The organism is Phyllobacterium endophyticum, from assembly GCF_003010935.1.
GTDB classification, from domain to species: domain Bacteria; phylum Pseudomonadota; class Alphaproteobacteria; order Rhizobiales; family Rhizobiaceae; genus Phyllobacterium; species Phyllobacterium endophyticum.
Genome location: NZ_PGGN01000003.1, coordinates 575,907 through 633,577, shown reverse-complemented (window position 1 = coordinate 633,577; position 57,671 = coordinate 575,907). Strand labels below are relative to the sequence as shown.

Genomic DNA, 57,671 nt, shown 5'->3' with positions numbered 1-57,671 from the left:
CGCGGTTGACGCGGCAGAATGCACCGCCTTCAATCACGTTGGAACACACAGGCCCCTTGCGGAAAAGTGCATACTGGAGTCCGGCCCAGGCTTTCCAACGCAATTTCTTGTATTTGTCATAGCCATGGCGACCGGTCAGTTCATACACCAAGTACACATCCATATGATCCTGAAGATTTTGACCAACGCCGGGCAGATCGTGGATGACCGGTACGCCGACCTTCTGGAGATGAGCAGCCGGACCTATGCCGGACAACATAAGCAGGCGGGGCGAATTGATAGCTCCTGCGCAAAGGATGACTTCGCGCTCGGCACGAATTGTCGCTCTCCGTCCATCCTTGATGTATTCCACACCGACGGCCCTGTTGTTCTCAACGACGATGCGGGTAACACGGCAGTTTGTTGATACTTCAAGATTGCCGCGCTTGCGGGCTGGTTTCAGGAAGCAGACGGCAGCGCTGGCCCTTCGTCCATTCCTTAGCGTCAGCTGATAGAGCCCGGATCCTGCTTGCTGGCCGGCGTTGAAATCGGTAACGAGAGGGATTTCCGCCTGCTGGCATGCTTGCAGCCAGACTTTCGTCAGCGGGCTGACATATTCCGGATTGGAGACGGACAGCGGCCCGCCAATGGCATGTGCCTCACCGAACAAAGTGTCATTGTCTTCAGAGCGCAAAAAGTAAGGTAGCACGTCTTTATATGACCAACCCTCGGCCCCTTGCTCGCTCCACCGGTCGTAATCGGACGGCACGCCTCGAATATACAGCATCGCATTGACCGAACTGCCGCCGCCGAGCACGCGCGCTTGGACCATGGTTGGCGCCGTGGCCTTGAGACTATCCACGCCCGGTTCCTGTTCGAAGCGCTGCAGCAAGTTTCCGGTCGCGGTCTTGTAGACCATGACAGGCAGATGAATGGCGATGTCGCGGTCTTCAGGTCCTTCCTCAAGCAGGAGAACGGAGTAGCCAGAATCTGCAGAAAGCCGGGACGCAATAACGCAACCGGCAGACCCGCCCCCTACGATAATGTAATCTGGCATCAGTATGTCCTGGTTTGATTTCATCCTCGACAAACCGAAGGCGGCAAGCTCGCCTGAAGCTTGCCGCCTTCGGTCGGGCGAAGGGAGGATGTCGCCCGGCCTAAATCCCTATCCGGCCTTGAATTCGTTCCAAGCCGCAACCCAGTCTGCATATGTCGCATGTTCGGCTGACTTTAGCGGTGGAATCCCAAGTAGAGGTGCCGCTTTGAAGATGCCATTCACGTCTGAATAATCAAACAGCGCCTTTGTCTCAGGTGGGAGCAATTCCACTGCTTTCGACGACACAACGCCAGCTGCGTTCCGGGTCACGACCTTTGCCTGGATCTCGGGTGAAATTGCCTCGTTTATGAACTTGTAAGAGGTCTCTTCATTGTCAACGGAAGGGGGCATGAACCAGGCGTCACACCAGGTCGTGGCACCTTCTTTTGGTATCGTGTATTCCGTTTTCAGACCTTGTTTGGCGGTTTCCACGGGAATGCCGGTCCAGCCTATCAACACTGCCACTACTTCTCCGGACACCATCAGCGATACGGCATCGCCATAGGTCAAGCTGATGACGCGGGCCTGATCTCGGTATTTGACAAGATTCTCGAACGTGCTTGCCATTTCGTCCTTCGTGAGGTGAGGGAACTTGCTCCCGAACCCTGCGAGGGTCGCCGCCAGGGGCCACGTGGCAAGCGTGTCATCGACAATCGCAATCTTTCCTTTGAATTCTGGCTTGAGCAAATCGGTATAAGACGCAGGTTTTTCCACTTTGTCCGGAGCGTATACCAAGGCATTCAGCCCCCAAGCATAAGGCACTCCGTGCAGCTTTCCGTCCCGATACCAAGTCGGCTTATCATAAAATACGTCGAACAGATTTTCTTTGCTGTAGTTTGGAATCTTAGCCTTATCCAGCGGCTTGGTTATTTTCAGCACATCGATGTAGAGGTCGGAATATCCTTGATTATACTCCGCCGCATCGAATGGCGGAGGATTGCCAGAACTGAACTTGCTGGTTACATCATCTTGGTTGCCTATGGCACTCACCTCGACATTGACGCCGTTCTTGGTGCGCCAGTCAGCGAGTTCATCGCTCAACTCCCAGCCCTCCCAGGCCATGATCTGGAGATCACCACCGGCAGCATGTGCGGATCCCGGCAAAAAGGGCCCCAATGCCACCCCACCTGCGAGCGCTGTCGCGCCGCCAAGAAATACGCGGCGGCTCAAATGAAGTTGAAGAATGTCTTCAGTCGACCAAATTTTCCTCATATCGGTTCCCCTTTGTTGATTGGTATGGAAGGAATTGTGAGCCTTTTTTGCCAAGGTACAATTTCGCATTGATTGGAAACTCGGCGCGAAAATATTCGCTTAGTGCGTCAGATTGCGCCAATAACAAAGGGTAGGCTCACCCGCTTCAGTCGCGCGGCAGCATCACGACATTGGACGCATCCCAAAAGATGGTCGCCTTGTCTCCAGGGGACGGAACGGATAACCTGCCGTCGCGCTGGACCTGCACGCGGACCTTGCTTTGATCGTTCAGTCGCACGGTATAGAACGACCGGCTCCCCATGAAGACAATGTCGTCGACCACGCATTCGGCCGACTGGGCATCAGGATTCTTATGCTGAAAGGTGAGCGACTCCGGCCTTATGGAAACGGCGATCTTCTCAGATGGTTTTTTTGTCAGTGTTTCTGAACTGTGAAATTGAATGCCCGAGGAGGTTCTGGCCGTGGTTCCGATGCCGTTGACAGCCGTGATTGTGGTCTCAAAAATATTGGTCTCGCCAAGGAACTTGGCAGCGAAAAGCGATTTCGGCTTCGCGTACATTTCGGTCGGGCGGTCAACCTGGACAACACGCCCCTTCTCCATCAACACAACGCGGTCGGACAGGATTAGCGCCTCGTCCTGATCGTGCGTCACATAGACGAAAGTTGCTCCTGTCTCGATGTGAATCCTCTTCATCTCCGCCAGCATATGCTGTCGTATCTTGAGATCGAGCGCGGCAAGGGGTTCGTCGAGAAGGAGGACCTTTGGGCCATTGACGAGGGCACGAGCCAAGGCCACGCGTTGGCATTGGCCGCCGCTGAGCTGATCGATGTAACGGTTGGCGAAACTTTCAAGCTGGACAATATGGAGCATGCGGTTGACCCGTTCGGTTCTTTCTTCTTTCGGCATGCCCTTGACCTTCAACCCGAATGCGACATTCTCGAACACATCAAGATGAGGGAAGAGCGCATAGCGCTGGAAAACCATATTGACGGGCCGCCGCTCCGGCGGAATGTTGGCGATATCAACGCCGCCGATCTGGATTGTCCCCGATGTGAGGTTTTCAAAACCGGCGATCAAGCGCATCAGCGTTGTCTTGCCGCATCCGCTCGGACCGAGAAGCGTCAGTATCTCCCCCTGGTTGATCGACAGATTTATATCGGCCAGAGCGGTGAAGCTGCCGAACATTTTCGTACCATTGCGAATTTCAATGATTGGGGCGATGGCAGCCATCATCAGTCTCCTTAAGATTCGATGCGCGCGGCAACGGCGGATCGCCTGCGAACGTGGCTGATCAACCATGCGCCGAGTAGGATGAGAATTGAGAAAAGCAGGGCGAGCGTTGAGATCGCATTGATCAGCGGGGTAACGGTGCGGCGCATCATTGACCAGATATACATCGGAAGGGTCGTCTCCGTTCCGGCAACAAAGGACGTCACCACGAACTCGTCGAAGGAAACGGCGAATGCCAGAATTGCGGAAGAAATGAGCGTTGGAGCGATCAATGGAAGTGTAACACGCCGGAAAGTCTGAAACTGGCTTGCGCCGAGGTCTCTTGACGCTTCTTCCAGTGAGGGGTCGAAAAGTGCGAGCCGCGCTTTCATCGCAACAATGAGAATGGGCAGAGCGATAACGACATGCGAGATTACAATGGTAAGTGTTGAAAGCTGCAGCCCCGCCTGGGCAAAAAGCACGAGCAGCGAAACGCCCACGAACAACCCTGGCAGGGCGATCGGCGTTACCGACACCGCCTCGATAAAACCGCGGCCAACCTTACCGAGACGCAACCATGCGAGCGATGCCGTGGTACCGATCAGAAGCGTCACAACAGAAGTGAGAAACGCAACGGTCAGGCTTTTCATAACCGCCGAGCCCAGTTGCGCATTATTGAATAGTTCCGCATACCAACGAAGGCTGAAACCCGCGAACGGAAATGACAGCGCCGGCGATGAGTGGAAGCTGAAAAGGACAATGACAATCAAAGGCGAAATGAGGAACGCCAGAACAGCCCAAACGAGGATCCGGAGCAACATTTCAAATCCCCTTTGGGTTTATCGTACGCCGTTTTACAATCAAACCGGTCGCCCGGCCGAGACTGACGAGAATGAAATAGAGCGCGATGGAAATGACGAACATTACAAAAGCCTGCGCGGCTCCCAAGGGCCAGTTGCCGGTTTTGCGAAACTGATCCGCAATGAGCAAGCCGGTTGTCTGACCTGATGATCCACCAAGCATTTGTGGGGTCACATAATCGCCTGCCACAAGAATGAATGTCAGCATGAACGCCCCCGCAAGCCCGTTGGCGGCATTCGGTGCGATAACGCGGAAGAATGCGCCAAGCGAGGATGTTCCGAGATCGCGCGCTGCGTCGATCAGATCCGGCTTGATCTCGCTCAATGACGATGTAACGAGAAGGATGCAAAATGGAAGATATATGTGGACCAGAGTTATGGTCACGGCGAAGGAACTGAACAGGAACGCATCGACGGGATGGTCAACGATGCCCAATTGTAAAAGCACCGCATTGAGGACCCCGTTAGTGCCCAGGAGTGTGCGCCACGCATAGATCCGCACGAGGTAACTTGAGAACCACGTGATCAAGATCAGGTAGAGCATCGTTTGGGAACGGCTCACGTAGACCAGATAGTAGCCAACCGGGACTGCCAGTACCAGCGAGATCGCTGCGGTAGTCAATCCTATCCGCACTGCGTTGATTGTAACTTTCCAGAAGACGGCTGAATGCAGCGAATCCAGATAGTTGGTAAATACAAAGTCTGGAACCACCCGATAGGATTCCGAACTCCAGAAGCTGTACGAAAACAGTATCAGGCTGGGCACGACAAAGAAGATGACCATATAGACGACCGTCGGCGCTGCGAGAATTGCTCCGATTTTTGTTCGTGAAAGATTCATCGATCCTAATGCCTTCATCAACGCGCCGCGAGAGCGCCTCAGTCACCCGAAAGAGTTTGAGCGGGCACTGAGAGGCGGAATATCATCGCGATCGCGGCCCGGCCGACGGCGGCCAAGTCCAGCCCAATCGCTCAATGCAGACCGGTTGTTCCCATTGCACGGCACTTGCAAGGAGGCTACCACCTCCATTTGTGCTCTCTTCTGGAGGGCATTTTTCACTCAATCCAAAAGGTACACAATTTCGCAAGATACAGTTAAATGAAGCGTTCTGACGCAGTTTGCGCGCCATCAGTCTGGAACAGCGTTTGAGATCGTTTGCCCATAAGGGTGCGTCAGAACGCTTCAGGAATGAGCTAGCTGCGCAATTGCATCTATTGGTGAATTTTCGGATTTTGTGACCCACATCCACGCTGTGGCCATTGAGGCACATTTCTAGAGGGCGGGTTTTCCATGAATCTTGATGCGGACATCGTAATCATCGGCTCGGGCATAGGCGGGGCAACGGCAGCGTCCGTGCTTGCCCCTACAGGGGCCAAGATCCTGATTCTAGAACGCGGAGAACGCCTTCAAGACACACCAGAAACCCGGGATGACCGCGCGATATTTCAAAGAGGGTTTTTCCGCACCAAGGAGTTGTGGCGTGACGGCAATGGTGAACCGTTCAGTCCTGGCAATTTCTACAACGTCGGAGGCAATTCGAAATTCTACGGGGCGATCCTTTATCGCTACCGGGCCGAAGACTTCACCGCCCGCGAGCACATGGAAGGATCTACTGCGGGCTGGCCGTTGAGTTATGAAGAGCTTGAACCCTGGTACGGCATGGCTGAGAAACTCTTTCGTGTGCGCGGCAAGTTGGGAGAGGATCCGACTGAGCCCTACCATTCCACCCCCTACGATTATCCGGCAGTGCCTGACGAACCATCTTTGGCAATTGCCAGAGAACGCTTGAAACGGCAAGGGATCCACGCGAGTTCATTGCCCATCGCCATAGACCACTCACAATGGCTCAAACGCGCGGCAACTCCATGGGATGGCTTCCCTGACACGTTCACGGGAAAAATTGATGCAGAGACGGGGCCGCTCAACCATGCGCTCAAACATGAGAACGTGAGGATTCTTACCGACAGTGAGGTCCTCACTCTAGAAACAGACGGCACCGGTAAATCCATTACCCATGCTGTGGTACGCCACCGGGGTGAAAAAATAAAAGTGAGAGCAGGCCGATTTGTCCTAGCAGCCGGCGCGGTCAACTCTGCCGCTCTCCTGTTACGCTCTGCAAGTTCAAAGCATGAAAAGGGTCTGGCTAACAGTTCCGACCAGGTTGGCCGGAACTTCATGAATCATAATTGCACTGCGATGATTACGATTGATCCAAGGCTCCGCAATACATCGGTCCATCAAAAGACGTTTGGATTTAACGATTTCTATCTTAAGGATCCGGTCACCGGCTTTCCGCTTGGTAACGTCCAACTGCTTGGGAAAATTTCCGGACCGATCTTCAAGGCAAACATGCCGCGCATGCCGGAGCTTTTCGCTGGCATGATCGCCAGATATTCCTTTGACTGGTATGTTATGAGCGAGGATCTGCCTAACCCGGAAAGTCGTGTTACCGTTGACGGCGACACGATCACGCTTGATTGGCAACGATCAAATATGCTTGGCCACCAGACCCTAGTAAAAAGAGTACGGGAAACATTCCGCGCGGCGGGCTTTCCAATTGTGCTGGCGCGGGCTTTTGATCGACGCACTCCGTCGCATCAATGCGGAACGGCCAAAATGGGCATCAACGGGGCTGACTCGGTGGTTGATCCATGGTGCGCCTCTCACGATATTGCCAATCTTCACATTATGGATGCCAGTGTGCTTCCGACCTCGGCCGCGGTGAATCCGGCTTTAACAATAGCTGCTCTCACGTTGCGTGCCGCCAATCACCTAAGCGCCAACTTGCGATAGTCTTGGCATGTCCATGAGGATCGTGCGCGTACAGGCGGCATTGCTGGGATCGGTGAGACTTATCGAACGCCCAAGACCAGATCATCCATGAGGGTCTTCAGTTGTGCGGCAACTCGAAAACTGTTGGCCTGTTGATCTTTTTTGGCGAAGAGCTCGCAGCTCCACCAGCCGGTGTATCCCGTGGATTTGACCGCATCGGTCCATTCTCTAAGATCGAGAACGCCCTTCCCGGTGGATACGTTGCGCAAGACTTCCTCGTTGGGCACCCCTCCCTCAAAGGGCAGGGAGTCACAGATGTGGACACCAAAGATGACTTCCTTGTTTAACTTTGCGATAGCCTCTGGCCCGTCCCCCGAGGCGTAATAGTGCCAATAGTCTATCACCAGCTTGACATTGTCGCGTTCGGCACTGTCGAGAACCGCCAATTGCTTCGCGACGGTGTTAAGAGGCGTCCACGCCAAGGCTTCAAAATAAAGAAGGAGATCATAATTTTTGGCAATATCAGCAAGTTTCGCCAAGTTTTTCGCTGTCAACGCAATCTGTTCTTGCTCGCAAGTGCCGAGCAACCCGGCGTAAAAGCGCGAGCTTCTCTTTTCTTTGAAGTCCAGAACAGCCTGGACGTTGATTGGGCCGGTCAATACCTGGACGCCCTTTGCCCCGACGAGTTTGGCCAGATGAAACAACTGCTCAGCTTCTTTCAAAAGCGGTACTTCATCGATCCCTTGTCTCTCAAGGTCGGTGATGAAACCGATTGCGGGAACCTGTATGTTTTGCAGGAGTCCCTGCAACTCTGCTTCAGAATATCCGGCATCCAGATAGTTCACCAGCTTATTGCTAGTGACTTCAATCCCATCGAAGCCAGCCGCGTTGGCGAACTCAATGTCCATAGCAAGGGCCGAATACTTCGTTACGGTCGAATGCAGCAACAGCCTGTTGGCATTGGTCCCCATAAGAGTTCTCCCATTCAATTCTTGATCCCCGACCTGGCTTGCTCAGCCATATGCTTGAGAACCGAAAATGTACCAAAGCAAGCGCCCGGTTAAGCGTATAAGAAGATCACCGGAACGCTCCCGGCACCATTGCGCACGTGACTTATATCTGACGCATCTTGGTCGAATATGTGCGTCTGTTTGCATCATGATATGATGGTTCGCGAAATTGCTAAGCTGGCGAAGAAAGGGAGAATAAAAAGCGGGCGGCGGGTGAAAACCAGTCAGAGAAGGGTGCGGGAGCGATCTTAATGGTAGACTACATAATTGTTGGGGGAGGCTCTACCGGATGCGTTGTCGCATCGCGTCTCTCAGAAGATCCCAACGTCTCGGTCGTGCTGCTGGAAGAAGGCCCGCGCGATATAAATCCGTACATTCATATTCCCGGTGCTTACTATAAGACGGCACAGGGACCACTGTTGAAGCGGATTCCGTGGCGAGCCACGGACGACAGTCGCAAAGACGAGAATCCAACGATGGTCCAAGCTAGCGTGCTTGGGGGCGGAAGCTCGGTCAATGCCATGATCTACATACGAGGTGTCCCTTCCGACTACGAACGATGGGAGAAACTGGGCGCGGAAGGTTGGGGATACGATGAGGTGCTGCCATACTTTCTTCGGGCCGAGGATAACAACCGTTTCTCCAATGCTGTTCATGCCACCGGCGGTTATCTCGGCGTGTCGGATATCGAGCAAATTCATCCGCTGACAAGGGCGTGGTTACATGCTTGCCAACAAGCGGGACTGCCCTATAACCCGGATTTCAACTCTGGTGATCAAACTGGTTGTGGTCTGTACCAGATCACCGCTCGCGATGGCAGGCGCAGCAGCTCTTCCGTCGCCTATCTTGGCCCAGCGCGCAAACGGAAAAACCTGTCCGTCATGACCGGCGCAAGGGTAACGCGTATCATTGTCGAAAACGGTACAGCCACCGGTGTTGAATATATAAAGTCTGGGCGAACGCATGTCTTGCCAGCTGAACGGGAGGTCATTCTTTCGGCGGGAGCCATCAACTCGCCGAAACTGTTGATGTTGTCAGGCATTGGACCCGCGAGGCATCTTGAAGGTCTTGGGATAAAGACGAAGGTAGACTTACCGGGAGTGGGGCAAAATCTGCAGGATCACATCGAGATCTCATTCGTATACCAGCTTAACGGACCCCACAGTTATGACAAGTACAAGAAACTTCATTGGAAAATGGCAGCAGGCCTCAACTATTTACTTTTCAAGGGCGGACCGGCCGCGTCTAACTTGATCGAGGGAGGGGCTTTTTGGTGGGGAAACAAAAGCGAGGCCATTCCGGACATCCAATATTTTTTGGTTGTCGGTGCGGGTATCGAGGAGGGCGTGGATGCGGTACCTGGGGGGAATGGATGCACCATCAATCTGGGGCAGATACGCCCGCGATCGAGAGGTTACGTGCAGCTAAACAGTGCTGATCCGGCTGAGGTACCTCTGGTGGCCCCCAACTATTTCAGTGATCCGTATGATCTTGAGGCCGTGGTCGATGGAGCGTTGTTCGCCATGGAGATTATGGATCAGCCAGCGATACAACGGTACCTGTCGCGCCGACACGTTCCTGGCGGGCATATGCTCAGCCGCGACGCAATGCGGGAATTCTGCAGAAGCCAAGCCCATGCGGCGCTGCATCCCGCCGGCACGTGCCGTGCGGGAACCGATGGTTTTGCCGTTGTCGATCCCGGTTTGAAAGTGAGGGGAACCAGTGGGTTGCGTGTCGCTGACGCTTCAATTATGCCAACGCTGATTTCCGGAAATCCCAACGCTGTCTGTATCATGATTGGCGAGAAGGTCGCTGATCTCATCAAGCAAGCGACGTGACTTGTCGGGCCTAAAAAAATTCAGCTGAGCAGATGATGGAACTATGCCCTTTCGACGACGACCACCTCTACACCTTCATCCCGTATGCGTTGCACGATCGATTCGTCCGCCCCGTCATCCGTGAAAAGGGTGGTTATCATTGAGACCGGACCGATTGCGAAATTTGCCTGTTTGAACAGCTTGTCAGAGGTGGCCAGAACGATGATTTCGGTACAGGCGGCGCCCATCGCGGTTTTCAGGTACGCATCGTCATAGCTTTCTGCCCGCAAGACCAGATCTGCATCGATGGCGCAGGCACCCAAAACGCAGACATCAAATCTTGACGACTGGATGACGGCCAGTGCGGATGCTCCTACCGTGCTGCGCGTTGAAGGGTTTAAGGTCCCACCGATCAAGATAACTTCCCCGTTATCGCGATCCAAGGCTGCCGAGGCGATCTCAGGTGTTCCGGTCATGATGGAAACTTCCAAGCCATTGGGCATCGCCCTGACAAATTCCAGCACAGTTGTGCTGGAATCTAGAAGCATCGTGCTTTTGTCAGGTATTCTGCTGGCTGCGGCAGTCGCAAGCAATTTCCTCTCAGGCATCTTTTCATCAGCGCGCTGCTGAAAATTTCGGCGGCCAGAGCTCATACGCGTGGCCCCGCCGTGAAAACGTTTTACCAGGCCGAGGTCCGCCAATTCCCTAAGATCTCTGCGGATGGAATCTTCAGATACGCCAAATTGGGCGGCGGCGACATTTGCCAGGACACGGCCTGAATCGCCAATCTGCTTAAGGATAATTTCTTTGCGTTCGTCTGGGGAAAGATCTTTCTTCATTGTGAGGATTCCTGTTCGGCGCTGCACAAAGCCAATACCCAATGCCTGTTTATGCCTAAATAGTAAAGAAAATATGCCGAAGTCGGCAATAACGTGATTGCAACTCTTTCCCGGTGAAGTTAGTTTGCTGCAATATTCGAATTTGGCGTCTCCAGGCCGACTTGGACATTACCCGCATTGGAACCGATCATGCTGAACAGCGCATTACAGTCGCGCACGGGCGTTTTCGCCTTCTTCCTGGCTGCCGGTATCGGTATCGGTTCTTGGGCTGCGAGCATACCCTCTATAAGCCAGCAACTCAGTCTCACCAAAGGTGAACTCGGCATGACATTGCTGTGTTTCGCCTTCGGGGCAATCTTAATGATGCTGCGGGTCGGCACAATTATTCCGGTCCTGGGGGCGAACAAGATTTCATTCGCTGGAGCCCTGGTATTTGCTGCTGGCCTGGGGGCAATTCCTCACATGCCCGACGCGATCAGTTTGGGAGCAATAGTCCTGATAGCCGGTGCCGCCTTCGGAGCTCTGGATGTTGCAATGAACACGGAAGCTGCCGCACTGGAAAGCAGACTGGCCAAGTCGTCAATGTCTTCATTTCATGCGCTGTTCAGTGTCGGAAATCTGGCGGGGGCGGGGATATGCGGAATGCTGCTGCGCCAAGATTACAACATCGCCAGCTGCCTCGGAACAGCGGGCATATGTGTCGGCGCGTTGGTTGTATTTGCCTACCGGCGCAGCCCATCCGACCCCCAGTCTTTCCAAGCACGCAAGGTTGGAAGCAGCACCCGCACATCCTACAACAGCGCTGAAAACAGGCGCCTCCTTCTGCTCGGGGGCATTGCCTTCCTTGCACTCTTTGCCGAAGGGGCCTTGTGCGACTGGATTGCTATTTACCTCGTTGATATTCTGCACACGACGGAGAGTACCGCTGCATTTGGTTTTGCCACCTTCGCCGGAGCGATGGCATTGGGCCGGTCGATAGGAGACTACTGCAACAACCGGCTTGGCTCGATCCGGGTGTTCCGCGGCGGAGCGCTCATTGTTGCAGTGTCGGTCAGTTGCACATTGTCTACTGGCAATCTGGCATTGGTTTTTCTTGCACTTTTTTTTGCAGGACTAGGCATTTCAAATTTGGTTCCACGTATCTTTTCATCGGCCGGGCGCTCGCAGAGTATTCCCTCAAGCGTGGCGATGTCCCGGGTTGCGACTATGGGATATGCCGGATTATTGCTGGGGCCCCCCTTTATCGGATTTATCGCACAATCCACATCGCTCGTAACAAGCTTCGTTTTCATCGCCGTGGCGATGATAACGGTTGCGTCAGGCAGCCGTCTTACTGACTGGTCGAAACAGATATGAACCCGATCACCAAACTTATGAGTGAGCTTCCGGCTATTGAATTTATTCCGCTTGGTAGATGCAGCACCAGCGGAAACGCTTTTCGGGTTTCGCCTGAAACTGGCCATGGAGAGCAAACTGAAGCCGGCTACCGCTTCGATCCAGTGACAGCGGCAGACGGGAGGCCGAGCGCGCAATCCGCGAACGCATTTCCAGCGAATTTCCTGGTCATGCAATCTTGCTGAGGAGTTTGGATCAAATGCTGACGGTCCAATAAAATGGGTTATTGATCCTGTCGCTGGCACCCTTTCATATGGGCGACACCCCGGTCTGAAGTACTCTTATCGGTCTGACTGTTGATGGCGTAACGCGGCTTTGAATAAGGCGGAAACCCCTACAAGCGGGGAAACGTTTTGGCGCACGCGAGCGCCTTTTGGACGGACAGTCCTGCCTGAAGGCATCCTCTGAGATCGAGCACAACCGAAACGCAATCGGATGCTATTTGATACGTGAACTCGCCAGAATGACCCGCTATGGGGGTGAATATGCTTGCAACTGGCAAAGAGATCCATGTGTGGAGACCGGAATTCAACCGTGTGACATCTGGTGTTGATACCCATCATCGAAATTCTGGCGGGCTTGTGACCACCACTACGGGGGGCGGGCAGAACAGGGCGGCGATATTCTGATCGCAGCAAATCGCTTTCTGCATGAAGCCTGAAAAATGAACACTTCCAGGCCGGGCTGTATATCCGGTGTCGTTGGTTCCAGGGCGCTGACCCGCCTATGCGAGCCGACATTCTTCTCCACAACAGACGTTCGGGAATCGCGTAGCTCAAAGATACCCTAGCAAATTGGCATCGCCTCAATCGTAGGAAAGCAGGATCGTTCTAGAACGCCAAGCACTATTGGCCTGAGAACAGCGCACGAAACGCGTTTTGCTTGGTAACGGATACAACGTATGCCGTATTGTCCGCGCTTTGAACAAATCCCAGCAGGGTGCTCCGGGTCATGTGATTACACGCAGCGAAGACTACGATAGTGGCCAGGATGGTATTGAAACAAGTTTGCCGTGAAACTGCCATTTTTCTCACCTGATTGCGAAACTCTTCAACCTTATATTCTTTCGGCGAATTTGGCGAGGTTTGTCGCCAAGGTTTCGACTTGACCTGCTTCTTGGCTTTGGCGCAATTCTGTTGCAACGGCGCTGTCAATCAAAAGCCAAGGCTCGACTGGACTGGTTCGTCGGCGCCTCGCAATTTGCCTGGTTCAAGGCTGCAGCGAGATCGTCGAGTGTAGTTGGGCGACGCGTCCCAAAGCGGCGCAGGCGATGCAGTTTCCATGGCTGGATAATGATGACGGTCTATAACAGGTCACCTGTGTCCCCGCGGCAACAGGGCCTATGCGCTTGTAGCGCCGCCAAAACGACAATGTAAGACATTAAAACTCTCCAACAAGGCAATGGTCGGGTCGTCCGCCAGTCCTCGTCCGCATCTGTCCTGTTACCTGCAAGATTCTTGCTCCTGCAGGGAAGGTCCCTTCGGTGAACGCACCCGGCGCTGCTCTCCAGATCATTTAGCTTTGACAGTGCTTTGCCTGAGCATTTCTTGGGGAGTGCTCCGTCGGCGCACCAGGATCGTGGTGTCTCTCCTGTCCAAGCTTGTGAACGCCTTCATGGTTGTCGTGGAACATTGCGCAAGGCAAGGGCCACTCCAAGCAAAACCCGGCTTCATCCTGTACTCCGGTACGTTGGACTTTGGTTATGTTACCGCTACGCTCCAGCAACTGCGGGTTTCGAAAAAAGCAGGTTCATGCGCAACGCGTGGTAAAAAAAGTCCGGTGCCCTGTAGTTTGCCCGGACAAGCATGCGAAAAATAGTTCACGCTGAGCTGTCAAAGACAGTTTCGCGCCCGGGTTCAGAATCGAGCTCCACCAGAAGGACTTGAACAACGCCTTGGACGCTGCACGCAAACTGAAATCGTTTTTGCCCGCGACAGCCCTGGCGCAGCAGCTCTTTTCAGCGTGCAGTGCGGGGGGAGGGTCAGCGCTCGACCATTCAGCAGTTGTCAGGGTTCACCGGATGCTGGGTGACAAGGTTCCGACATAATCTTTCATCAACATAGTTCGACGGAACTTGAAGCGCCCCGGATTTCTGGCTGGCGAAGAGACAACGTGTAGCATACAAATCTGGACAGCAAATCGATCTTGCCGGACCTTGCTCAAACCGCATCGATGCTGCAACCGCTGATGGTAGCTTCGAAGGCAGCCTTCCACAGAACCGCGCGGTCGGACCATTGTTCCAGGGGGCAGGAACAGCCGGGCCGTGATCGCCGCCACGTTTGAACGAAGTAGGGATCATCCTGTGACCGGCTGGTTATCCCTGGTTGCAAAGCCCCTATACGTTTCGTCGAGGTTGTGAAGTGCGCCGGTGGCTGACAAGAAGAGCTTTGCCGCTACGCACTGACCTTGGCGAAGATCATCATCTCGCGCTGCCTGCGCTGGGCTCTGGAAAAACTCCTCGAAGTCATCCTGCCTGTGGCCGACAGCTGGTCGACATCGCGAGCCGCCGTCGATGCCTGCTATGCGCTCAGCGGCTGGCAGCTTGGCCGGACTGGAAGGTCGCCGCCCCGCAGCTCTACATCGCCTGCGGCATTCAGGCGCTGTCCAGCATCTTGCCGGCAAGCGTTCAAAAGTGATCGTCCGCTGTCAACAAGGAGAAGAGGCGCCGACCTTCCAGATCACCGACTACCGCCTCGTTGGCGATCTCTTCGAACGACTGCCGGAGTTCACGGATGCCTTATGACGCAAGAGCGCCAATGATCCATTGCCACGATGAGAATTGACCGGGCGCTTTGACGGCTGCGGGGAGGCGTCACCGATCCAACTCAGGTCAATTTCATACAATACAAGGCTGGGGTTTGAGGTATGTTTCATACCCTATTTGAGTTCGACATGTTCTTGGCTCATATATTTTTCGCCATCAAGGGAGAGACTCGCAATCGCGAAGCGCATTCAAAACAGACGCTGTAGGAGCGCAAGGCAAGCTCCTGCTACAAATGCATTTGGAGGGAACGAATGCCAGATGTTACTGAATTTTGGCGACACCCCCGGTTTGAGAACCTTGGCATGCTCAAGGCACGATTCCAGGACCACAGATATCATCTGCACACGCACTCGACATATGTCATCGCCCTCATAACAGGGGGTTGCGAGCGTATCAGAATCGGTAACAAGAACGTAAGTGCAACCCCCGGTACAATCGCTGTTGTGAATCCCGAAGAATGTCATGACGGGCAAGCAGGTACGGAGGCCGGTTGGTCGTATCTAACGCTTTATCCGACACTCGATCTTATGTCTTCTATCAGCGAGGAACTCGGCCAGATTGATGTGCCAGTATTCTCCCGTCCGCTTATTAATGATCGCGAACTGGCACATGCAATCCTGACTGCCCACGAAAGTTCGCGTGACGATGATGGCATCAAAGCGGAAGCTGTGCAGTTCATCAACGAACTCCTGCGAGCCTGCCACAAACCCGCCGCTCGCGCCGCCAAGGGCTTTCGACAAAGATCCGGTGAGCAACAATCCCGGGGAGCCGTTTGGAATTCCGCACATAGGTGCCGTACCGGCGCCCTTCGGGCCGACCACGGCCGTTGCATGCGCCTCGTCCACGACCAGCAAGGCGTCATGCGCACGAGCGAGTTTGTAGATTTCCATCAGCGGCGCGGCGCCGCCCTCCATGCTGAAGATCCCGTCGGTGACAATGAGCTTTCGGCGTCTGGCCCCGGCATTTTCGAGCGCCTCGCGCAGCTTGACAACATTCCTGTTTTCGTATGCGACGACATCTGCCTTGCTCAGTCGGCAACCGTCGATGATGCTGGCATGGTTCAGGCGATCAGAGATGATGATATCACCTTGCTCAACAAGCGTCGTGAGCACGCCTGAATTGGCAGCACCTCCCGAGGAGTAGACTGCCGCGGATTCCGTGCCAAGAAATTCGGCAAGGCCCTCGCAGAGTTCGAGGTGGAGGGCCGTTGTCGCCAAAACAGGGTAGATGCCGGCTCCCGTACCGTAGATGTCCAGCGCCTCCCGCGTGGCTGCAATAACACGTTCGTCGAGGGAGAGGCTGAGATAGTCGTTCGAACCCAGCATGATCATGTCGATGCCATCGATCACCGCGTGTCCGCCCCGGCGACTACTGATAAGCGGCAGGCCGCTCTGCGACGTTGAACTCATTGGGCAGCCTCACGCGAGTGCAGCGGCAACACCTGCTCGACGAGAGTTTGCCAATAACGCAGCACGGCGGGGACGATTCCATCGTTAAAGACGAATTTATCGCCATGCAATCCTTCAGAAGGGCCGACTTCGCCGGCACCGATCCACACATAACATCCGCCCACGGCGCGAACCATGTAGGCGAAATCTTCGCAACCAAGGCTCGCAGCGAAGTCGGTCACTACATTCTCACTGCCAAGCACGCTCGATGCGGCCTCGATTGCCCGCGCCGTGGCCTCCGGTGTGTTCACCACAGGAGGGTAGCCCTTCTTGTATTGCAGATTCGCGCCCAGCGAATGCGCGGATGCAATTCCTTGGGCAATCTGGCCAACGAGCTTCTCGCAATGATCCGATAAGCCGGGCTCGAAGAAGCGGCAGGTGCCTTGCACCCAGACCTTCTTCGGCACGATATTGCCGACATTACCCCCGTGGACCTGCGTGATGCTGACAACAAGCGGCGACAGCGGATCCACCGAGCGACTGACGATCCGCTGTACAGTCTGAACGAATGCCGAGGCGGCCAGGATCGGGTCGTCGCCGATCTGAGGCATGGCTGCGTGGCTGCCCAGGCCTTCAAACGTCAGTTCGAAATTGTCTACAGCCGCCATTTGTGGACCAACGCGCGTAGCGATTGTCCCGAATTTCAGGCCGGGCCAGTTATGGACCGCATAGACGGCCTCGACCGGGAAACGGCGAAAAAGCCCGTCTTCGATCATGCGCATGCTGCCGCCTTCGTTTTCCTCCGCCGGTTGAAAGATGAAGTAGATCGTGCCGTCAAAGGACCGTGTTTCTGAGAGCAGCTTTGCCGCCCCCAACAGCATCGCCGAATGTCCGTCATGACCACAGGCGTGCATCACGCCCTCGCTTTTTGAGATGTACGGCACGTCGGCTTTTTCTACTACGGGAAGGGCATCCAGCTCCGCGCGAAGACCGATAGCATGCGTACTGTTGCCGTTGCGAAGCACCCCGACGACGCCGGTGCCACCGATATTTTCGTGAACCTCATCCACGCCGAAGGAGCGTAGCTTTTTGGCCACGAAACGTGCTGTTTCTTTTTCTTGAAACCCAAGTTCCGGATTGGCGTGAATATGGTGTCGCCAGCTGATAACTTCATCGGTGAGAGGGGCAATGGGATCATTGTGCAGCATTGAAATCTCCTTAGGGATCGCTTGATTGGTGCGTTGGAAGCCGGGCAACTGATCGTCAAATGTGAGGGTGCACAAAGAATTGCGCGATCAAAGTCGCTCCGATGAATGTGCCGGCATTGGCGACAAGGGACACAAGGACGATACGCCAGCCGAGTTTGCGGAAGACTGGCACATCCTTCGCGATCGACAGCCCTGCATATGCGATCACGGGAGTAGCAAGTGCGAGAAAGTTGATTTTGCCTGTCGAGACGCTCACCGCGTCGGCGTACGGCACACCCGGATAGGTCAGCACCATGGCGATGAGTGAGACGAACAGTACGGCGGGCAGGGCGTTCTTCGTCAGGCGGTATATTGCGAATCCCACTGCAACAACCGCCACGATGATCGCCAGTCCTGCCAGAATCTCTCGGTCGGGCCATGCCTTGTAGCTGTACCAGTTGCCGAACAATGCCATCAAACCCGAGGCAAGCCAGATTGCCAGGAGATGCACGGCTGAAAGTTGGGGCAAATTTTCTGACGTCTCCCTTTGCAGGCCCTTGTCCCACGCGACAGATGAGATCGCGCGTGTTCGACCAAGAACGGGTTCTAGTTTTCCGTAGAGCCAGACCGTGAACGGCAGCGACAGGAACAACGTGAAATACGTTCCGATGGTCACGGTGACGAGATTGGCGGCAGCTGCGAATGCGGCGACCTGCTTTGCGACTTCGGGTGTCTCCTGCGCAGCAATGGCGCCAGAGGCTGCTGCCATCATGCTACCCGACCCGACCCCTGCACCCATTGCAAGGGCAAGTGGATTGAAGATCCCTAGACTGGCGATCAATCCGGCGAATATCGCAATAAAAGCCGCACCGAAGATGGTGCCAGTAATATACTCGGCCAGAACGCCGTGTCCTTCGGGACTGTCCATCCCGTATTTCTCGCCAATGATGGCAAGGCTGGGCTCGCGTCCGACCGAAAAGGTTGCGCCGATGGCTTCCCGCTTGATGCCAAGCAGCAGTGCCAATGGAAGCCCGAACACCATCGTCCCGAAGAAGTGCCCGAGTTCTTGAAACGCCAGCGCCCAGCCCGATTGCAGTATTGTCGGCAAGTTGCCGCCCACCAGCAATCCAAGCTTTGCCACGAAAATCAGCAGTGCAGGCTGCAGCACTGCAGCCGACAGAACCTGCATTTTCCGGTCGATCTGAAGCGCCTGCGGCAACCTTGGGCTTGAGATGCCCCATACGGCTCCGATCAACAACGCCCACAATAGCGGCATCAGGATGATTTGGAGCTTTCCGCCGAGCGGGATGGTCAAGGTTCCGATAAGTTCGGCGACAAGCACGCATGCCGCCGCGCAGAAGAACAGTTTGGCAAGGCGGGTTCCCGCGAACACACCCGGCGGATTTACCGCCATTATCCTCTCAGTCATCGTTCGTTCCCTCTGTCAGGTTTTCATTGTGCGTTGGCCCTTTTTCCGGCTCTTCAAGAGCGATGATGACTCCAGGCGCAGCACCGCGTCTTGGACAGAAATGACCTGCAAATGGTTCGCGGTGAACCTTCGTTCATGATATTGAGAGCGGGCGATCTTGAAGGGAGGAGCGATGTCATCACATGGATCTTTAGACAGACTTCGCACTAGTCTTCATGTTCAAATCGAGCACGACAGGAGCGTCGAAGTCGTGCAAGGCAAACGGCATCGCTGGTCATTTCGAGCGCATTATCACTCAGGTGACGAGCTGGTGACGATCAGTGAAGGTCGAGCACGCCTTCGAACCGCATCGGGTTATCGTGATTTCGAAGCGGGCGAAACAGGACTCGTACCGGCTGGTACCGTGCATCGTTTTGAAGCTCTTGATCGAGAGGGCTGGGCCTTTTGCTCGAGATTTGTTTCCGGTCCAAACGTCGTCTGGAAGGGCGGGCGAAGCGCGATTATTGAACGTGTAACGCAGGAACTTTCTACAAGACCCACACTGCAAACCGATGTCGTGAGCGTTGCGAATGCCTGCGCCGTTTCCCCGGGCCATCTCTCGCGTATTTTTCGCAATCAGGTTGGCACCAGCCTGCACAATTTCCATGTCGTGCTCGCACTTCACAAAGCCAAGAAGCTCCTACAGCAGCGAGAGTCATTGGTCGAAGCTGCCCTGGACGGAGGATTTTTCGATCAAGCCCATTTTACGCGAGAATTCGTACGCATGATCGGATTGACGCCGGGCTCATTCAGAAATGCTTGGGCAGCGGCCGTCTAGGATGCCGCGTCTTGCGATCACGTTTGTTCATCCAGGAGGGTGGAGCTATCTGCATGTTGGGAGAGGATCGTTTCGTCCGGCACCTGCCGAGGGCCGCATTTCAGTCCAGCCCGGCCAGGGCAGGGCGGCCATGCAGCCTGACCCAGCAAGTCCGCGATGCGGCAATGGCAGTCGGTCAATTGATCACAACCGTTCAAACTGTCGTTTCGAACAGAGACCCGCTGCAACGGGGTGGGGTTTGAATTACCTTCGTCAATGGCGATTCGGCGCCTAACGCCGTCCTGGAAATGTTCACCGTCGGTGGCAGTATCCCAATTTTGACGGCGCCGTGCACAGGGGAAAGCGCCTTGCCGCCAAACAATGTGCCGCGATGATCGCTATTGCCGGCAAATACAAGTTCAGCCATCCGAGTGAACACTAGAGATTTATTCACCTCGTTTTGATCTGCTCAGTTGATCGATACCTTCGGGATTGGCACACCGCACTCGAACACAAGGTCTACAAATCGGTTGCCAAATGACCCAGGCAGTCGCCCGGCTTGACCATGGCGAAAGTCCGGATGCAGATCGCCAGCCCGCCGGACCTAAATCGAATTTCGACGGGTGGTTTCCACGGCTGTGTGGCATCAAAAATCCTGCCCGCCAGCGCTCCGGGCGCAAGCTCATCGCCGAGTTTGTAGGCAGGTTCAAATATTCCGTAGGCGGGGGAGAAGGCAAACAGGTCCGGGTCATGCAGACTGAGACAGCGGATTGCAGTTTTTCGATCTGGTTCCTCGATGGTTTCTGTCGTCAATCCGATATGGCGAAATATCCTTCGCAGGCCGCTGCTTAACATTGACAGCCCATCGAGATTGACCGTCGACCCTCCGCCGAACTCGCCGGTGAGCAAGTGACAATTGTGTTTGTCGGCTATATGGCCGAATACATTATTTCCTCCATCCAATGCCCTTAGGCTGTCGAAATATCCGACCAGTGGCGAAGAAAAGGCCTTCACCAGACCGTCAATCGTCTCGCGCTTTTCCCCATCTGGCCAGGTTGGCGCCAGCAGCAGCGGCAGGTATTGAAGCGATGATCCGCCTGAATGCATGTCGATTGCGTAGTCGGCACGGTGCAGCAATTCGGTTGAAATATAGTCCGCAATCAATTGCGTGATGCTCCCGTTTGGAGAACCAGGAAAACTTCTGTTGAGATTGAGCTTGTCAATCGGCGAACATCGCGTGGCGGCAAGGAACGCCGGTTGGTTGATCGACGGAAGTATGATCAGACGGCCGCTAATATCCAATTTCTCCAGCTGCGCCAATAGTCCATAGAGGGCAAGCGGCCCTTCATATTCGTCGCCATGCACACCTGCCGTCAGCAGCAATGTCGGCCCTGCACCTTGCTTGGCCACGGCGATGGGAACGGGAATATGTCCGTAAGCCGATTCATGCACCGAGTGAGGAATTCGAAGGTGCCCGTATCTCACACCGTCGTCGTCGAGCGATATTGAAGAAGTGATCATGCTCATTGAGTTTGTCCTGTGCTGTTGTGCGCGCACGACATCATCTCGATCTGACGCGCTCTGTCTTGCATGGAACGCGCTATTGCAAATTGCATGTTCGAGCGGCCCCTGTGATAGCGGCCAGTACATTCCACGTTGTCACGACCCGCCCCGAAGTCCTCGCTTCCGCAGTGACCCCTTGGCAAGGTCAGACAACGCCGCAGGAGCAGACGTTGTGGAATGCCAATTTTGTGCAAGACGTGTCGTGGACGCTGCTGAATATTGCCGTTCAAGAGATATAGGAAAGCTCACTGGAGTGCTCATGGCGATGAGCTACGCGAACATGATTTTGTTAAGCGTCGTACGTCGCGGTGGGGTGCAGTGACTTCGAATTCACGCAAGAGCAAGGCGCGATCCGAGTTGAAAGTATATGCATGAACAAACGAATATTGTCACCGCATGAACGAAGCTGCCTTCAGTGGGTTTCCCGAGGCAGATCCCTCTCCGAAATCGCATCCCTTGAGGGTAAGAGCCTTGAAGAGGTCCAGACTTGCCTGGCGCGCGCGCTGGTGACGCTTGGAGCCATATCAATAGACGACGCGCTTAAGAAAGCGAACCTCTCCGGCCCCGATTGAGCTCGAGTATCTTCCTAAGGCCGATTGTGAGCGCTGGCCTGGATGATGAACTCTCCAAGATCTGCCAAATGCCAACCGGTTCATTCTGCAGAATGCCGCGATGGTGCCCATATCTGACTTAAGGTGCCGCAGCAGCCAGATTACCTCGATGATGCGGGGGCCTTGGCCTCCAGCGATCGGCATGAACGCATCTGAGTTGTAGATGTAATTTCAACAAATCCACAGGGTCGTATCCGGGCGCCTTTGGGAATGCCCGCCCTCTCGATCCCGGCGGGCCCTCTACCCCTCGGGAATGCCGATCGGCGTGCAATTGGTAGCGCGTCCATTCCCTCCTTGCAGGTAGGCTGCAGGAGATTGTCCTGTCCCTTCAAATCCACCGAGACAGAGCTTGGACAGGCTCCGAACGCCGACGCGTCGACGTCATCAGCGGATCCAGAAGCTCACTTACTACCACCGCTGAAATTGCTTTTTATCTTCTCGGCACTCAACTCGTGCATTTCCAGTGCAGACCTGTTGAAAATGAGCCCGTGCCCTGGACGGTTGGATGGGACCCCCACGCCGTTCTTGACGACAATTGGCTCCTCGAGCAGGCCAAGTTCGGTAAAGCTTCCGCCGATCACGTTCTCGAGCATAAAACTGTTTTGAACCCCGCAAAGGAGCTGAAGAGATAGTTCCATCATGTAATGAGGAGCAACCTGTTTGCCGAACGCATTGGCCAGGTGTGCAATCTTGTGCCATTCTGTTATGCCGCCGACAAAGGCAACATCGGCCTGCACAACATCCACGGCGTCGGCCCGCAGATACTCCAGAAACTGCTGCCGGCTATAAAGACTTTCGCCCAGCGCTATTGGCGTTCGGATCGACCGCTTCAGCGCGGCATGTCCGGCGATGTCCTGACACATCATCGGCTCTTCGATCCAGCCGAGATCGAACTTGTCGAGCTGGGCGCCCTTCTGAATGGCCTCAGCCGAGGACCATTTTTGATTGAGGTCAACCAGCAGCCTGCCCGCGGAACCCAAGCGCTCCTTGACTTTGGCAATTCGCTCCAAATCCTCTGAAAAATCGGGCTTGCCGATCTTGATTTTGACCGTGTCATATTTCTGCGCCTTGTATTCATCTACGCGGCGAACCAGATCGTCGACTGTGTCATCTGCGCTGAGGTTAATTTCGCTGATATAGCTGGCTATCTGTTCCCTCGCTCCCCCAAGAAGACGAAAAATGGGCTGCTGGTAAAGCTTGCCGAGCAGGTCCCACACAGCAATATCAATGGCGGCAATGGCCATTGAGTTGACGCCAAGGCCGAGACGGCGGGACTGGCGGCTGAGTCTGTTCCAGATATTCTCGTAGTTGCGGACGTCCATTCCGATCACGAGCGGGATTAAATAATCGTCGATGAGTGCCTTGATGGCGGTGCCGCCTATATCCACCGTGTAGCTGACACCTACGCCGGTCGCGCCTGTATCAGAGACCAGTTCGACAATAACAAACTCCAGACTCTCGACCTTGTTTGTGGCATCTTCCCATAGGGATGCTGGCGGCAGACGATAGGCTTTTACACTCGCGTTTACGATTTTCATAAGTATCTCGACTTCAGGGTGGGATAGAGCTCTTGCCAGCATACAAGAGTTCTGCGGGCTGTCGTCCAATTTTCGGGCGTCAGCCACACCGGTCCCCGTTCATGATGACTTCGAACACTTGCCCGACGGGCTTGAACTGTGGATGGGTCATGTTGCTTCCACTCTGTGTCGAGGCAAATACATCATCTTGTATGTGTGGTTCGGCCCGGACGGCCACCCGCGCCGGCACCGTTGTCCCGGGATATTAGTCGCCGTTCCCTTGACTCAGCATCTGATCCGCCAAGGGGTAGCAGTGGCTCGCCTGATTGTGATCCTGCGCGTCAGTTTCACGGCAAAATGCCCGGCGTTCGACCTGGGAAAAAAGGCTGGTGGCCGGAAGAAACTTAGGTTCTCGGTATTCTTCCAAACCGGTGCAGGGACCTGGTAAGCGCACCTTCGACGGCAGCATCGACGTAGTCGAGCCGGCGGGGCCGATACGATGCTAACGCCATTGGTCGGTGCCAGACCATGAACGCTTGAACCGCGCTTTACCGGAAAAAGAGGAGAACACTGCGGCCTTTGCTGTCGATGCAACGAGCATCAACCTCTTCGGTCCTGACCAGTTTGTTGGTGCTGGCGGTCGAGGTCAAGGCTGGATCCAACCTGGGCCCGGCATTGTCGAATTCGGTGCAGCGCTCAGCGCCGACAAGATTGCCGATCATTGGGGTAAGTGGACCTCTGGCGACGTTTGCACAGCCACATCCCCACGAAAGGGCTTTATCAAAATCTGCAAAAGATCATCAATAAACGTGAAGACAACTGGGATCACCATAAGGCTCAGGAAGGTCGAGGTAATCAGGCCGCCCAGAACCACGATCGCCATAGGTTGACGGAAACCGGAGTCGCCGCCACTGAGGCTTAAAGCAATTGGCATCATGCCAGCGCCCATGGCGATGGATGTCATGATAATCGGCCGAGCGCGTTTTTGGCATGCATCAATCAACGCATCAAATCGTTCCATTCCCTGTCGGCGAGCCATGATCACGTACTCAACAAGCAGGATGGAATTCTTGGTTACAATCCCCATCAGCATCAGCAAACCAATGACAGCGGGCATCGAGAAGGTGGTGCCGGTTACCAGGAGAGGCCCCAGTGCCCCTCCAAGAGCGAGCGGAAGAGCCATGAGAATGGTGACGGGCTGCAGAAAGTCGTGGAACAGGAGGACCAACACCGCGTAAATGCAAAACACCCCAATTGCCATCGCGACACCAAAGCTTTCGAACATCTCCGACATGCGCTGAAGCTCCCCCTGTTCAACGACGTGAACGCGGCCGGGTAGACTTTTCATGGCGGGGAGTGCTCGTGCTTCCCGATTGACATCGCCCAATGCACGCCCGTTTAGCTCCACTGACAGGGTCACGTTGCGTTCACGATCGATGCGGTCGATCTCAGATGAACTTCCGCCTATGCGGATTTGTGCTATGGAACCGAGCGCAACGCTGCCGTTTGTGCCGCTCACACGTAACTGCGATATCGAGTCGATCCCGGTTCTCATTTCGGGCTTCAACCTCACCCGGATAGAAATTTGCCGTTGAGGCAGGTTTAACTTCGACAATGACGAGGCGTAGCCGCCATTCGTGGCTACACGAAGAACATCGGCAATGGCTTCCGAGGTAATTCCAACTGCCGCGGCGCGTGCAAAATCTGGAACGATTTGAATTTCCGGCGCCTGTAGGGACGCGCTTGAGGTGATTGCGCCGACGCCGCCGAGGGTGCGCAAATCTTTCTCCACCGCCATTGCGGCTTGATCGAGGGCGTCTGCATCGTCGCTTGCAAGGGTAATTTCCAGCGTTGTGCCTCTTCCTCCAGATCCAACTTCGACCCGTGCCCCTGGCAAAACGGCAAGGGCGCGTCGGATGTCGCCTTCAATCGCACTCTGGGCGCGATCACGATCATCCAAAGGCGTAAGGTTGACCACAAGGGTGGCAGAAGCAGTGTCCGAAGAGATGGACGTGTCAAGGCCACCGCCACTGGACGCAGACCCGACAGCAACGAAAACGGTCACGACGTCCGGGACAGTCTTTACGATTTCTGCAGCACGACGTGCCAAAGCGTCGGTTGTCCGAATTTGGCTGCCGGGCTGCAGCGTCAACGTGACTTTGGTCTGCGAGTCGTCAGATGCTGGGAAGAACCCGGTTTCCAACAACGGAATCACGGACAGTGAAACTGCCATGAAGATGATGATGCCGACGACAGTCAGTTTTCGCAGGTTGGCGAGGACGTCTCCATCAGAGCTCCTAGCTGTTGTGAAGAATATGCGGCTGTGGATGTTGCTGGCCTTCGCGGGATCGGCGCTGGTGGGTCTCGCCCTGTTAACCGGGGCGTTTGCCTATCTCAGCAGGACCAATGATTTGACAATCAGTGGCATTCATGCGGTCGAGCCTGCTCCCGGCGTTCCAAGATTGGTCATAGAAACGTTTGAGGACCTTTCCGGCACCCCCCACTCCGCGATCATCGCCCAAGGCTTGACCGACGAGGTCATTCTCCAGCTGGCTAAGTTTAAGGAAATTATCGTCGTTGCGGGCGATGCATGGCGCGGTACGAGCAAGCTGCTGGCGACAGGATATCCCCAGGCACTCTTTGCACTGGAAGGACGGGTGAGGCTGCACGGCGAAAAGCTTCGGCTGAACGCACGGCTCGTTGATCGAAACAGCGGATCAGTGGTCTGGACAAACAACTACGATAGCATTGTTCAGGTTCAAGACCTGCTTCAGCTCGAAGCCGGCATCGCTCGCGAGGTGGCGACAGCGTTGGCCCAGCCCTACGGGATCATTTTCCAGGCGGATGCCGCCGACCTTGCGCCGTCGCCGCCAAATGATCTGGAGGCCTATAAATGTACCTTGGCCTACTACCGCTACCGCACTGATCTTGACCCTGCGACGCACGCGTCTGTAAAGAGTTGCTTGCGCCGGGCCGTAGAACGTTTCCCCAATTACGCGACAGCCTGGGCCTTGCTCTCCTTGACCTATCTCGATGAACTTCGCTTTCGATACCGCCTCAATTCAGCGGTCCCATCGCTTGACCTGGCAACGAACGCAGCATTGCGGGCGGTCGAACTTGATCCGCAAAACGTGCGTGCGCTCCAAGCCGAAATGCTGAGTTATTTTTTTCGAGGCGAGATCGCAAAGGCGTTGGAAATCGGCGCGCGAGCTTATGCGATTAACCCCAACGACACCGAATTGGCGGGTGAGTATGGATTCAGACTTGCCCTGTCGGGGCAATGGAAATCGGGATGCAAGCTGATTGCTTCTGCCGTTTCGCGCAACCCGCGGCCCTCAGGATATTTCGAGTCCGGGCTTGCTGTCTGCGCTTACGTGGATAAGAACTATATAGAAGCCGAGCGCTGGGCGCGAGGGGCGGACATACCTGACAACCCGATCTACCATGTCATATTGACGGCAATCCTCGGGCAACTCGGCAAAATCGAGGAAGCTCGCAGCCAACAGCAATGGCTCAAAACCCATGCGTCAGCCTTCATGGACAATATACGCAATGAAATCGCCGTCCGGCTCGTTCGCCGCGAGGACCAGCTGCATTTCATCGATGGCCTCAAGAAAGCGGGAGTTTCTATTCCCGAGGTATGATCGATCCGGCCGTTCAGAGGGATAGACACGCCGTCGACACGAGCTACCTAGCGAAGACTGCGAAAGACGCCAGGGTGTTAAAAGGCCAGTTGCCTCACTTAAATCTGTGGGGCTAACGTCCCTGTAATTTCCCCAATTTTCGATCGGAGTGATTATCTAACGTGCGGCGCGAACCAGCCATATTTCATTTGGTTATTTCCGAAGTGGATTGTACCAATGGAAATTGCTCAATTCGCGTGTCATATGTGGATTTGAACAAAACGTTCGACGTGTGGTGACACGACCATCTGGCTATGACTTGCGCGCTGGCCGCTTCGTCATGGAGTTTGCGCGGTCAGCGCCGCGCGCACTCGAACGCATCACCAGCGTGTCCCCAGCGTCAGTCAAGTTCTTCTTAGTCTTTTCGTCGATATCTCGCCATCGTGATTGAACTGTGTCACCGTGACGGGGGTGCTTCTGTCATCACCTTCGAGCGTGTATGGGACGGCGTGGGAGTTCTCGGGGGGATCTTTCTTGCCTGAAAATTCGCTCCAATGCGTGAACACGAGTTTCCTCGCTGTTCGAGGGCTACGATCTTGCCTCGATCCTGATAGGGCTTCCCGCTCCACTCTCCAGCCAGTCGGTCTCGACCTTAACGCCTGCAAACAACTTTGTAGAACCATTATCTTCCAGACCTCAGCAGGCGCTGCCTTGATTGTTCTGGCAACTTCAACGGCCTTCTTCATCTCAGGCGCCTCTCGTCCTAGAGATCAAACCGTGCCGGTGGCAGAAGACATCTCAGCGCTTGATTCCCACCACTCGAGAACCCGCAGCGCCTTCAACGTGATCCACGGCGATGGGAAGCCCGGTCCTTCATCGAGATGGAACCAGACGCGACCGGGCAATCGAGTCTCGGTCAGCCAATAGCCGCCGGCCTGCTGGCGAGACCTGAGCAAATCGACAGCCTCCCCGAGTCTGCGATCGGGCAGCGACGAACTGAGACTGCTTGCTTTCCTGAAATAATCGAGTGCCCGCAGGATGTCGTATTTCCAACGGTGCGGGTAGATCGGAATGAAAAAAGATTCGTCGGCAGTGGCACCGGTTGACAGACGCCTGAAGAGGTGTCGGTCAAGTAAGAATGCTTCGCCGGTTCGACGCGCCTTCTTTACATCCTCCGATCCACCATTGGCGATCTCATATTCCAGTATACCCTCGAGAACATTGATCGTACTCGCGAATGAAGATCGCGCTGATCCTTCAGCGCGCCGGCAGTTCCAGCCCCCATCCACTTGAATGGCGTCGAGGAGCTTTTCTACGATCGGCGAGACGTCTGCGCCGAAGTAAATACCATCGGCCAGCGTCCTGCCGTTGATGCATTCTTCGACTTCGCCTTGCCAGAAGGGCTGCCCACCTTCCTCCCATCGGCAGTTATCGCCAACCAGCGTCGTCATTCGGCGGGCACTGTCCGATTCCGGATCAAGCCCGAACTCTCGAAGCTGCGTGATGGCAAAACCCGTAGCTGTCCAAGGCTGACCCAACGATTTCCACTGCGACCAGTCGAAGTCTCTTGGAGCGAATGCGCCACCGGCCCATTGACCATCCTCATCCCGATATGAAAGCAGTCGGGCGCCCCAGCCTTCGGTCTCCACTTTGGCGCGCTCCGCCCGCCAGGTGGGCTCCGGTTCGCCAAGTAGATCCCGCATGACCTGCCACCGGACTGAGGGATCGATCTCCATCAGCCATTTGATGGTGGTGTTCCCAGCCTTCATTATTCTACTCTACATGTAAGTGCTTCACGCATGGATGGAGCATCCCAGATCGATACGAGCCAGGCCTTCATTGGTCGCGGTGATTTACGGCAACTTCGCCACCCCCTACAAGCCATCTTGCATCGAACCAGCGATCAGCCGGCCCGTCATAGGGCAACCGCGTGACATCCCAGTGGCTGACGAAGCGTGCATAGGCGTCCCACACCGGTGGGCCGCCGCCGATGAAGACGACACGGCCAGCAAAGCGCCTGAGCGTGTCCTCGGGATCCATGCTGGAGCGAACGACAACAAGTTCCCGATCCGCGCGAGCAAAATCCGGAACGCTCGCGATCGTCTTGGGACCGGCGAGCAAGACGTGTCCTCTCGTGAGGTCGAAAAACCGTGCTACGTCAGCGACGAACTCCGGCGACCGGTCGCCTTCCCATGGAAGGCCGCCTTTGAGGCCGAGTTGTCCCGCTTTGCCGATGGCACAGACAACCCTAACGACAGTTTTCTTCATGAGAACTCCACCCGTTGCTGGTCTGATGAATGTGTTGCAACGTTTTGGCTATTTCGCGGCACGGGACGGCTTGCCTATGCCACATTTTCTCGCCGTCGAGCATCTAAGACAAGCATCCATTCACCCTCGGCCTTGGCCTCAGCATCTGCTGGAAAGCCGGCTGGTTCCTCAGGTTCTCGCGTTCGCGCCAGGCCAGTAAACCAGGCTTCTCAAGGGTACCCAGATGAGTCGTTCTCTACCCGGTCACTTGACTGCGTCACCGAGCTTACGGAAGTTCGATCTCGCCGTCCACCACGTGGGTGAGGCTCGTGCCTTCCGCCGTCAGCGTCATGCGGACTTTCAGCTTCTTGCCGCTGATCTCTCCTTCGCGCGCCGTCTCCTCGATCTTGCGCTGTGAGGTGACGCCGACTTCCTTCAGGAACTTGCGGATCGAAATGTTGAAGGCGTCTTCACTCATGGTGGAACTCCTCTCTGTTGGGAAAGTGACTATAAGGGAAGGCGAGTGCTGAGAGAAGCAGGACGGTGACGCGGGGTGTCAACTGTACTGGGAAGGTGTGTCGTCGATAGTCAAATTCACAACATTTTTTCTTCGAAATGCTTGCCACCGCTGCCGGCATTCAAGATCCGCGCCCTTTTCAGGATGCGCCAGTACTCCGACGCGGCCGCTAGTGGTTGGCACCTGATGCGAACTGTTATGCCACGACGGATTTGCATCTGCCAGGGACCGGTTTGTGGCCCGACAAAAAGCAGATCGACAGCCGCGAATTCGTCGGGGAGCGCTCGGGGAACTGGCCTGCTGGCTTGACACGATCGGGAATCCGCTACCCTAGCAGCATCTGCCTAGTCGATCCGAAAAGACGGGCAAGAACTTCCCGGTTAACGGTTGAAGACACGACGATCTTTGTGCATCTTTGATGCGCTCGTTTGCCTGATCCCATAGCAAAGGATAATGCATGCCGCTTCGCGCGAAACTTCTGCTTATTGTCCTCGACGGCCTGCCCTGGCGCAACTGGCGCAAATATATGGGTAACCTCGAGGGCTGGGTAAAGTCGGGCGAGGCGCGCGTTTGGAAGATGCGCTCCGTCCTGCCATCGACCTCCGCCTCCTGTTACGCGTCTATCCACACCGGCGTATCGCCTCAGGTCCACCATGTGTTTTCCAACGAAACACTGTTTCGGGTAGAACAGCCCGATATATTTTCCGAAGTTGTAAAAGCGGGCGGCATGACAGGAGCGGTCACGCATTCGTTCTGGTCAATGTTCTTCAACCGTGTGCCCTTCGATCCCGTCGGCGACATCGAGTATGACGAACCTGACGGACCGATCACCCATGGTCGTTTTCACACGATGACCGGCTACAATCACAAAAATCAAATGACGCCCAGCGATACGGATTTGTTTGCCACGCTGACCATGCTCATAGAGCGTCACGGCATCGACTACGGCATTCTCCATACCTGTACGCTAGATTCGATGGGACACCGCTATGGTCATGATTGTCGCGAGATGGACGATGCACTCTTTGCCATGGACGCAATCCTGGCCGCTTTTTTGCCGCGCTGGCTCAAAGCAGGCTACGAGGTGATGGTGACAGCCGATCACGGCCAGACGGACCGAGGTCATCATGGCGGTAGCGGCGACGAAATGCAGGATTTTGCGCTCTATTATTTCGGCGCCGGCAAAGGACCTGAAGACGGTGTCCTGCTCGACCAACTGCAACTTGCCCCGACTGTCCTCGAACGACTGGGCGCACCCGTTCCGGCAACGATGAAAGCCGAATCTTTTCTGAGTTAGATGGATCTGGGGTACTGGCCTCTCCGGAGTAAGAACGCCCTGTAGACGGAGATATGATGCCCTTCTGTCTGCCTGGAGATGCGCAAGCGGATCATGCCACAACGGCAACAACTTCAAAATTGCAGCCGGCATGATCGGCGATCGTTGTCTGTGTTTAGCGCCAAACGCGGAGGACATGCGACCTGCACGCTCCCCAATGTTTGAGGACGACTGCCTCGATCGACATGGGAAAAGCGCCAAGACTACCAAAAACACCGCGGAACATCGCGATGAAGTGTAGCAAAACAGCTGCCGTCCTTTGCTGGGCTGATAGGGTAGGTCGAGCAGCCGGATCAACCTTTCAAACGCATCTGAAATTGACGTAAGACTCTGGTCAAACATCGGAAGAACGGCGCGGCTGACCACGATGATCGCGTCGCATCATGTTCCCGCTGCATCTCGACAAGAAACTGCGCAGGAAACCGACAAGGAGGAGCCGAGAAACGAGAGTTCATGGCTCGACTCACTGCCACGATTGGACGGCTGAGCCCGGATTGCATCCGATAGTGATTGATCACGAAGAACTATCTTGAAGTCAAATGGCAAACCTGCTGATCGACATTCGGCTTTTTCTCGGCGGATCCAGCGAATTTACAGACTGCCAGCATCAGGCGCGCAAAAGGCCCGGAGTATTCATAGCGGTACGGGCGATGCGGTCGGTGCTCCTCCACAACCACCGGCCACTCTGCCGAAGACCAACGTGAAATTTACGCCTCGGCTCTCCTCCTCCAGCCTCAAAGTCAACGTGATTGCAGCTTTGCCTACAAGCTCACACCGCTTGTTCTTGGCTGCTACTCCATTACGACGGCAAACTTCATCCATTTGGCAATAGAGTCGATCGGGCTGTCGTCGTTCATCCTCAGGGGACTCTGGCTGGGCGTGAAATCGCGTGAAAGCGCCGAATCGGGGTCCGAAAGCAGCACGCCGATGATCGTCGAGGCGACGAGCCAGCTGCCCACTTCGCCCAGTGATTGACCGCCACTCTGTTCGGCCTCTGCCAGACAGTAGAACCAAAGCGGCGTGCGTTGATGAAACTTCGCACCAGAATTGGTGAGGAAGTCTTGCATGTTGGGTTTGCCAGCAAAAATCGTACTCACGTCTTCAATTGGCGGGGAAGTGACTGCGCCGTGCTGCCTCAGGTAGCGGTGGACGGCCTGTCCTGTGGGAAGGCGCAGATTGTATCCACGCCTGAGATTGCGCCTTGCCAGGTGCTTGAAAAGGTCTTGAAGCTGACCTGCAGGCAGATTGTTACCCTCCTTCTGCATCACGCCGAGGGGAGGCGCCAGTTCGGTGTCGATCTTGCGTGCAACGCGCTCTGCCTGCCCGTCATTGATTTTCGGCGGATTGGCAACCACAAAGCGGCTCCAGTCAATCACCCAATTCTTTGGAAGTTTGGGACTACCGAACATGCCGCCCCCACCCGTGAACGTAAACAGCAGGTCAAAAGCGGCCGGATTGTTCGGTCTGCCAAACGTATTATTATGATCGTAGGCGGCTCGTACCATGGAATGGCCGAACCTGTAGGCCGCGGCCGAAAATTCAAGCGGCAGTGCATTGCCAAGTCGTATCGCTGGCTGACGGGCATCATATTCTGCCCGGAACTTGAAAAAATGCGTCGCGCGGCTGTCGACGATTCTGCTGACGACCGCCGGCTGGCAGATACCTTTCAAGTAGCCTTCCACGATCAACCATTGATAGTGGAGGCGCGTCAGCAACTGCGCTGAGTGGAAATCGGCAATCCAACCGGTATCGTGACTTGCCAGAAAGTCCACCGCCTTGTTGTGGAAGCGAAGAAAACTCAGATGAAACTGGGCGACGATCAGGTTTTCATCATTTCGTTGATCGCCTATCAGTGCCCGCAGCGGAAGCGTCGCCTCGAACGCAGCAAAGTCCTCACCCGACATCGATGCCTGAGCCAGGCGAAGGGCGGCTTGTCTTACGCTGTCCTGCACCTGGGAATAGCGCGGAAGGTCGCGATGCTCATCGAGGCTGTCTGGTAGAGGTCCAGGCTCTATCGCGGTGCCGACCCGCATCTTGTTAATCTGGGTGGGGTGGCGCATGCCCGAAATTACCGTTGCCACGTCTGCCGAGACACCGTCACCGGTTGGAATGCCGCCATAGACGCTGTCGAGATCAAAACGGGGTGTGCGGGCATTCCGCAGCTGCGCCTCGACAACCGAGGAGGATTGTGGCGGATGCGCATTGCTAAAACTGGTGATCAGGCTTTCCCGATCAGTCCGTGCGGTGAGCTCGTGATCCAGAAACTGTCCCCAGTATGTCAAGACAGGAGGCAGCGTTGAATCGGTGTCGGTGGTCTCACTTGCGGCCTGATCAATCATCAGGCTTCCGAGTTCATCCAGTTCGCCGAGCGTCTCGCCACTCTCAGGAAGGTAGTTTTCGGGGCGTCGAGTGGAGGAACCAGATAACCAAAATCTGCCTGTTCATCGACAGCAATGTCCCCATCCGCAGGAGGGGCGGCCCGTGACAAGCTCAAGTCTGGTGCGCCCGGTGCGCCTTCAGATTTTTCTGTGCCGCCATGAGATTGAAACATAACAGTCATTATTGGTCCTCCCTGTACGACCGTATTGCGCGCTGCCCCAAGATTGAAAGCAGCTATGAGCAGAAAGGCACTGTCAGGCTGCTGCTCCTCTGCTGGCGCAGGTAAACACCCGATTATGACGGGTTGCCTTGTAGCCGACAAAGTATTTCCATCGCAGATGGAATGTTTCTTAGACATTGTAAAAGGTTATTTCTGTTACAATGGCCGGTGATCGGTACTTGTTGCTACGCACGAAGGTGGCAACAACCTTTGATGCAGTTTCGACGACTTGAGCTATGGGTATCACGTTTATGAAAGTGGAAATCAATACACCAATAGGTATTACCTGTGTTGTGGATCAGACGTGGATCACTCGGTGGTCACAGCCCACGGGTACCGATGGCCGCTCTTGTCAACCAACAACGGGTTAGATCATCAAGGCAATCTGACTGACCGTCTGATTCTTCAACGCATTCGGGACGGACAACAAAGGTCCTCGAGACAAGCCACCTGGTTGCTGCCCGGCGGGCCGTATCACCCATTTGTATTAGCCCTGCGTTCCAGAACAGGCGCCTCTTCAACTCACGTCGACCGGCGAGCCCCGTTCACCATGCTTGGCGAACCGTACAAGGAATCCTAAAAACACGGAAACAGCTAAATATTGAATAAAAACAAAGATATCGTGGTGCTGGGATGCAGGGTTCGAACGAGCCAATCAGAATTCACAAGGACCGCATTTTCCATGCAAAGTGTCAGCTTTTTTTGCCCAACGTCTTGCCCTCGGCAATCAGCACTGGCTCAATCCGGACGGGCACGACCTCGCGAGCTGTCTGGATGGGCCAGGGGGGCATCGGTCTGACCAGGGCAGGATTTGCCCAGCTTAACTGGAGCACCACAATGGCACCCAGCCTTACCTGCTGTAGGATATTGGGCGGAGTGCATCGCGCACCGCGAAGAGCCGGATATGGAGAGCCACCTCGCAGCCGTCCTGATTGCCGATGTCGTTGGTTATAGCCGCTTAAGCCAAATCGACGAAGAAGGTACGCGCGCTCGTTTTCAGACAGACCTGAAGGAAACAACGAATATTTCTTTATAACCCAGTCGGACAGATTCGAGTTTTCAGTTGTAAAGTGAGATGGGATCAGCAGGATTGTAAACTCGTCCGCCCAACCCAGAGCCTTGAACGACCCAGCGTCACCGTATTGGCGCCCTAGTTTCAGGTATTGCGCTGTTTACGAGCGTGGCCACACCCCGGAGGAGGTCGTTTGGCCCCATGCATACCCGTCGCCAGTGCGTTTGCTGTCGCTGTCCTTATATATAATTTCTGCGCTAATACCAGGATGGATAGATGCCCGATCGCGCATGCGCCCTACGATGCTGCTCCAGTAGCAGTTCCCTAATGTCTGCCGCAGAGACCGGTTTGCCAAAGAGGTATCCTTGACCGAACTGACAACCGAGCTCGCTCAGTTGGCGCACCTGCTCAAGAGATTCAATACCCTCTGCAATCACACGCATGTCCAACCGGTTCGCCATGTCCATGATAGCTGCGACAATGACTGAACTTGCTTTTCCTATGGCCAAAGTTCCCACGAAGGACCGATCTATTTTTATGACGTCGACCGGGAAGCTCATCAGATGGGTAAGGGAAGCGTATCCCGTGCCGAAATCATCAAGTGCAACAAGCAGTCCTTTATCGCGGAGCCGCTTTACCGCTTTTGCCACGAACTGGTCGCTGCCGCCCATAAATACAGACTCGTTAACCTCCAGTACGATGTGTTTGAGCGGGACGTTTTGTTTGGCGAAGCATGCCTCGATCTTCGCCTGGAGATTTCCGTATTGAAAGTCCCCGGTCGTCACGTTGATGCCGACGTGCTCCACGGGGATTCCAAGATCCAACCATTCGCGAATGTCGGAGGCAACCTGGTTCAGCATTATCTCAGTAACACGCGAGGCTATCTTGGTATCGGAGAACGCAGCGGCAAAATCGCCGGCCGGGGAGACAGTGCCTTTCAGATCGGTTATGCGGACCAAAGCCTCCAGGCCTACAATTTCTGATGACGCCAGCTGTGCTATCGGTTGGTAATGTGCGGTTATGCGGCCCTCGGCCAATGCAGCGTCCACAGTGCGGATTGCGCAGATACGGTCGATGATCGAGGTGCGAAGCTCGGTGCGAAATTGAACATAGCCTCCCCGGTTTGTCTCCTTTGCGTGGTAAAGCGCAAAATCCGCATTCTGCCGCAACGTATTTGCTTCAACGCCGTCGGCTCCGAACAGGGCTCCGCCGATGGTGACGCTGGGAAAAATTGTGTCCACTCCAGCAGTTACGGGACCGCTGGTTCTGTGAAGAATGCCTTGAGCAGAGGCAGCCAGATCTTCTGCAGTTGTGACACCATCAATGATGACTGCAAATTCGTCCCCACCCAGCCGGAAGGCTGTCTCCCCGGGACGGTCCTTGCCAATCATGTTGGCCACACTTTTGATCAGGAAGTCGCCTACCAGGTGTCCCATAGTATCATTGACAGATTTCAAATGATCGATATCTACCAGAAGAAGCCCGAAACCGGCTTTGTCGTGAACCCGCCCGCAAAGCGTTTCATCAAAGCGGGTTCGATTGGAAAGCCCGGTCAGCGCGTCAAAGTATGCAAGCCTATAATCGCGCGCCTGCACCTCTTCATGCTCGATGGCAATAGCGCACAGATGAACACAGGTCTGAACGATTCGCCTCTCCAGTTCATCAGGGGTCCGGACTGTTCTGTAATAGAAAGCAAATGTACCCACCACGCGGCCATCGCGCGACTTTATAGGAGTAGACCAGCAGGCTCGAAGTCCAAGTGGCAGAGCCAGAGCCTTGAAATCGGCCCAGAGCGGATCGGATTCTATATCTGAAACGATTACGGCTTCACCTCGATAGGCTGCCGTTCCGCACGATCCGACGTTGGGGCCAGCCTGGATGCCCTCGAGCGCCTCAGAATAGGCGTCAGGCAAACTGGGTCCCGCCAGCGGATGAAGCTTCTGGTCCGGGTCTACTGTCAACACTGAACATACGATGGCCGGGACCAGATTCTCGATCCTGCGGCACAGCAAACCGGCAATATCGTGCAGCGTATCACCAGAGGCCACGGCTTCCAGAATTTCATTCTGGATGTGGAGCAGGAGATCACTGACGCCAGGCTTCATACAGATTTCCACATTAGAAGGGATTTACGCACCGTTTGTGCAACACTGCCTCCTATCCGTAAATATAACATGATCCGACGGTTATTGTTGCTTAAACACTCGTCGATCAGCGCGGCCTGCAAAGGTGTTTTGGGGCTTGTGAGAATTGGCCGTATTTACGTGGTGCTCGGCATGTGAGACATCTTCAACCCCGCCGCTATCGAGTACAACTGCTCGGACTGTGCTTCGAAAGTCCCATAACCATTCGACTGGAGCTGCATTCACCAGTTGAATTTTCAAGGATTTATCCTTCGAAGTCATTCTTCCAGTACAAAACTGCCGAGGATGAGAGCTTTTCTTGAAAACTTCGTCTCTGACCTGCAAAACGCCTGGATCACTTCCCTCTGTCGCGTTTTCGGCGACCGTTGGCCGTTGGCCGGCATTCAAAGAGGTTGATGGTTGTTGTGACGCGCACCGTTCTGCGCCAAACGGCTATGCGGGGCAGGGTCTTATTTTGCTAACGGACGCCTCGCCCCCGCCCTAGGGCACCTCTAGCAGGACCTCCTCTTTTCTGGCGAAAAGCGGAATAAAGTCCGGACTGAGCCTGAAATTCAGCTGCGAGATGTCGTTCAAGTGATCCGCGACTTTCTCGACCGCCGGCAGAACGGTTTCCAGGCGCGACGCGGAGACGATGCGTATCCCAGGTACCAGGAGCTTGGGTTCGCCGCGAAGGGCGCTGCTCAGTTCATTCTTTTTCGGCAGGATCTGCTTTTCATAGCTTTCTTCTACCCTATCCAACGCTTCGTTCAGCGCCTTCATATAGGCCCGCTTGTGCTTTTCGTAATCCTTGTCACTCACCTTGGTGCTGGTCAGAACGGCTGCCCACTCCTCCCAAATTGCCAGGCACTCCTTATTCCAGAACCGGAGCACGTGCCTATTATACCACTCGCGCTCCAACTCCGAGAGTTGCAGGTAGCGAACGTCAAACTGGTACTGCGGCGCGTTGCTAGCACCCACCAGGCGCGTGAACAGTTGTGACGGCACAACCTTCTGTTGATAGGAGTTCCAGATGGTGTGCGTCGTAACAGGCTCCCCTGGCTTCAGGATAGGAATCGAGCTGATCGGCATATCCAGGTCGCTGCTGAAGCCATTGGCTGTGAGATCCTCGAGGAATTTGATCGTGACATCGTCGGGGTTCGAAGGATCTGTCTCGTCAGACGCCTGCTCCCACGCAGTCATGGTGCTCTTCAATTCATCATTGTCGGTTACCGAGCTGTACTCGTTGTGTTGTACGACCACGCCGAAATTGCTGGTTTGTATCACCATACCGACGTGAAGAGGCAGACGCACCCAACGCGCACGAATTTGGCCGGCAAGCTCCACGTGTGCCCCGTTGATCCGGTTCAAGACCGACAAAAGCACGTAAGCCGATTTTACCGAGTGAACCCCGCAGTCGTGAAGTAATCGGCCGATGAGGTTACGCGGAAACGTATGTGTCAGATAGTTCGGGGGTCCTTCCGTCAGATTGAGCCTGGAGTGAGTCGTCACTTGGCCGAAATACACGCTGGCCGTTTCGACGGTCTCACGCCAGGCATTGACACCTGCCTTGCTCTTGTCCGCGGCGGTTTGGGCCTGGCGAGTGAACTCGATGAGTGTCTCTGCAAAAACGCTATACAGGAACGCGATCAACTCGTCGTTCTCGACCAGCCTGAGCCGCCCGCCATGTCGCCCGTTGATCAGGGCGCGCCGAAATGTGTGCGCTGGCGCCGGACGCCTGTTGGGCTCCCAAGCGTGTCCGTAAGTGATCAGTAAGTACGCAAGTTGACGATCTCTCGACACCTGTATGTTGCCGATCCTTTCGCCGCGGACGTGCGGCTCGTGCGTATCTTCACGATCCAGCGAGTTGAAGATGACGCTGCGAGCATTATGCGGCTCAAACGCGTCGAGAAAGCGGTGGAGTTTCGCGCGACCACGTCCATAATGGAACTCGGTGATGCGTATCACTTTGTTCAGAATCATGGTGCGGCGGTCGTTCTGCCGCTCCATTTCATCGTATATCTTCCCTGCTTTCACGTCCCTCGGAAGATCCTTCGGACTTAGAAGCCTCCACAGCGACAGTTGCAGATCTTGCAATTTGCGCAGACCGGAGGCGTCATTGCTATCTTGCTCCAGTTTCGCGACTGCGAATTCGAGGAGCTGCTGAAAAAGCATTTGCAGAACGCGATAGAATTGCTCGATCGCCTCAAGCAGTTGCTCGGGCAGTACTCTCTCGTGAAAGGACGGTCCTTCGGGCGGCGCACCCATCCTCGGAGCTGGGGGCAAATCGGCCTTCTCGAAATGTCGCATCGCGCCCTCCAGCCCGTTCAACGCCCGCTGCCACTCCTTCTCGCGATTGGGCAGAGTCAGCAGCCCCAATGATCGCGGCTGCTTCTTCACGATCGTAACGATGCCGTCCCAATTGCCTGCCACGCGCCTGTTCTTATCGCCGAACAGGGTTTGGGGCCAATTGACCAGGAGCTGGAACTCCTCAAACCATCCACTCAAAAGGATGCGGGCCATAAGAGAGTGAAAAAGCTCGTAGGATATGGCGTGTAAAGGATCTTCAAAACCGGACAGCTTGACGAGATCGCGCGTAAGTCGCGCGACAGCAGACCTCTCGCCCAGTTCGACGGCTTCGCAGAGCCCTTTGAGGACGACCAAATCGCTGACGTTCGGAGGATTTCTCGCGATCGCGTCGTCCACCTCCCTGTAGAAAACGCTTGCGCTTGAGCCATTCGCCATAGTCGCGCTCGAACTCTAGACCTTGGGCCTCCATTTCCACTCGTTCGGCGACAACCGCTCCCATTCGGGCAGCGTGTGACCCTTGCGCACCAGGACGGCCGTTGTCGGCAGATGCGTTTCCCACGGCTCGCCAACCGGCACTTCGCCGCGATCGCCTCCGGTGCGCTCCTTGATTTCATCGACGATCGGCTTGTAGAGAGGATGATCGATCGGCGGCTCGCCCTCATCGTTCCACACGTGCCCCTCCTGCATGAAATAGGAGACCGCCGCTTCGAAACCCACCCGAACCGGCACGACGACGCGCGCGTAGCCCGCCTTCAGGAACTCTTCAAGTTCGGCATCCATGTTCCGTGCACGGAATCGGTCTGCCCATCCTCCGGGTCGTGCCCAGAAATAAGGGTAGAAGACATACTGGATTTGATCCCACTCGAAGGCATGCTCGAAGAAGCGGATGATCGCCCCGTCGGCTTTGGCATCCTCGATGTCGAAGTGCGGCGGATAGAGTGAGCCGCCGCCGGTGTGTGCGGTGTTCAATAGGCCGGCATGTTCATTGCGAATGAACGCGAGGCAGTGCTTTTTCAACTCCGTCCGGATGATCCGTTCATTAACGGACGGCGGATTGCCGAACTCAAAGGCGAGCCCCTTTTCCGCTTCTTTCTTCTGTTTCAGCGTCTCGACTTCTTGCTGATACCTAAGCAAGACATTCGAATACGCCTCGGCGATCGTGTCATAGGTCGATGTGGCCCAGTCGCGCAGCCCTTCGGCCTGGCGCTGGAAGGTGACCTTCGTGTGCACACTATAGTTAGCGGTCTCATGCGCGAAAATATGGATGGTGAGCTTGTCGTCGTCGGCGTAGAGGCCGCCGTCACTTGGGAATACCGTCACGCGATTGGCATTGGGACGGTAGAAGCGAAGAGCTCCTTCTTGAACATCGATCCGCTCGTCCTGCGCCGTCGGACGCCAGTAATCGTATTCGTTGCCGAGACTGAAGGCGAAGTGAGGGTCCTCGTCCGTGACGCCCATCACCGTCGTCAATGCCCAGACGGGTCGGTAACCCTTCGGAATCTGGATCTCGATTTGGTTGCGGCTGCGAGGCTGATTCTCCTCTGAGTCGTTGCCCAGGCCTTGTGTGACGCTCGCGCTCCTCACCAGGAAAATCGGTGGTGGCGCCCTAAGACCTTTGGTGCCGTAACGGGCACCAAGACGCAGATAGTTGCCCTCGTGAATGTGGCTCGCGTCCGGTGCCTCGACCTCCAGTCTGATAGGCGGAATAGGCAATTCCGGATCCGGTTGCGGCATCTTTTCGAGGTGCCACATGTACGACGCCGGCTCCGGAATCATAAAGTCGAACATCTGGCGCAGCCCGTAGTTGAACACCTGCGACTCGTAAATCTTGTCGACGAACTGATAGATGCCTGCACTGTGCTCGCCGCTGTCATTTGTCAGGCGATGCTCGTTTACTTCCTCGACTTCGCGCAGAATTGTAAGCCGCCGTTCTTCTCGGACACGCTCGACAATGCGCTCCTTGGAGCGCTCGACGACGTCCTTTGCGTAGGTGACGGAGTTCTTAAGTCCATTTTCCTCGCTGGTTTGGTTGCTCACATCGAACTTGCTTTCGAACTCTACAGTCGGGCCGTACTTGCCGGAGAGTGACAAACCGAATCCGACCTTCTGATCGGCTTGCTGGGTGCGCGTGGTCTCGCGGTTAAGCTCGAAACGCTCTGTAGTTTGCAACTCGGTCTCTTTTTCGTGCTCCTGCTCTTTAAGCGTGCTGATCACTTCTTCGGTTCGGTTGAGCTGGCGATGGGTACGGAGTTTGGATTCACCGTCGAGAATATTTTCGATATGCGCAATTTCGCCGGCTTCATAGCGCTTGATTTGCTGTTTTACCACGAGCAGATCGGCGACACCGACCGCACTCAATTGGGCAGGACGCGGACTCGGCGCCGGTGGTTCTCCGGGCGTTTCCTCTGGCTGAGACGGCGTCAGCGCGCCATTGATCGCAGCGACAAGCTCACCGATATGGGTGTCTGCCAGCGACACACCGAGTTTTTCCAGCGTTGACTTTGTCCTAGACGACAAACGCTTGATGGCGCTGGCCTGCAACGTGAACATGCCACGCGCGATTGACAGGTTAAGATCGCGGATCGGATCGAGCCTCTCAAATTCGCGCTGGGCGCTTACCAGATCTCTGGACTCGCGCAGCGGATTGAACAGCGGGGGGTTGACAATCGCGGACGGCCTTGCCGTCGCGGATCGCAGCGCGGGCACATGGACCGTCGAGGCTGAGTCAACTGGCGACCTGCCGGGCGCTGACTGGCGAAATTCGGACTTCGCGGCACGCAGAAGCGTGAAGCGAAACAAACTGTTGTCGGCGCTGCCTGCCATCGCACGAACGCTCCTTTTCTACGCCGAGTTTCGGTGAGCTTGTTGTAGCGTATCGGGAGCCGGCAAATGCCGGTCTCGGACGACATACCTTTCGACCGCATGCCCCGAACCGAATCCTCCAACCATTCACATTTCAGCCCTTTGCAGGCGCTGGTGTTTCCCGGCCCACACGCGCCTCAGTCCAGATCCCCAAGGTATAAACAAGCTCAAATGCCGCGGAAGTACGTTACAGTTACAATGCCAGTCCGTTGCAGCCGCTTTTGGCGCGCAAAGACTTTTATAACGTCCGGACATTGCTGCAGATCAGCGATTGTGGAATTCGAGCCACCAATCAAATCGCTCATTATCTGCTGTTTCAAAGAAAGTTTCCTGACAGGCATGATGTGAAGCTAAGCAGCATCAATCCAACGCTCTTCTTTCAGGTCGCGCCAGGACATTGATTTCCCTGTGTTAGCCCGGCTACCTCAAAGTGGAAGCAGGCTGTGGCTATCGGCGACGGCATGATTGTCGGCAGCCGTATCATCAGTAGCTCATCGACATGAAGACTGCTGATGCCAACAACATCACCCTCGCTAGAAGAGATGAAAGATCCCAAAATCTCCGCTCTTCTTGGCTCCCGATTTCAGCGGCGATCTGTAGGAGCGCAACCGCTGCGTCATGTGACAGGTATCGCGTCACTTGCTAAGGTCGCATCAGGGCGAGCTTGTCGAAGAGATCGTCCAGTCCACGGCGATGAAACGCATATCTTTGTCCCGTCGCTTCGACCCTGTGCCTTGATGCCTCTTGCGGATTTCCGGAATGAAACGGCGGATGGGGTGCATATTCCAACCAGAGCTGAACCGTTTCGGCTTCATCTCGACCGACGGTCTCTTCTAGCAGGGAAAAAGCGAAATCGATCCCTGCGCTGACACCTGCCGCACTGACAATGCTTCCCTGTGTTACAACACGTTCGCTCACCGGAATTGCGCCGAAGGACTTCAGATAATCCAGGAAATACCAATGGGTGGTTGCCCGTTTGCCCTTGAGCAGGCCGGCTGCGCCGAGCACCAGCGCTCCCGTACACACGGATGTGGTGTATCGAGCCGCCTTGGCCTGACTGCGAATGAATTCAAGCGTTTCTTCATCCGAGAGCAGGGCGCCGGTACCTTCACCGCCCGGCACGATCAGAACGTCTAGCTGTCCAATGTCCGAAAACGTCTTGGTTGCTTGTAGGGGAATGCCTGTCGCCGAGGGAACAGGGTTCTTGTGCTTCCAAATGAGCTCGACATCAATGCCTTCAGCCGTGGCGAACACTTCATAAGGCCCAGTTAGGTCCAGCTGCTGGACCATGGGAAAGATGAGAAATCCGACTTTGAATGGCATTGCGATCCTCCATTGTTTTACCATCGCCATCATATGTCCGTTCATCAAGGCCCGAACGCCAGAATGACAACGATTCTCGCCAAACGTCGCCGCCGGCAAATCCTCCACTCAAGTAGTCCGCAGCGCGACTTGTGGCTGGTTTTAGAGTTTGGGTGGCGCGGGACGGCGCCTGTATGTCTATGAGTATGGAGGGAATCGTGGCCGGGATGCGAACGAAGCCGCATTGCCATGACGTACAGGCAGCGCTAGCATCCCACTCGTTCTGCCGCAACCTGCTGCTAGGAGTTCGACGCACGGACCATGTCAGGGTGTAAACGGTTTAATCCTGATTGATAGTGAGGTCGATGAAGCCAAGATTCATGCTGAAGCCGGCTCGGCGCGTCGAAATCGTCACGTATGACGAAGCACAGTTGCTTGACATCTGTGGACCCCTGCAGGTGTTTGCGACGGCAAACGAGTTTGTCGCGAAGACCGGTGGCCCCGAGCCATATGAATATTGCGTCGTCTCCCGTGGCCGTAGCATCAAGACGGCAGGCCTTGAAATTACTACCGCCTTGCTACCCGATCCAGGTACGAGCCTCGATACCTTGATCGTCGTTGGCGGCAATGGTTTTCCGGACAGTTGTCGTGATCGTGATTTCCTGAAATGGCTCCAAGAGCGAGCTGCACACGCCCGGCGGGTGACGTCGGTCTGCACCGGAGCCTTCATCCTCGCGGAAGCTGGACTGCTGGACGCTCGGGTTGCAACGACACATTGGCAATTTTGTCAGGAGTTCAGCACGAGATTCCCGAAGGTGGCGCTCCAGCCGGACAGGATATTCACGAAGGATGGAAATATTTGGACGTCAGCGGGTGTAACTGCAGGAATGGATTTGAGCCTTGCGCTTGTGGAGGAGGATCTTGGGCGCAAAGCGGCCCTGGCGATTGCGCAATACCTTGTGATGTTCTTAAAGAGGCCAGGTGGACAGTCTCAGTTTAGCGTATTGCTTTCTCTTCAGGCAGATAGCCGTTTCGATCGTCTCCATTGCTGGATCAGCCAGAACCTGAACCGGGACCTAAGACTTGAGACGCTCAGTGACTTTGCGGGCATGAGTACGCGCAGTTTCAGCAGGCATTACAAGGCCGCAACCGGTAGAACGCCCGCCAATGCAGTGGAGCAAATAAGGGTTGATGCTGCTCGGCGACTTATCGAAAACGGCAAGTCGATCCCGATTGTCGCCGCAAAATGCGGGTTCGCTTCCAAGGAGATTATGCGCCGAGCTTTTATAAGAGGGCTTGGTATCAGTCCCGCGGCATATGCCGAACGTTTTGGCCGCGGAAGCCCATGATTTAGACGATCCCTAGAAGCTCGACGCCTATAAATACCGCTGCCTTCTCCGCTTATCCAATTATTTCACCTCGGTTCAGCCGGCGCGCTGGTGTCTCGGGACCTTGGTGTTCGTTGTCAAAAATTAACTTGTATCCAAATTGGAAACAAGTTAGGCTTTTTGTGTAAAGAACGTGGCAATAAGCTACGCTGTAGCCTAAAGAGGAGAACACAATGAACAATAGGGTTGTGACTTTGGTGTTAGCAACGGGAGTGTCTATCTTGGCGCTAGCTTCTGGTGCAAAAACTGCCGCCGCCTGCGATAGAACATATACGATCGGTTTCAGCCATCCGACCGGTGGAGCTGCGTTCGTGACGTCATTGAGGAAAAAGGTTGAGCGGTTCGCGCAGGAAAATGGCTGCGTAAACATGCTTATCGACAACACTCAGGCGAATAATCTGGAAACACAGCGCGTAGCCCTTGAAAGCTGGATAATCCAGAAGGTCGATGCCATCGTCGTGTTGCCGGTTGATGCCAAAGCACTTTCCGGCCTTCAAAAGCAGGCACAGGCTAAGGGCATTAAGTGGTTGACATATGCTGCACCCACGCCGGGTGCGGACGGTTCGGTCGGTTTCGATAATGTCCAGAGCGGCAGAATCCTTGCAGAGGACGCGCTCGCCTGGGTCAAGACGCGCTATCCGAACGGCGGCGTTTCAGCTGCGGTCACCACACTAACGCCTCTCAAGGGCGCGTTTATCGGCCGCTGGCAGGAGCCGCTCGACCGGTTCAAGGAGGCCGGGCTTTCCGTGATTTCGACGCAGGACTGCGGTGACCAGGAATGCGGCCTGCGCATCGCCGAAGATGCGATCCGCCAAAACCCAGATCTTCGTGTTTTCATAGGCTTCAACGATGATGCGGCCGTAGGTGCGTTGCGTGCGTTCACAAACGCCAAGATCGATCCAAACGAAGTTTATGTCGCGGGTCAGGACGGCACGCCGGAGGCCTTAGAAGCCGTCAGGGCCGGTGGCGCATATCGCGCATCCGCTGCAATCCTTCTGGACAAGTTGGCCGAACTTATCGTGAAAAACTCGATCGCCGCCGCAACCGGCGCACCCGGCAGCAACGAACAGGTCGGCGTCGAACTAGCAACTCAGCGCAATTCTGCCGAACTGGAAAAGCTCATCGCCCAGTACAAGGATTGAGGCGATGGAAGCTCGGGCAGCGAAGGGGCTTCGCATCCATTCAATCCGAAAGGCATTTGGAACGCACGAAGTCCTAAAGGGCATCGATCTGAATTTGGAACCAGGTTATGTTCACGCTCTCCTCGGCCCTAATGGGGCCGGGAAGTCGAGCCTGCTTAGCTGTCTAAGCGGCGCGATCGAGCCCGATAGTGGATCGATCATCGTAGATGGTAGGCAGTATCACAGCCTGACGCCGACAGAAGCGTTCGGCGCCGGCATCAGCATCATCTACCAGCACTTTCAGCTCGTGGACTCACTTTCATGCAGTGACAACATTTTCCTCGGTCGAGAACTTCGCACCCGCTTCGGCGCGATCGATTTTGCCGAGCAGAACCGACAGACACGCGCTCTTTTCAACTCACTTGGGGTCGCGATCAACCCGGCTACCATCGTCGGCAGCTTGAACATTGGCGAACAGCAAATCGTGGAGATTGCAAGAGCTCTGTCGCGTCGGCCATCCGTCCTCATCCTCGACGAGCCCACGGCAGCACTCAGCGAAAAAGAGGTGGAGGCTCTGCTCGCGCTGGTTCGCCGGCTTGCCGACGAGCATGGGTTAACAATCGTGTATGTCACCCACCTTCTCGATGAGGTCATGCAGGTTGCCGACACAGTGACGGTCATTCGGGACGGCGCCGTGTTGTGGCAACGTGCGAGAACGTCAATTGAGCTGGACGACATCATCTTTGCGATTTCGCCGGATGCAATCGAGGCAACCAGACGGACCAGGACGCTGGACGATCGTGTCTTATTGGGGGTCGAAGACCTGAGGACAAACTGGAGCGGGCCAATCTCCTTTGATGCCCGGGATGGCGAGATCATTGGCGTTTTCGGCATTTTGGGCTCCGGTCGAACGGACCTTTTGGAAGCCCTCGCCGGTGCCCGGCCACGTACCGGCCAGGTGCTTCTGGACGGCGGTTCAGTTGAAGCAACGGGACCGGGTTCGGCACGCGAGAGCGGTATCGCCCTCGTGGCGTCGGACCGAAAGCAGCAGTCCCTGTTCGGCGAGCTGAGCGCCATGGAGAATCTGCTGATGCCGCACTACGGTCAGACGGCACGACCAATCCGCCTTAAGGCGCGCGAGCTGAGTATCTTCGAGCGAATCAGCCGGTCAATCGGGCTGCAACCAAATGATCCACACCGTGACGCCGACAAGTTTTCAGGTGGCAACGCCCAAAAATTGGTGATTGGCCGATGGATATCGGGTCTGGATGCGACGCGGCTGCTTCTGCTCGACGAACCGACGCAAGGGGTAGACATAGGCGCTCGCCGTGACCTTTATGCTCTCTTGCGCAGCTTTGTTGACGTCCCGGGGCGCGCGATTGTCTTCGCGTCGAGCGATCCTGAGGAGCTCATAGCTCTGGCAGATCGCGTGTTGATTTTATCGGCCGGTAAAATCGTTGCCTCTGTCAATCCGCGTGTCGGCGAACAGGCGCTTATTGCGCTTGCGCACGGGCATTCATTTCATGCTGCGGCAAATCAGGACAACTCGCATGACCCAAATTAGCAATGTTTCTATCAAGAATGGTTCAATGAACGGCAATCTTTTTTCTAAACGTCACTTGGGGACGTTTGTGATTACCTGGCTGTTGCCGATTTCAATCATCGCACTAATGATCTACTTCGCTGCCAAGAGCCATGTTTTTCTGTCCACAGACAATCTCTTGGCAATCGTGTCCCAGAATGCTCCGACATTTGTCGTCGCATCTGTCTTCGCGCTTTTGCTGATGGCCGGGTATGTGGATTTGTCCGTCGGCTCGACACTTGCGTTGGCCGGGGTGACGGCCGGTATTGCAATGAACAATTGGGGTTTGATTCCCGGCGTGTTGACCGGAGTCGCGGTCGCCACGACGACAGGTGCGGTTAACGGCGTTCTCATCGGCTACTGGCGTTTCTCCCCGATCGTCGTCACCCTTGGGGGACTCGCTGCCGAGCGCGGCGTCGCGCAGTACCTCGGGCAGGGGTCAGTCTATGGCTTTCCTGACGTGTTTGTTGATTTCGGATCAGGTGATGTCTGGGGCATTCCAAATCTTGCGATCATCGCGGCCATCATCTGTGGCACCGTGTTGCTCGTGACAGTCTTCTTTCCCATCGGTCGCCGTATCATCGCTATCGGTGTCAATCCGCGTGCCGCTTTCTTGCTTGGTATCCGGGTCAACTTCATCATCTTTGCTCTCTATACGCTAACGGGATTCGCTGTTGGCATCGCCGCCCTGTTGATGATTGCCAGGCTCAACAGCGCGCCGTCGGGAACGCTGGGTGTCGGTTTCGAAGTTACCATTCTTACCGCTGTCTTGCTTGGAGGTATCCCTTTCACAGGTGGTAGGGGCAGTATCTGGCGTGTGTTGGCAGGGGTCTGGTTGATGGGAGTTTTGCGAAATGGCCTGACACTGATGAATGTCGGTACTGAGTTCAGCCTGATCATCACGGGAGCAGTTCTGGCATGTGCAGCTGCGCTCGAGGCTGTGCGGGGTTACCTCAAACAGAAGGAATGACCTCAGCATTTTTCCCGCTGGCGAAGAGCGCAGATTGCCAAGCCTACCGAGAAATAGCGCCTTGATCCCTACCAAGGCAATGAATTGCGCATATGGGAGATGACGATGCAGATCGAAGCTTACCTCGAGGAATGGTCCCTGTTGCCTGGCGAAATTGTTCGCATGGCGGTGAGCACCGAACACCCGACCGTTCGAGTAAGACTCGAGCGTGTGACGCGTGGCCCGCGTGACCGGAACACGGTTGCAAATCATTCCTTTGGAACAGTTGTCGAGGGGGTGGACGTAACCGTCGCGGGGCGACGCCAGTCTACCGCCATGGGCTCTTTCGCCGAGCTGCCGCTTCGCCCCGGTGCTGCAGGGCGCGGCTACTCCGCTCATCTTTGGTTTCTGTCAAGCGTACCTGATTGGGACGTAAACCAGACCATCTTGGCCTTCGCGACGGAGCGCGACTCCAGGCGAATCGCGGTCGGCGTGTGTGGTAGCAAGCTGTATGTCAGCTTGGATAGCACGGTCGAGAAACTCAATCTGTCCATTGATGCACACGTATGGTATTCTCTTGTCATCAATGTCGAGGAGATTGCGACGAAGACACGAGTCACCGTCGACGTGTCGCAAGCTGACACATTGCCATCGAGAGCATTGCGCAATGTAGAGGCCGCAGATTTCGACGCCGCCTACCGCCCAGCAGCGCTTCTTACCCTTGCAGCGATGGCGTGCGACGATATCGGCTCCGCCATCGACGGCTTCAACGGGAAGATCGATAGTCCCAGATATTTCAGTCGACCCCTCGCGACGCCCGAACGAGAAATGATTCACAGAGCCGGCGATGCTGCTCCCAAAGCCGATCTTGCCTGGGTTATCGGCGAACATTTCAGTTCGCAAGACATTCGGGAAGAGGCGGGGCGTGTTCCACCAGGACGGATCATCAACGGAGCGGAACGGGGCGTAACGGGGCGAAATTGGACGGGTGAAAGCGACTCGTTCCACGAGGTGCCTGAACAATATTCGGCAATCTACTTCCATTCTGACGAAATGGTCGATGCGAACTGGGACTACAATCTAGAATTTAAACTCCCCGAAGATAGTGTCAGCGGCGTATATAACGTCGTTCTAAGCGCCGGCGGGTTTGAAGACAGGTATCCTCTGTTCGTGCGTGGTAAGCCGGAAGCTAAAGCGGACGTACTCTTTTTAATCCCCACCAACACTTATCTCGCTTATGGCAACGATCACTTCGCCGGCGCCGACCTTACAAGCGTCCTCGGCCATGATATGTTGGTTTCTGAAGACGAGAGATATCTCAATCAGCATCCCGAATTTGGGCTATCCTGTTACGATGTGCATGCGGACGGAAGCCCAGTGCGCTACAGTAGCCGCCGTCGACCGCTTGTGAATGTGCGCCCGCATTATCCGAATTTTCTGACTGGTACATTCCGGCATCTGGCCGTGGACCTCTTCTTTGTGGAATGGCTGGAAAGAACCGGCCATTCCTATCATGTCGCGACAGATGAGGATCTTCATCTCTCCGGATCGGAACTCCTGTCGAAATACAAGGTTGTGATTACCGGATCCCATCCGGAGTATTGGACTTCACAGGCACTGTCGACGCTCGACGCGTACCTGCGTGAGGGCGGAAGGATGATGTATCTGGGGGGCAACGGGTTCTACTGGGTCACCACCCACGACCCGGCCCGCCCCTGGATTATTGAAGTACGCCGCGACAATGCGGGGCTGCGCGCCTGGAACGCTCCGCCCGGTGAACGCACGCATGCTCATACCGGCGAGCCCGGGGGGCTATGGCGTTACCGCGGAAGAGGGCCAAACAAAATCTGTGGTGTCGCCTTTGCAATGGAAGGATGGTCAAAGGCGCAGGGTTACAAGCGGACGAGCGAGAGTTATGGGGCAAAGGCCGGCTATTTCTTCAAAGGAATTGGAGAGGATCTCATAGGAAATTTCGGCTACATCCTTGGAGGCGCCGCCGGCGATGAATGCGATCGTTTCGACCTCTCGCTGGGGTCGCCGCCCCAAACAATTATCCTCGCCTCCGCGACCGGCTTTGGCGTCGAATACCAGATCGTCAACGAGGACATGCTGATCCCGATGCCTCATCAGGACGGGACCACGCGACCCGATCGAGTCCGTTCCGACATGGTTTTCGTGCCGATACACGGTGGAGGCGGGGTTTTTTCGGCAAGCTCGATCGCATTCGTAGGTGCCATCGCCTGGAACGAGTTTGAAAATAACATAGCAAAGCTGGTCAACAACGTTCTGGATGCGTTCATCAGTCGAGATTCACTGCTAGACTAGAGGTAGGCATACCCCTCGCATTTTTGCTCGCTCCGACGGGACTGCCGGACGGACCAACTGACCATTGCAGCTTGGTCCGGGCCGCGCACCGCCGGGCGGACCTCCCAGCGACTACGCGCTCCGCATCACCCGGTCGACGTGCTGCAGACGCGACTATTTCAGCAGCCTTCGCCGGACGAGGACCTATTGTCCGAAGTTGAATATTGCCCCGTGCGCGTCACCCTGCACAAGGCGAATAGCCAGCGAACAACCGGAGCCCAACAAATTCCGCTTTTCTGCGTGGGATCAGCCTTTGCCGCGTGCCGTTATGCATTCTTGGATGGCGCGGGTGATCAGATCCGAGACCCTGCTTCGCATAGTCTCGTCGATCAGATAGCTGTTGCGAACTTCGATATAGGCGGCAGGAACATTCGCATCGAGCCCGTGGCGCTTCAAGGTGTACCAATCGCTGGTGCGGAAATCGTAGGGCTCATTATCTCCGATATCGATGTCCTCGAATTTTTTTAACGCCTCGATCAATCGTGGCGCGAGGCGTTCGTCCTCACGCCACATGACGCCGATTTCACAGCTTCGGACCTGATTTGCCCAAATCGGTGAGAACGAATGCAGAGAGATCAGCAACGGCGGCTCCCTCCCACCGAACATCGTCCATCTATCAACAGCCTTTTCCACAGGAGTTCGGGCGATCCTGTCTCTGAGTGCTATCTCCTCCGCCGACAAATCTAAATTGCCCGGAATCGGGATGCCCCCCATGTCGAGTTTAAAACAGTCCGGATCGTTGGAATGGCGATTATAGTCGAGGAACAGGCGCGAATAGTTTGATACGATCGCAGTCGCTCCGAGTCTCTGTGCGACTTCAATCGTCAGATCGGCGGCGCCGAGGTCGGCTCCGAAATGGGTCGCGAAAAAAGCGTGCGATATTCCGAGGTTGTTCCACGCTGAAGGTACCGAATTCCTACCGTGCTCGCACAGTAGGACGACATTCGGATAGCTCATTCCGGGTCGGATATCGACAGCGCCGCTGACATAGCGGTCGACATCCGCTTGCGTGAGCTTTTGGACGTCCATCATACAGCCTTTACATGGAAGGATTTTGATGCGGTGACGCCGAGTAGACCGTCACGGCCGTTAACGCGACCAAGGCCCGAATTCTTTTCTCCACCCCAAGGCAGGTATAGGTCTGCGTGATCGCAGCGGTTCACGAACACCGTCCCTGTTTCCAGTTGATCGCCGAGCTCTACACCTCGCTCTGTATCGGCAGTCCAGATGCTGGCAGTAAGACCAAACTCGCTGTCGTTCATCAGCAACACCGCCTCTTCATCGCTGGCAACCTTTTGAATGCATGCCACGGGGCCAAAAAGCTCGTCCCGCATGATGCTCATCGAGTGATCGAGATTTGTCAGCAGCGTGGGTGTGACATAGGCGTTTTCGTCTGTGGCCAAACCTGCGAAAGTCTCTGCGACATATTTTTTTGCCCCATTGATAACAGCGTCTGCGATCTGGGTTCTCACGTATTCGGCTGCGGCGTGCTTGACCATCGGCCCGATCGCAGGAGCTTCCGTGATCGGATTGCCAACGCTCCAGTTCTGCATCTCCTGCTTGAAGCGCTCAACGAAAGCATCATGAACAGATTCGTGAACGTAAATCCGTTCTACAGAGCAGCACGACTGACCGGAGTTTGAGAAACTGCCGTCGGCGATGTCCGCTACCGCCGAACCGATATCGGCGTCAGGTCGAATATAGGCCGGATCCTTGCCGCCGAGCTCCAGATGCACATGTGTCAGCGTACCAGCCGCGGCTTTGTGTATCTCGAGACCCCCGCGCACCGAGCCAATGAAATTGATGGCCTTTACCCGACCCGAACTGATGATCTCGCCAGCCGTTCGATGGTTGACTGCGATGGTTTGGAGCACACCTTCAGGCGCGCCGATGGCTGCGAGCGCTTCATTGATAACTTCCGCGACGAGCGCGGTCTGGTCGGAGTGCTTGAGGATCACCGTATTACCGCCGAGGACAGGCGCGACGATCAGCCAGGGAAGAAGGCCGAGCGGATAATTCCAGGGCGCGATGGAAAAATGAATCCCCTGGCCGGATCGGCGGACATGACGTTCAATTGATGGTTCGCTTGGATAGGGTTCGTGTTCAAGAACCGAAACCGCCTCGATATGTTTTTCAGACACTAGCTTGAAACGAGCGGTCTCATCCGCCTGTGCGATCGGGCGCCCGATTTGCCAGGCCACGATCTCGCCTAGATGCTCCTTTCGTGCCAAGAGGGCATCCGCCAGAGCAGTGATAAGACTGGCGCGCTCGGAGATGAGGCTGGATCTCCACGTCCGGAAGGCGGCCCCAGCACGATCCAGTGCGGCCGCCACGTTTGAGGACTCCGAATAAGAACGCGTGGCATAGACGCGGCCATCGACGGGCGAAATGATCTTGAACTGATTTTCTACTGACATCCTGGTTTCCTAAATCATGTTTCCATAATCGTATGATATTTCCATATACGAAACAAGTCTCCAATTAATGTTGCTAAAATACATTTTATGTGCGAACTTTCCAAAATCGGATGCTAGGAGCAATGAAGGTGTTAACGTTTGATTTTTCAGAAAAAGTTGCCGTCGTTACGGGAGCAGGCGGTGGTATGGGGCTCGCAATCTCGAAACAGATGCTGCAGGCTGGTGGCTCGGTCCTGATGATCGACGTCAAGGAGCGGCCAGCCGAGATTAGGGAGGGTGAGCGCGTTATCTATGCGCAGGGCGACCTGACAGACGCCGGATTCGTGGAAAATGCTGTAGCTGATGCCGCGGAACGGTTTGGGCGGATCGACTATCTGGCCAATGTGGCCGGTGTTCTGTGGTTCGGGAAAGACATGAGCCTTCTCGACATGGATCTCGATGTCTGGGACCAAGTCTTCAAGATCAACCTCAAATCCATGACGCACACGGCGAGGGCGGTGGTCCCCCATTTGCGTAAGGCCGGCGGCGGGTCCATGGTCCATTTCTCGACAATCCAGTGCCTGCGCGGGGATGCCTCGCCGCAGGACGCCTATGCAGCCTCGAAGGCAGGGGTAAGCGCGGTGTCGAAATCGCTAGCCATGCAGCTCGCGAGAGAGAACATTCGATCAAATACCATCTTTCCCGGCTTGACGTTGACGCCGCTGCAGGACCGGTGGGACTCTTCCGAGAAGGTGTCGGCTGTTGGAGAACATGTTCCCATGGGACGCGTCGGCACGCCGGCCGAGCTCGCAAACGCCGCGTTGTTCCTCCTCTCAGACGGTTCTTCCTACATCACCGGTATCGACCTCATCGTCGATGGCGGCGTTCTCCTAAAATATTGAGGTAGATGATGTTGGAGGAGATTAAAAATTTACTTGCGGACGGTGACATCGACACCGTGGCGATTTGCTTTCCCGATATGGCAGGACGCCTCATGGGCAAGCGCGAGGGCGCCAAATACTTCCTTGGCGCTGCGGGGGAAGGAAGTCACATGTGCGACTATCTTTTCACGGTCGATGTGGAGGGCAATCCGATCCCGGGATTTCAATCAGCGTCTTGGGAGAAGGGTTACGGCGACTTTGTCGTCAAGCCTGATATCCGAACGTGGCGAAACATGCCCTGGCTTTCCGGCCAGGCGATCGTCATCGGTGATTGCATCCTCCCGGACGGGGCTCTCGTTCCGACCGCGCCCAGGGCGATGTTGAAGAAACAGATCCAGAAGGCAGCCGAGCTTGGCTTCAGCTTCAACTTTGCGTCTGAGCTTGAATTTTATCTATATGAAGACAGCTATGACGGCTGCATCGCGAAGGATTTCAAGGGCCTTACCCCGTCCTCGCCCTACAGCCAGGATTACAATCTTCTTCGCACAACTGCTGTCGAACCGCTGCTCGCCGAGCTGCGAGCAGCTCTCGATGCCATGGGTATCGAGGTGGAGACGACAAAAGGCGAATGGGGACCGGGCCAGCAGGAGATCAGCCTCAGATATGCGGATCCGCTTACCAATGCCGACAATCATGTCTATTATAAGCAGGCGGTCAAGGAGATCGCCGCCAAACACCAGAAATCAGCTACATTCATGGCTAAGCCCAGCTCGGACATCGCCGGATCCAGCTGCCACATTCACGCATCCCTATGGTCGGTCGATGGATCGCGTTCTCGCTCAGTGGATCCATCATCACCCGATGGGTTATCGAAGGAGTTCAAGCATTTTATGGCTGGCGTAATGGCCCATGCGGCTGAGATCACATTGTTTTTCGCGCCGAACATCAACTCGTATAAGCGTTTTCAATCCGGATCGTTTGCTCCAACGCGGATTTGTTGGGGCAGAGATAATCGGACGACCGCCTTCCGTCTGGTCGGTCACGGGAAAAGCACCCGAATGGAGGTTCGAATTCCGGGGGCCGACGCAAATGTCCACACCGCATTCGCCGCCATTATTGCCGCGGGTTTGAAGGGAATAGCCGACGAACTACAGATGCCCGACGAGACCAACGGCAATGCTTACGCAGATCCCTCCCTCCACGAAATTCCAAAATCTCTGAACGAAGCGATCGCAAGAGCACACGGTTCGGCCATGCTGCGCCAGGCTTTCGGCAACGTGGTAGTCGACCACTACGTCCATGCCGCCAAATGGGAGGTATACCAATATGACGGGTTCGTGACGGATTGGGAAAAACGCAGGCTGTTCGAGCGCATCTAGTCCCGGCACATCAAGCCGGCAATAATCTGAGTCCGCGATCGCCCACAGAACTCTGCCTTGCTGCCTTGCCGAGATCTCCCGATCTCATCTGCACCGCGTCCATCCCGTCTCAAATCTGGTGAGCAAGTTTGAGCATTGATTGCACCTTTAACAACAATGTTTCCCAATACGAACGTTCTTGCCATTGCGCAACTTGCTTGAACAGATGAGCCAAGGTAAACGACACAGTCGATGCCGTTGCGGATTTGCCGCCGGTGTTCGCTGGAGGAGAAGGCATGTCCGCCGCCGCGCTGCAAATACGCCATTACCGCAAACTCAAGCACTTGAGCCTACGCGATCTTGCGAAGACCTCCGGCATTTCCGCGTCCCAGCTTTCAAAACTTGAGACGGGCAAGGCAAAATTGACGATCGAGATCGCACTCAAGCTGGCGGGTATATTACAGGTTCCAGCGTCAATCTTTCTGACCGAACAGGCACCCGTGGCCATGGCTCGACGGTCGATAACGCGGGCTGGATCGGGCGATCATCATCAAACACCAGGCCTAGATCTTGAGATTCTCTGTCCCGATTTCAAAGAAAAGCACAATCTTTTCTGGCGCGTGAAAGTCACCGCCGCGACATTCGAGGAAAACGGGGGATGGCGGCAGCACCCTGGGCAGGAATTTCTCCTCGTTCTTTCGGGAAAGCTGCAATTGTATACGGCGTACTATGACACCATCGTGCTGAATGAAGGAGACAGTATTCTCTTCGATGCCGATCAGCCACATGCCTATGTTGCTGTAGAGGCCGAAGCAGAAATTTTGATGATTAACAGCTTCACACAGCAGAACTAGCGTAGCGATAGCTTCGAGCATGCTTGCCGATCCTGCCCACTGATGGCGGTAATCCACGTCGAACGTTTTCGGCATGACAGAGTGCGCGGCGCACCGGGTAAAGTGTGCGGCAGGATGTTCGAACAGTTGTGAGCTCTCACCTGGCATTCCAGAAGCAGTCAGTACCACCATCCAGAAAGCCCGACCCATGTAGCCCTATACGACTTAAGGATCATCGCTGATCTCCTGACTAAGCCGAGCATGATCCACAGGATGCTCACACCCGCTGCAAGCGTGAATGCTTTTATTTCGCCCGGCGACAATCAAGACCGACCTTATGCGTTGCTGAAGAACATACCGCGAACATGACCGGTCTTGATGCATACAATCCATATTTCTCGGCTGCCTCCAGAAATTCTATAGTGCTTCCGCACTTGGGCGAACAGATCCAACGGAAGCAATCCGCCCGATCATAGGTTACTGTGAATAAGCACCAATTCCACCACCGCAGCCCCACGCTCGGTACAAGACAGCGTCGCCACTTCATTGGTAAACTGGGCTTTGCGTACGAACGGTTTGTCTCTTGCACGCATTATACGGCGTCTAGATTGGGCTCCTGATTCACGGGCGTTTTTGCTCACCGGAGCCGCTGGGTATGAGGCTCGGACTATTGAATGAAACGGACAGCGCCGTGAAGAGCCTGGTTTGGGGAACTGTGCGTGCTGGAGCGCGCGGTTGGATGTTTACAATCTGGCTCAGCCACTGCGGTCTCGATGGGAGATGTCTGCCCGTAGACCGCTGAAGCACAGCTCCGTCAGGACCCGCAACGGCTGGATCGTTTTCTTCCCCTGCTGCCAAAGCATAGTCAATGCTCGTTGCTGGTCTGCCTCAATCACCACGCGGCACTGGCTTTTGTAGTGTTCTTGGTCGTCTATTCGTCAAGCTCAGTCTTTGTTCCCTGCAAATCCCGAAAAGATCGCTTTAATAGTTCCGCTGCTTCCACTCCTAGAGCGTTAGCGAGCCGTTCTACAACATCGATACTGGGGTTATATACGTTGCGCTCCAATGCACTGATATAGGTGCGATCGATCCCCGCCCGATGCGCAAGCTCTTCCTGGGACAGGTCTTTGGCCTGCCGCAGAGTTCTCAGGTTGCGTGCAAAAATCTCGCGAATATCCATAACAACGAGAGCAGACGCTTGAAGAGTATTTCACCACGGAGTATTCTCTACAAAATGGCATCCTGAGAACCAGTTTTGGTGTTTAGGTTTGTCAAGGAACGCTCGCCCTGGGTTCATCCTTCTTTTCGCGGTCGGCACTCAGCGGCAGCAAGTGATCAGGGGTAGGACCCGCGAGCGCATTCCATAATGGGATGGCCGAGATGTTTGTTCGACTATTCGGTCCCAACCACCTGGCTGCCATCAAC

General features: G+C 55.3%; 38 protein-coding genes, 4 pseudogenes and 1 riboswitch (1 of these 43 only partly in view). Of the genes and pseudogenes, 17 read left to right on the top strand and 25 right to left on the bottom strand.

The features are described from left to right. The 5 genes from CU100_RS17215 to CU100_RS17195 all read right to left on the bottom strand — a co-directional run. Nucleotides 1-1,036, bottom strand: partial view of a GMC family oxidoreductase gene (locus CU100_RS17215; protein ID WP_106718029.1) — the 5' portion only. The gene continues 560 nt to the left of window position 1, outside the view; 1,036 of the gene's 1,596 nt are visible here — the first part of the coding sequence; the start codon lies at nucleotides 1,034-1,036; its stop codon lies off the left edge, out of view. A gap of 108 nt (nucleotides 1,037-1,144) precedes the next feature. Then, complete coding sequence (locus CU100_RS17210) at nucleotides 1,145-2,341, bottom strand: ABC transporter substrate-binding protein (protein WP_170113873.1); 1,197 nt, start codon at nucleotides 2,339-2,341, stop codon at nucleotides 1,145-1,147. A gap of 91 nt (nucleotides 2,342-2,432) precedes the next feature. Next, nucleotides 2,433-3,518 carry an ABC transporter ATP-binding protein gene (locus CU100_RS17205; protein ID WP_106717788.1) on the bottom strand — a complete coding sequence of 362 codons (1,086 nt, stop codon included), beginning with the start codon at nucleotides 3,516-3,518 and terminating at the stop codon, nucleotides 2,433-2,435. An 11-nt stretch (nucleotides 3,519-3,529) separates the two neighbouring features. Next, nucleotides 3,530-4,318 carry an ABC transporter permease gene (locus tag CU100_RS17200; RefSeq protein WP_106717787.1) on the bottom strand — a complete coding sequence of 263 codons (789 nt, stop codon included), beginning with the start codon at nucleotides 4,316-4,318 and terminating at the stop codon, nucleotides 3,530-3,532. A 1-nt stretch (nucleotide 4,319) separates the two neighbouring features. Then, nucleotides 4,320-5,198 (bottom strand): ABC transporter permease, encoded by an 879-nt coding sequence (locus CU100_RS17195; RefSeq protein WP_106717786.1) that lies wholly within the window; start codon nucleotides 5,196-5,198, stop codon nucleotides 4,320-4,322. 450 nt (nucleotides 5,199-5,648) lie between these two features. Between CU100_RS17195 and CU100_RS17190 the strand changes: the two genes are divergently transcribed. Further along, nucleotides 5,649-7,151: a GMC oxidoreductase gene (locus tag CU100_RS17190; RefSeq protein ID WP_106717785.1), complete on the top strand. Its 1,503-nt coding sequence runs from the start codon at nucleotides 5,649-5,651 to the stop codon at nucleotides 7,149-7,151. Nucleotides 7,152-7,210: 59 nt separating this feature from the next. On the opposite strand, the gene CU100_RS17185 is transcribed toward CU100_RS17190, so the two are convergent. Beyond that, complete coding sequence (locus CU100_RS17185) at nucleotides 7,211-8,101, bottom strand: sugar phosphate isomerase/epimerase family protein (protein WP_106717784.1); 891 nt, start codon at nucleotides 8,099-8,101, stop codon at nucleotides 7,211-7,213. Between the two features lie 290 nt (nucleotides 8,102-8,391). On the opposite strand from CU100_RS17185, the gene CU100_RS17180 reads away from it, so the two are divergent. Next, on the top strand, nucleotides 8,392-9,978 hold the full coding sequence (locus tag CU100_RS17180) for a GMC family oxidoreductase (protein ID WP_106717783.1): 1,587 nt from the start codon (nucleotides 8,392-8,394) through the stop codon (nucleotides 9,976-9,978). 41 nt (nucleotides 9,979-10,019) lie between these two features. Here CU100_RS17180 and CU100_RS17175 read toward each other — a convergent pair whose 3' ends face one another. Then, a complete protein-coding gene (locus CU100_RS17175) occupies nucleotides 10,020-10,796 on the bottom strand; it encodes a DeoR/GlpR family DNA-binding transcription regulator (RefSeq protein ID WP_106717782.1) in 777 nt (258 codons plus the stop codon). Between the two features lie 189 nt (nucleotides 10,797-10,985). Between CU100_RS17175 and CU100_RS17170 the strand changes: the two genes are divergently transcribed. The 4 genes and pseudogenes from CU100_RS17170 to CU100_RS27725 form a co-directional block, all read left to right on the top strand. After that, nucleotides 10,986-12,152 carry an MFS transporter gene (locus tag CU100_RS17170; RefSeq protein WP_106717781.1) on the top strand — a complete coding sequence of 389 codons (1,167 nt, stop codon included), beginning with the start codon at nucleotides 10,986-10,988 and terminating at the stop codon, nucleotides 12,150-12,152. Between the two features lie 1,554 nt (nucleotides 12,153-13,706). After that, nucleotides 13,707-13,794: riboswitch (glycine riboswitch) on the bottom strand. 228 nt (nucleotides 13,795-14,022) lie between these two features. Beyond that, a pseudogene (locus CU100_RS17165) lies at nucleotides 14,023-14,238 on the top strand (NAD-binding protein); the annotation flags it as partial. A 344-nt stretch (nucleotides 14,239-14,582) separates the two neighbouring features. Beyond that, nucleotides 14,583-14,934: pseudogene (locus tag CU100_RS27095) on the top strand (FAD-binding protein); the annotation flags it as partial. 272 nt (nucleotides 14,935-15,206) lie between these two features. After that, nucleotides 15,207-15,533: pseudogene (locus CU100_RS27725) on the top strand (AraC family ligand binding domain-containing protein); the annotation flags it as partial. Here CU100_RS27725 and CU100_RS17150 read toward each other — a convergent pair. The 3 genes from CU100_RS17150 to CU100_RS17140 form a co-directional block, all read right to left on the bottom strand. After that, on the bottom strand, nucleotides 15,456-16,280 hold the full coding sequence (locus CU100_RS17150; protein ID WP_407070348.1) for an aminotransferase class I/II-fold pyridoxal phosphate-dependent enzyme: 825 nt from the start codon (nucleotides 16,278-16,280) through the stop codon (nucleotides 15,456-15,458). The pseudogene CU100_RS27725 and the gene CU100_RS17150 overlap by 78 nt on opposite strands. An 80-nt stretch (nucleotides 16,281-16,360) precedes the next feature. Next, nucleotides 16,361-17,551, bottom strand: a complete 1,191-nt coding sequence (locus CU100_RS17145) for a M20 aminoacylase family protein (RefSeq protein WP_106717778.1) — start codon at nucleotides 17,549-17,551, stop codon at nucleotides 16,361-16,363. A 55-nt stretch (nucleotides 17,552-17,606) separates the two neighbouring features. Further along, a complete protein-coding gene (locus CU100_RS17140) occupies nucleotides 17,607-18,959 on the bottom strand; it encodes a DUF3100 domain-containing protein (RefSeq protein ID WP_106717777.1) in 1,353 nt (450 codons plus the stop codon). Between the two features lie 172 nt (nucleotides 18,960-19,131). On the opposite strand from CU100_RS17140, the gene CU100_RS27090 reads away from it, so the two are divergent. Next, nucleotides 19,132-19,776, top strand: coding sequence for an AraC family transcriptional regulator (locus tag CU100_RS27090; protein ID WP_106717776.1), 645 nt, complete (start codon nucleotides 19,132-19,134; stop codon nucleotides 19,774-19,776). 498 nt (nucleotides 19,777-20,274) lie between these two features. Here the strand turns inward: CU100_RS27090 and CU100_RS17125 are convergent, their stop codons facing one another. From CU100_RS17125 to CU100_RS17105, 3 genes and pseudogenes are all read right to left on the bottom strand, one after another. Further along, nucleotides 20,275-21,282 carry a M14 family metallopeptidase gene (locus tag CU100_RS17125; RefSeq protein ID WP_170113872.1) on the bottom strand — a complete coding sequence of 336 codons (1,008 nt, stop codon included), beginning with the start codon at nucleotides 21,280-21,282 and terminating at the stop codon, nucleotides 20,275-20,277. Between the two features lie 1,048 nt (nucleotides 21,283-22,330). Then, a complete protein-coding gene (locus CU100_RS17115; RefSeq protein ID WP_170113871.1) occupies nucleotides 22,331-23,467 on the bottom strand; it encodes a mandelate racemase/muconate lactonizing enzyme family protein in 1,137 nt (378 codons plus the stop codon). Nucleotides 23,468-24,164: 697 nt separating this feature from the next. Beyond that, nucleotides 24,165-25,718: pseudogene (locus CU100_RS17105) on the bottom strand (efflux RND transporter permease subunit); the annotation flags it as partial. Between CU100_RS17105 and CU100_RS17100 the strand changes: the two are divergent. Further along, on the top strand, nucleotides 25,678-27,090 hold the full coding sequence (locus CU100_RS17100; protein WP_106717771.1) for a hypothetical protein: 1,413 nt from the start codon (nucleotides 25,678-25,680) through the stop codon (nucleotides 27,088-27,090). The pseudogene CU100_RS17105 and the gene CU100_RS17100 overlap by 41 nt on opposite strands. Before the next feature lie 749 nt (nucleotides 27,091-27,839). Here CU100_RS17100 and CU100_RS17095 read toward each other — a convergent pair. From CU100_RS17095 to CU100_RS17085, 3 genes are all read right to left on the bottom strand, one after another. After that, nucleotides 27,840-28,838, bottom strand: a complete 999-nt coding sequence (locus tag CU100_RS17095) for a squalene cyclase (RefSeq protein WP_106717770.1) — start codon at nucleotides 28,836-28,838, stop codon at nucleotides 27,840-27,842. Nucleotides 28,839-28,905: 67 nt separating this feature from the next. Continuing rightward, nucleotides 28,906-29,337: a thymidylate synthase family protein gene (locus CU100_RS17090; RefSeq protein WP_106717769.1), complete on the bottom strand. Its 432-nt coding sequence runs from the start codon at nucleotides 29,335-29,337 to the stop codon at nucleotides 28,906-28,908. Nucleotides 29,338-29,602: 265 nt separating this feature from the next. Continuing rightward, nucleotides 29,603-29,794: a DUF6494 family protein gene (locus CU100_RS17085; protein ID WP_106717768.1), complete on the bottom strand. Its 192-nt coding sequence runs from the start codon at nucleotides 29,792-29,794 to the stop codon at nucleotides 29,603-29,605. Nucleotides 29,795-30,290: 496 nt separating this feature from the next. On the opposite strand from CU100_RS17085, the gene CU100_RS17080 reads away from it, so the two are divergent. Beyond that, nucleotides 30,291-31,130 carry an alkaline phosphatase family protein gene (locus CU100_RS17080; RefSeq protein ID WP_106717767.1) on the top strand — a complete coding sequence of 280 codons (840 nt, stop codon included), beginning with the start codon at nucleotides 30,291-30,293 and terminating at the stop codon, nucleotides 31,128-31,130. An 830-nt stretch (nucleotides 31,131-31,960) separates the two neighbouring features. Here the strand turns inward: CU100_RS17080 and CU100_RS17075 are convergent. The 6 genes from CU100_RS17075 to CU100_RS17050 form a co-directional block, all read right to left on the bottom strand. Further along, nucleotides 31,961-33,508 (bottom strand): peroxidase family protein, encoded by a 1,548-nt coding sequence (locus CU100_RS17075; protein ID WP_245419082.1) that lies wholly within the window; start codon nucleotides 33,506-33,508, stop codon nucleotides 31,961-31,963. Further along, nucleotides 33,508-33,729, bottom strand: a complete 222-nt coding sequence (locus CU100_RS27325; RefSeq protein ID WP_245419081.1) for a hypothetical protein — start codon at nucleotides 33,727-33,729, stop codon at nucleotides 33,508-33,510. The genes CU100_RS17075 and CU100_RS27325 overlap by 1 nt, the downstream gene beginning before the upstream one ends. Before the next feature lie 1,308 nt (nucleotides 33,730-35,037). Beyond that, entirely contained in the window at nucleotides 35,038-36,885 is a 1,848-nt protein-coding gene (locus CU100_RS17070) for a putative bifunctional diguanylate cyclase/phosphodiesterase (RefSeq protein WP_106717766.1), read from the bottom strand. 519 nt (nucleotides 36,886-37,404) lie between these two features. After that, complete coding sequence (locus CU100_RS17065; RefSeq protein ID WP_146141863.1) at nucleotides 37,405-39,300, bottom strand: hypothetical protein; 1,896 nt, start codon at nucleotides 39,298-39,300, stop codon at nucleotides 37,405-37,407. 360 nt (nucleotides 39,301-39,660) lie between these two features. Continuing rightward, nucleotides 39,661-42,033 (bottom strand): hypothetical protein, encoded by a 2,373-nt coding sequence (locus CU100_RS17060; RefSeq protein WP_106717764.1) that lies wholly within the window; start codon nucleotides 42,031-42,033, stop codon nucleotides 39,661-39,663. Between the two features lie 681 nt (nucleotides 42,034-42,714). Next, nucleotides 42,715-43,395 carry a DJ-1/PfpI family protein gene (locus tag CU100_RS17050; protein WP_106717762.1) on the bottom strand — a complete coding sequence of 227 codons (681 nt, stop codon included), beginning with the start codon at nucleotides 43,393-43,395 and terminating at the stop codon, nucleotides 42,715-42,717. A gap of 344 nt (nucleotides 43,396-43,739) precedes the next feature. Between CU100_RS17050 and CU100_RS17045 the strand changes: the two genes are divergently transcribed. The 5 genes from CU100_RS17045 (at nucleotide 43,740) to CU100_RS17025 (ending at nucleotide 50,739) form a co-directional block, all read left to right on the top strand. Continuing rightward, complete coding sequence (locus CU100_RS17045) at nucleotides 43,740-44,723, top strand: GlxA family transcriptional regulator (RefSeq protein WP_245419079.1); 984 nt, start codon at nucleotides 43,740-43,742, stop codon at nucleotides 44,721-44,723. Nucleotides 44,724-44,935: 212 nt separating this feature from the next. After that, the gene (locus tag CU100_RS17040; RefSeq protein WP_106717761.1) at nucleotides 44,936-45,904 is read left to right on the top strand and encodes a sugar ABC transporter substrate-binding protein; all 969 of its coding nucleotides are present in this window, start codon (nucleotides 44,936-44,938) and stop codon (nucleotides 45,902-45,904) included. Nucleotides 45,905-45,908: 4 nt separating this feature from the next. Beyond that, entirely contained in the window at nucleotides 45,909-47,447 is a 1,539-nt protein-coding gene (locus CU100_RS17035; protein ID WP_106717760.1) for a sugar ABC transporter ATP-binding protein, read from the top strand. Beyond that, nucleotides 47,434-48,435 (top strand): ABC transporter permease, encoded by a 1,002-nt coding sequence (locus CU100_RS17030; protein WP_170113870.1) that lies wholly within the window; start codon nucleotides 47,434-47,436, stop codon nucleotides 48,433-48,435. Before CU100_RS17035 ends, CU100_RS17030 begins: the two co-directional genes overlap by 14 nt. 105 nt (nucleotides 48,436-48,540) lie before the next feature. Continuing rightward, the gene (locus tag CU100_RS17025) at nucleotides 48,541-50,739 is read left to right on the top strand and encodes a N,N-dimethylformamidase beta subunit family domain-containing protein (protein WP_106717758.1); all 2,199 of its coding nucleotides are present in this window, start codon (nucleotides 48,541-48,543) and stop codon (nucleotides 50,737-50,739) included. 285 nt (nucleotides 50,740-51,024) lie between these two features. Here the strand turns inward: CU100_RS17025 and CU100_RS17020 are convergent, their stop codons facing one another. Continuing rightward, the gene (locus CU100_RS17020; RefSeq protein WP_106717757.1) at nucleotides 51,025-51,810 is read right to left on the bottom strand and encodes an N-formylglutamate amidohydrolase; all 786 of its coding nucleotides are present in this window, start codon (nucleotides 51,808-51,810) and stop codon (nucleotides 51,025-51,027) included. Continuing rightward, nucleotides 51,807-53,195: an aldehyde dehydrogenase family protein gene (locus CU100_RS17015; RefSeq protein ID WP_106717756.1), complete on the bottom strand. Its 1,389-nt coding sequence runs from the start codon at nucleotides 53,193-53,195 to the stop codon at nucleotides 51,807-51,809. The genes CU100_RS17020 and CU100_RS17015 overlap by 4 nt, the downstream gene beginning before the upstream one ends. A 128-nt stretch (nucleotides 53,196-53,323) precedes the next feature. Here CU100_RS17015 and CU100_RS17010 point away from each other — a divergent pair, with 128 nt between their 5' ends. The 3 genes from CU100_RS17010 to CU100_RS17000 all read left to right on the top strand — a co-directional run bounded on the left by CU100_RS17010 (nucleotide 53,324) and on the right by CU100_RS17000 (nucleotide 56,267). Beyond that, nucleotides 53,324-54,076, top strand: a complete 753-nt coding sequence (locus CU100_RS17010) for an SDR family NAD(P)-dependent oxidoreductase (RefSeq protein WP_106718027.1) — start codon at nucleotides 53,324-53,326, stop codon at nucleotides 54,074-54,076. Between the two features lie 92 nt (nucleotides 54,077-54,168). Next, nucleotides 54,169-55,434, top strand: a complete 1,266-nt coding sequence (locus CU100_RS17005; protein ID WP_245419077.1) for a glutamine synthetase family protein — start codon at nucleotides 54,169-54,171, stop codon at nucleotides 55,432-55,434. A gap of 275 nt (nucleotides 55,435-55,709) precedes the next feature. Next, nucleotides 55,710-56,267, top strand: a complete 558-nt coding sequence (locus tag CU100_RS17000) for a helix-turn-helix domain-containing protein (protein ID WP_106717754.1) — start codon at nucleotides 55,710-55,712, stop codon at nucleotides 56,265-56,267. Nucleotides 56,268-57,177: 910 nt separating this feature from the next. Here CU100_RS17000 and CU100_RS16995 read toward each other — a convergent pair. Then, nucleotides 57,178-57,426, bottom strand: coding sequence for a helix-turn-helix domain-containing protein (locus tag CU100_RS16995; RefSeq protein WP_106717753.1), 249 nt, complete (start codon nucleotides 57,424-57,426; stop codon nucleotides 57,178-57,180). Between the last annotated feature and the right edge of the window lie 245 nt (nucleotides 57,427-57,671).

Bases quoted from the DNA above. Each gene is read 5' to 3' on its own strand.
- CU100_RS17025 (WP_106717758.1), top strand. From the start codon at position 48,541: ATGCAGATCGAAGCTTACCTCGAGGAATGGTCCCTGTTGCCTGGCGAA.
- CU100_RS17140 (WP_106717777.1), bottom strand. From the start codon at position 18,959: ATGACTGAGAGGATAATGGCGGTAAATCCGCCGGGTGTGTTCGCGGGA.
- CU100_RS17085 (WP_106717768.1), bottom strand. From the start codon at position 29,794: ATGAGTGAAGACGCCTTCAACATTTCGATCCGCAAGTTCCTGAAGGAA.
- CU100_RS17075 (WP_245419082.1), bottom strand. From the start codon at position 33,508: ATGATTGATCAGGCCGCAAGTGAGACCACCGACACCGATTCAACGCTG.
- CU100_RS17180 (WP_106717783.1), top strand. From the start codon at position 8,392: ATGGTAGACTACATAATTGTTGGGGGAGGCTCTACCGGATGCGTTGTC.
- CU100_RS17050 (WP_106717762.1), bottom strand. From the start codon at position 43,395: ATGCCATTCAAAGTCGGATTTCTCATCTTTCCCATGGTCCAGCAGCTG.
- CU100_RS17090 (WP_106717769.1), bottom strand. From the start codon at position 29,337: ATGAAGAAAACTGTCGTTAGGGTTGTCTGTGCCATCGGCAAAGCGGGA.
- CU100_RS17175 (WP_106717782.1), bottom strand. From the start codon at position 10,796: ATGAAGAAAGATCTTTCCCCAGACGAACGCAAAGAAATTATCCTTAAG.
- CU100_RS27090 (WP_106717776.1), top strand. From the start codon at position 19,132: ATGTCATCACATGGATCTTTAGACAGACTTCGCACTAGTCTTCATGTT.
- CU100_RS17115 (WP_170113871.1), bottom strand. From the start codon at position 23,467: ATGAAAATCGTAAACGCGAGTGTAAAAGCCTATCGTCTGCCGCCAGCA.
- CU100_RS17095 (WP_106717770.1), bottom strand. From the start codon at position 28,838: ATGAAGGCTGGGAACACCACCATCAAATGGCTGATGGAGATCGATCCC.
- CU100_RS17060 (WP_106717764.1), bottom strand. From the start codon at position 42,033: ATGGCAGGCAGCGCCGACAACAGTTTGTTTCGCTTCACGCTTCTGCGT.
- CU100_RS17170 (WP_106717781.1), top strand. From the start codon at position 10,986: ATGCTGAACAGCGCATTACAGTCGCGCACGGGCGTTTTCGCCTTCTTC.
- CU100_RS17150 (WP_407070348.1), bottom strand. From the start codon at position 16,280: ATGCTGGGTTCGAACGACTATCTCAGCCTCTCCCTCGACGAACGTGTT.
- CU100_RS17040 (WP_106717761.1), top strand. From the start codon at position 44,936: ATGAACAATAGGGTTGTGACTTTGGTGTTAGCAACGGGAGTGTCTATC.
- CU100_RS17195 (WP_106717786.1), bottom strand. From the start codon at position 5,198: ATGAATCTTTCACGAACAAAAATCGGAGCAATTCTCGCAGCGCCGACG.
- CU100_RS16995 (WP_106717753.1), bottom strand. From the start codon at position 57,426: ATGGATATTCGCGAGATTTTTGCACGCAACCTGAGAACTCTGCGGCAG.
- CU100_RS17200 (WP_106717787.1), bottom strand. From the start codon at position 4,318: ATGTTGCTCCGGATCCTCGTTTGGGCTGTTCTGGCGTTCCTCATTTCG.
- CU100_RS17070 (WP_106717766.1), bottom strand. From the start codon at position 36,885: ATGAAGCCTGGCGTCAGTGATCTCCTGCTCCACATCCAGAATGAAATT.
- CU100_RS17080 (WP_106717767.1), top strand. From the start codon at position 30,291: ATGCCGCTTCGCGCGAAACTTCTGCTTATTGTCCTCGACGGCCTGCCC.
- CU100_RS17125 (WP_170113872.1), bottom strand. From the start codon at position 21,282: ATGAGCATGATCACTTCTTCAATATCGCTCGACGACGACGGTGTGAGA.
- CU100_RS17185 (WP_106717784.1), bottom strand. From the start codon at position 8,101: ATGGGGACCAATGCCAACAGGCTGTTGCTGCATTCGACCGTAACGAAG.
- CU100_RS17145 (WP_106717778.1), bottom strand. From the start codon at position 17,551: ATGCTGCACAATGATCCCATTGCCCCTCTCACCGATGAAGTTATCAGC.
- CU100_RS17045 (WP_245419079.1), top strand. From the start codon at position 43,740: ATGAAGCCAAGATTCATGCTGAAGCCGGCTCGGCGCGTCGAAATCGTC.
- CU100_RS17000 (WP_106717754.1), top strand. From the start codon at position 55,710: ATGTCCGCCGCCGCGCTGCAAATACGCCATTACCGCAAACTCAAGCAC.
- CU100_RS17005 (WP_245419077.1), top strand. From the start codon at position 54,169: ATGGGCAAGCGCGAGGGCGCCAAATACTTCCTTGGCGCTGCGGGGGAA.
- CU100_RS17190 (WP_106717785.1), top strand. From the start codon at position 5,649: ATGAATCTTGATGCGGACATCGTAATCATCGGCTCGGGCATAGGCGGG.
- CU100_RS17100 (WP_106717771.1), top strand. From the start codon at position 25,678: ATGAAGATGATGATGCCGACGACAGTCAGTTTTCGCAGGTTGGCGAGG.
- CU100_RS17020 (WP_106717757.1), bottom strand. From the start codon at position 51,810: ATGATGGACGTCCAAAAGCTCACGCAAGCGGATGTCGACCGCTATGTC.
- CU100_RS17035 (WP_106717760.1), top strand. From the start codon at position 45,909: ATGGAAGCTCGGGCAGCGAAGGGGCTTCGCATCCATTCAATCCGAAAG.
- CU100_RS17030 (WP_170113870.1), top strand. From the start codon at position 47,434: ATGACCCAAATTAGCAATGTTTCTATCAAGAATGGTTCAATGAACGGC.
- CU100_RS17205 (WP_106717788.1), bottom strand. From the start codon at position 3,518: ATGGCTGCCATCGCCCCAATCATTGAAATTCGCAATGGTACGAAAATG.
- CU100_RS27325 (WP_245419081.1), bottom strand. From the start codon at position 33,729: ATGACTGTTATGTTTCAATCTCATGGCGGCACAGAAAAATCTGAAGGC.
- CU100_RS17015 (WP_106717756.1), bottom strand. From the start codon at position 53,195: ATGTCAGTAGAAAATCAGTTCAAGATCATTTCGCCCGTCGATGGCCGC.